Origin of the sequence: Pseudomonas putida W15Oct28 (assembly GCF_000708715.2) — a bacterium.
Lineage (GTDB): Bacteria > Pseudomonadota > Gammaproteobacteria > Pseudomonadales > Pseudomonadaceae > Aquipseudomonas > Aquipseudomonas putida_R.
The window spans coordinates 111163-161798 of record NZ_JENB01000013.1 but is presented as its reverse complement, the minus strand read 5'-3'; the positions used below and the strand labels follow the sequence as shown (position 1 = coordinate 161798).

Here is a 50636-nt window from a genome sequence, read left to right as displayed (position 1 = left end):
TGTGGGAGCGGCCTTGCCGGGGCGCCGGACCGGTCGGAAAGGGCTGCACAGCAGCCCCAGCTATATCAGCGTTGACATCAAGATCCTGGGGCTGCTGTGCAGCCCTTTCCGACCGGTCCGGCGCCCCGGCAAGGCCGCTCCCACAGGAGAAAACTGCGCTCGCCCGATTAGGCCGCCAACCGCCCGCTGGCAATCGCCTCCGACGCCGCCAGCATCGCCCGCAGCAACACCGCGCACCCCGCCGCCAGGTCATCAGGCGTGGCGTTCTCGATCTCATTGTGGCTGATGCCGTTTTCGCACGGTACGAAAATCATCCCCGCCGGCCCCAGTTCGGCCAGGAAGATGGCGTCATGCCCCGCGCCGCTGACAATGTCCATGTGCGGCAACCCCAGCGCCTGCGCCGATGCGCGCACGGCATCGACACAGCCTTTGTCGAAGTACAATGCCGGGAAGTCGGCCGTAGGTACCAGTTCGTGGCTCAAGCCATGCTTGGCACAGGTCGCCTCGATCACCCCACGCACCTCGGCAATCATCGCGTTCAGTTGCTCGCCTTGCAGGTGGCGGAAGTCCAGGGTCATGCGTACCTCGCCCGGGATCACGTTACGCGAGCCTGGATACGCCTGCAGGCAACCCACAGTGCCGCAGGCATGGGGCTGGTGGCCGAGGGCGGTGCGGTTGACCGCCTCCACCACGGCAGCAGCGCCGACCAAGGCGTCCTTGCGCAAGTGCATGGGTGTCGGGCCGGCGTGGGCTTCGACGCCGCGCAGGGTCAGGTCGAACCATTTCTGGCCCAGGGCCCCGAGCACCACACCGATGGTCTTGGCCTGGTCCTCAAGGATCGGGCCCTGTTCGATATGGGCCTCGAAATAGGCCCCAACAGGGTGACCCAGCACCGCGCGCGAGCCCGCATAGCCGATAGCGTTCAAGGCCTCGCCAACGCTGACGCCTTGGGCATCACGCTTGGCCAGGGTTTCCTCCAGGGTGAACTTGCCGGCGAACACCCCTGACCCCATCATGCACGGGGCAAAGCGCGAGCCTTCCTCATTGGTCCACACCACCACTTCCAGCGGTGCTTCGGTTTCCACGCCCAGGTCGTTCAGGGTACGGATCACTTCCAGCCCGGCCATCACCCCAAAGCAGCCATCAAACTTGCCGCCAGTGGGCTGGGTGTCGATATGGCTGCCGGTCATCACCGGGGGCAGCTTGGGGTTACGCCCCGGGCGGCGGGCGAAGATGTTGCCGACGGCGTCGATGCTGACCGTACAACCGGCGGCTTCGCACCACTGCACGAACAGGTCGCGGGCCTGGCGGTCGAGGTCGGTCAGGGCCAGGCGGCAGACGCCGCCCTTGGCGGTGGCACCGAGGCGGGCCAGGTCCATCAGCGATTGCCACAGGCGGTTGCTGTCAACGTGCCGGGCGGTGGTCTGCAGGATCTCTTTGACTGGGGTCACGGGTTTCTCCTTCAGGCTTTTTTGCTTTCTGTTCTGGCCTCTTCGCGGGCATGCCCGCTCCCACAAGGTCACCACAGGTGTGAAAAACAGCGCAGTACCTGTGGGAGCGGGCGCGCCCGCGAAGAGGCAGATTTGGTCTCAAGGCAAGGGCTTGGCCAACCGCGCAGGGTTGCGTGCCGCCAGGCCGGCGAAGACGTAGTACAGCGCGCCGCCCAGCAGCGAGCCGGTAAACCAGCCGTAGTCGTAGAACCAGCTGAAACTGCTGTTGCCGATGGCCATCACGGTCAGCGCCACCGGCAAGGCGAAGGCGGCAAACCCGGCCCAGTTCCAGGCCGGGTACACGTCGTCGCGGTACAACCCGGCCAGGTCCAGCTGCTGCCGACGGACCAGGAAGTAGTCCACCACCATGATCCCGGCAATCGGCCCCAGCAGGCTGGAATACCCCAGCAGCCAGTTGGAATACACGCTCTCCAGGCTCAGGTCGGAGACAATCAGGCCCAGCTTTTTCAGCAGCTCATGGCCCATCAGCAGCAGGCCGATGAAGCCGGTCAGCCATACCGCGCGGCTGCGCCCGATCAGGCGTGGGGCGATGTTCTGGAAGTCGTTGGTCGGCGACACGATGTTCGCCGCCGTGTTGGTCGACAGCGTGGCAATCACGATCAGCGCCATGGCCAAGGCCACCCAGAACGGGCTGTGGATCCTGCCGATCAGGCTGACCGGGTCGGATACCGTCTCGCCAACCAGCGACGCCGAGGCGGCGGTCAGCACCACACCCAGCGAAGCGAACAGGAACATGGTCAGCGGCAGGCCGAAGATTTGCCCCAGAATCTGGTCCTTCTGGCTGCGGGCGTAGCGGCTGAAGTCGGGAATGTTCAGCGACAAGGTGGCCCAGAACCCCACCATGGCAGTAAGCCCCGCGCAGAAGTAACTGACCACGCTCGCCCCTTCCGGGCGCTTGGGTGGTTGCGCCAGCAGCTCGCTCATCGACATGTGCGGCAAGGCCCAGAACAGCAGGCCGACGCCCACCGCCACCAGCAGCGGTGCCGACAGTGTTTCCAGCCACTTGATCGACTCGGCGCCGCGCAGCACCACCCACAGGTTCAGGCACCAGAAGATCATGAAGCCAATCACCTCACCGGTGCCGGCCAAGGCCTTCCAGCCATCGAACACCGAGCCAAGGAACAGGTGAATGGCCAGCCCGCCGAACATGGTCTGGATGCCAAACCAGCCACAGGCAACCACCGCGCGGATCAGGCACGGGACGTTGGAGCCGAGGATGCCGAACGACGAGCGCAGCAGCACCGGGAACGGGATGCCGTACTTGGTGCCGGGGAAGGCGTTGAGGGTAAGCGGGATCAGCACGATCACGTTGGCCAGCAGGATCGCCAGCAGCGCCTCGCCGACGCTGAGGCCGAAGTAGGCGGTGAGCACGCCACCCAGGGTGTAGGTGGGTACGCAGATGGACATGCCCACCCACAGGGCGGTGATGTGCCACTTGTTCCAGGTGCGCTGGTGCACCTTGGTCGGCGCGATGTCGTGGTTGTAGCGCGGGCTGTCGAGGACATCACTGCCCTCGGACAGCTCGAACAGGCCATCCTGCTCGACCACTTCCGATCTGCTCTGTTGCATGGGCCCTTCTCCAGATTTTCTTGTAGTTGTTTGCTCATCGGGCTAATTCGATGGCCGGAGTACACACGCGGATTTGTGCTTAGAAATCTTGACCAGATTTTCATCTTGTCAAGTCAGTCAATAACCGCTGAAAGCCCCGCAGTCAGCAGGCCTGTAAAAATTAATCTTTTAATATCAACTAGTTAATGGCCACAAAATTTATAGGAAAATTTTCTTGATGATTCCCTGATCAGCATCTAGCCTCGAATCTTGTCAGGCCTGACAGGATTAACCGCCCTGCCCGTCCTGCACCCAGACAATTCCAAGAACCGGCCAAGACCGGTCAGCCTGCGAGGAAAACGGCATGTCCCTGTTGATCCGTGGCGCCACCGTGGTTACCCACGAAGAGAGTTACCCCGCCGATGTCCTGTGTGCCGATGGCCTGATCCGTGCCATCGGGCAAAACCTCGAACCGCCCACCGACTGCGAGATCCTCGACGGCAGTAGCCAGTACCTGATGCCCGGCGGCATCGACCCGCATACCCACATGCAGTTGCCATTCATGGGCACGGTGGCCAGCGAGGATTTCTTCAGCGGCACCGCTGCGGGCCTGGCCGGCGGCACCACGTCGATCATCGACTTCGTCATCCCCAACCCGCAGCAGTCCTTGCTGGAGGCCTTCCACACCTGGCGCGGCTGGGCGCAAAAGAGCGCCTGCGACTACGGCTTCCATGTGGCCATCACCTGGTGGAGCGAGCAGGTAGCTGAGGAGATGGGCGAACTGGTGGCCAAACATGGGGTGAACAGCTTCAAGCACTTCATGGCCTACAAGAATGCGATCATGGCCGCCGACGACACCCTGGTGGCCAGCTTCGAGCGCTGCCTGCAACTGGGCGCGGTGCCCACCGTGCATGCCGAGAACGGCGAACTGGTTTACCACCTGCAGAAAAAACTGTTGGCCCAGGGCATGACCGGGCCAGAGGCACATCCCCTTTCGCGCCCTTCGCAAGTGGAAGGCGAGGCGGCCAGCCGCGCCATCCGCATTGCCGAAACGATTGGTACGCCGCTGTATGTGGTGCACATTTCCAGCCGTGAAGCGCTGGATGAAATCACCTATGCACGCGCCAAGGGCCAGCCGGTTTACGGCGAAGTCTTGCCCGGCCACCTGCTGCTGGATGACAGCGTCTACAGTGACCCGGACTGGGCCACTGCCGCTGGTTATGTGATGAGCCCACCGTTCCGCCCGCGCGAGCACCAGGAGGCCCTGTGGCGCGGCCTGCAATCGGGCAACCTGCACACCACGGCCACCGACCACTGCTGCTTCTGCGCCGAACAGAAAGCCATGGGCCGCGACGACTTCAGCCGCATCCCCAACGGCACCGCCGGCATCGAAGACCGCATGGCGGTGCTGTGGGATGCAGGGGTGAACAGCGGGCGCCTGTCGATGCATGAGTTCGTGGCGCTGACCTCCACCAACACGGCGAAAATCTTCAACCTGTTCCCGCGCAAGGGCGCCATCCGCGTGGGTGCCGACGCCGACCTGGTGCTGTGGGACCCGCAAGGCACCCGCACCATCTCGGCCCAGACCCACCACCAGCGGGTGGACTTCAACATCTTCGAAGGCCGCACCGTGCGCGGCATCCCCAGCCACACCATCAGCCAGGGCAAGGTGCTCTGGGCCGATGGCGACTTGCGCGCCGAAGCAGGCGCGGGGCGGTATGTGGAGCGACCGGCGTATCCGTCGGTGTACGAGGTGCTGGGGCGGCGCGCCGAACAGCAGCGCCCGACGCCCGTTCAGCGTTAAGGCCATTGGGGCTGCTGCGCAGCCCATCGCCGGCAAGCCAGCTCCCACAGGGATAGCACCACTTTCAAGGACATCACTGTACTTGTGGGAGCTGGCTTGCCGGCGATTGGGGCGCACCGCGCCCCCATTCAAGCCATATAAAAAAAGAGAGGCTACAACCGTGATCGACGCCCTGAACCACTTGCCGCGCCCCCGGGCCGGTGCCGACCAGTTGGCCGAGCGCTTCAGCGACCTGGCCCCACCCCTCACCGCCCGCCAGGCCGCCGTCGAAAGCGCGCGCTGCCTGTACTGCTACGACGCCCCCTGCGTCAACGCGTGCCCCAGCGACATCGACATCCCGTCATTCATCCACCGCATCAGCGACGAAAACCTGCAAGGCGCCGCCGAGCGCATCCTCTCGGCCAACATCCTGGGGGGCAGCTGCGCCCGCGTCTGCCCCACCGAAATCCTCTGCCAGCAGGCCTGCGTGCGCAACAACGCGCAGGAGTGCGCACCGGTACTGATCGGCCAGTTGCAGCGCTACGCTCTGGACAACGCCCACTTCACCGAGCACCCGTTCAAGCGCTCACCGGCTACCGGCAAGCGCATCGCCGTGGTGGGCGCCGGCCCTGCCGGGCTGTCCTGCGCCCATCGCCTGGCCATGCACGGGCATGACGTGGTGGTGTTCGAGGCCTGCGAAAAGGCCGGCGGCCTCAACGAGTACGGCATCGCCCGCTACAAGCTGGTGGATGATTACGCCCAACGAGAAGTGGAGTTCCTGCTGGGCATTGGCGGCATCGAAGTGCGCCATGGCCAGCGCCTGGGCGGCAACCTCAGCCTGGGCGATTTGCGCGACCAGTACGACGCGGTGTTCCTCGGCCTCGGCCTGAACGCCGTGCGCCAGCTGGGCCTGCCCGATGAAGAAGCCCCTGGCGTACTCGCCGCCACCGAGTACATCCGTGAACTGCGCCAGGCCGACGACCTGAGCCAGCTGCCGCTGGCCGACCGCTGCCTGGTGATCGGTGCTGGCAACACGGCCATCGACATGGCCGTGCAGATGAGCCGCCTGGGTGCCCGCGACGTCAACCTGGTGTATCGCCGTGGCCACGCCGACATGGGCGCCACCGGCCACGAGCAGGACATCGCCAAGGCCAACCAGGTACGCCTGCACACCTGGGCCCGCCCCGACGCCGTGCTGCTGGACGACACCGGCAAGGTGCGCGGCATGCGCTTTGCCCGTACCGAACTGGCGGACGGCCGCCTGCGCGACACCGGCGAAACCTTCGAACTGCCCGCCGATGCCATCTTCAAGGCCATCGGCCAGCGCTTCGACGATGCCTGCCTTGGCGACCCGGTGGCCGCGCAACTGGCCCGCGAGGGTGAGCGCATCCGCGTTGACGAAACCCTGCAGACCAGCCTGCCGGGCGTGTATGCCGGGGGCGACTGCACCGCCCTGGGCCAGGACCTTACCGTCCAGGCCGTGCAGCACGGCAAGCTGGCCGCCGAAGCCATCCATGCCCAACTCATGCTCAACGTGGAGGCAGCGTAAATGGCCGACTTGTCTATCGTATTTGCCGGCATCAAGGCACCCAACCCGTTCTGGCTGGCTTCCGCACCGCCAACCGACAAGGCCTACAACGTGGTCCGCGCCTTCGAGGCCGGCTGGGGCGGCGTGGTCTGGAAAACCCTGGGCGAGGACCCGGCTGCGGTCAACGTGTCGTCGCGGTATTCGGCGCACTACGGCGCCAACCGCCTGGTGCAGGGTATCAACAACATCGAGCTGATTACCGACCGTTCGCTGGAAATCAACCTGCGCGAAATCACCCAGGTGAAGAAAGACTGGCCCGACCGCGCCTTGATCGTGTCGCTGATGGTGCCGTGCGTGGAGGACTCGTGGAAGTTCATCCTGCCGCTGGTGGAAGCCACCGGTGCCGATGGCATCGAACTGAACTTCGGCTGCCCGCACGGCATGCCTGAACGTGGCATGGGTGCGGCAGTCGGCCAGGTGCCGGAGTACGTGGAACAGGTCACCCGCTGGTGCAAGACGTACTGCTCGCTGCCGGTGATCGTCAAGCTCACGCCGAACATCACCGACATCCGCCAGTCGGCCCGCGCCGCCCACCGTGGCGGGGCCGATGCGGTGTCGTTGATCAACACCATCAACTCCATCACCAGCGTCGACCTCGACCGCATGGTGGCCCACCCCATCGTCGGTGATCAGAGCACCCATGGCGGTTACTGCGGTTCGGCAGTGAAACCGATCGCCCTGAACATGGTGGCGGAAATTGCCCGCGACCCGGAAACGCGTGGCTTGCCGATTTGCGGCATTGGCGGCATCGGCAACTGGCGTGATGCAGCGGAATTCATCGCCCTGGGCAGTGGCGCCGTGCAGGTGTGCACCGCGGCGATGCTGCACGGGTTCCGCATTGTCGAGGACATGAAGGACGGCCTGGCGCGCTGGATGGACCAGCATGGGCACGCCAACATCGAGGCATTTCGTGGGCAGGCGGTGGGGCATACCACCGACTGGAAGTACCTGGACATCAACTATAAATCGGTGGCGCACATCGATCAGGAGGCATGCATTGGTTGTGGCCGCTGCCACATAGCCTGTGAGGACACCTCGCACCAGGCCATTGCCAGCACGTTGAAGGCTGACGGGACGCATGCCTACAGTGTGATCGAAGAGGAATGCGTGGGCTGCAACCTGTGCCAGATCACCTGCCCGGTTGAAAGCTGCATCGAGATGGAGGCGCAGGATACCGGCAAGCCGTACCTGAACTGGACACAAGACCCGCGTAACCCCTACCGCGAGGCCAGTTGAGACAGATCACTATCTGAACCAGCGACGCGATCGATGTAGGAGCGGCCTTGTGTCGCGATGGGCCGCGAAGCGGCCCCGGCAATTTCAGCGACGAAGCTGAAACCCTGGGGCCGCTTCGCGGCCCATCGCGACACAAGGCCGCTCCTACAAGGGACCGCATCAACCTGAAAAAGCTCAGGGCTCCAGGCCGATGCCCCGCAAGATCACGCTGGTCACTGTCTGCACCGCACTCTCGAACGCCATGTCCGACAGCACCTCGCCGCCATTGAGCAACTGCACCTGGTAACCAAAGTCGGCATAGTGCTGGGTAGACGCCCAGATCATGTACAGCAACGCCGACGGCTCTACCGGCAGTATCCGCCCCTCCTCTACCCAACGGCGGATCTTGGCTTCCTTCAGCTTCGCCCAGGGCACCAGGCTTTCATCCAGGTTCACCCCCAGCACCGGCGCCCCGTGCAGCATCTCTTCGGCCCAGATCTTCGAGCCCAACGGCCGCGAGCGCGAATGGCCCATCTTCGCGCGGATGTAGCTGGTCAGCACCACGCGCGGGTCGTCGAAGTTCTCAAAGCACAGTGCGTCCTGCTTCCATACATCCAGCAGGTCCTGCAGCACCGCGCGGAACAACTCGTCCTTGGTGCTGAAGTAGTAATGCAGGTTGGAGCGCGGCAATTCGGCCTGCTCGGCGATATCACCCATGGAGGTGGCGCCGTAGCCTTTCTCGGCGAACACCTTTTCCGCCGCCAGCAAAATTTTCTCGATATTGCGTCGGCGGATTTCGATCTTGTGGTTGGCCATCAGGCTTGGGCCGTCCACACCGCCAGTTCATACCCGTCCGGGTCGATGAAGTGGAAGCGCCGCCCGCCGGGGAAGGCAAAGGTCGCCCGGCTGATTGTCGCCCCGGCCGCCTCGACCCGCTGCTGTGTGGCCTCGAGGTCGTCGGCGTACAGAATGACCAGCGGCCCACCCGGGCGCACCGGCTCGCCGGTGGTGAAGCCGCCGGTCAGCCGGCCATCACTGAACTCGGTATACGCAGGCCCATAGTCGGTGAACGCCCAGCCGAACACGCTGCCATAGAAGGCCTTGCTCCGTGCGATGTCGCTGACATTGAACTCGATGTTGTCGATCTGCCGATCAGTACCGCGAATGCCCATGTGTGCTCCGTGCCGAAGGGTGTTTGGCCTAGTCTACTCCGGTCGTTTCACACTTTTATATCAGGCGGCCTGAAACAACCGGGTAATAACGGGCTTGCCGCACCCTTTGTGGGAGCGGGTTCACCCGCGAAGAATACGACGCGGTGTATGGCACCGGCCTTGCCGGTGTTCGCGGGTAAACCCGCTCCCACAGGGATCTCACGCGATTCTAGATATTGAGCAAGACAGTTGCTCCGTTCATCCGCTACCCGCACCTCGCCCGGTCACGCACCGGGCACTGCGCGCGGTGCAGGTTGAGTGCGGTGTTGATGATGCCGATATGGCTGAATGCCTGGGGGAAGTTGCCGAGCATGCGCTGGCCGGCCGGGTCGTATTGCTCGGCCAGCAGGCCGAGGTCGTTGCTCAGGCCGGTCAGGTGCTGGTACAGCGCTTCGGCTTCAGCCTGGCGGCCCAGCAATACATAAACGTCAGCCAGCCAGAACGAACACACCAGGAAAGTGCCCTCCCCCGGCGTCAGGCCGTCGCTGCAACTGTCGCTGTCGTAGCGCATCAGCAGGCCGTTTTTCAGCAGGCGCTGTTCGATCTGTTCCAGCGTGCGCAGGAAGCGTGGGTCATCCGCCGGCAGGAAGCCGGTCAGGGCGATCTGCAGCAGGCTGGCGTCCATTTCGGTCGAGCCATAGGCCTGGACGAAAAACCGGCCGCTGGCGTCCAGGCCGTGCTCGCACACTTCGCGGTGGATCTCGTCAGCCACCTGGCGGTAATGGTGACCGCGCTCGCGGCCTTCTTCAGTGGTGTCGGCCAACCCTGCGGCACGGTCGAAGGCGACCCAGGCCATGACCTTGGAGTGCACGAACTGCTGGCGGCCGCCACGCACTTCCCAGATGCCTTCGTCCGGCTCGCGCCAGATGCGTTCCACATAAGGCAGGATCAGGCGAGAGATGGCGGCGCTACGTGGATGGCGGGGCAAACCGCCCTTGATCGCCTGGGTCATGGCATCGGCCAGTTCGCCATAGATGTCCAGCTGCATCTGCTGCGACGCGGCATTGCCTACCCGCACGGGTTGCGAATGCTCGTATCCGGCCAGCCACGGCAAGGTGTATTCCTGCAGGTCGCGCTCGCCGGCCAGGCCATACATGATCTGCATCTGCTCGGGGTTGCCGGCCACCGAGCGCAGCAGCCATTCGCGCCAGGCCTGGGCTTCATCGAAGTAGCCTAGGTTCATGAACGCCAGCAGGGTCATGGTGGCGTCGCGCAGCCAGCAGAAGCGGTAGTCCCAGTTGCGTTCACCACCCACACGCTCGGGCAGCGAGGTGGTTACAGCAGCGACGATGCCACCCGTGGGGGCGTAGGTCATGGCCTTGAGGGTGAGCAACGAGCGGCGCACCAGGGCGGTGTATGGCCCGACCTGCGGGCAGCGAGCGGCGAAGGCCTGCCATTGCTCGACGGTTTGGGCAAAGGCCTGGTCGATATCGCAGTCGGGCTGCACCGGCAGGTGCGAGGGCTGGTGGCGCAGGCTGAAGATTTGGCGCTCGCCCGTGCCGACGCGAAAGCGCGCGACGGTATGGTGGTCCAGGGCATGCGGGGGCACGGTGCTGCACAAAATCAGCCGGTCAGGGCCGGCAACGGCGCTGAGGGTCAGTGGGGCGAGGCGCTCCACCCAGGGCACACTGCGGCCGTAGTCGAAGCGCATGACCAGGTCCATTTCAAAGTTGGTTTCGCCAGATATGCCCTCGACGATACGCACCACCGAATTGACCTCGCCCAGTGGCATGAAGTCGAGCACACGGGCACGGCCGGTGGCAGTGACCCAGGTGGTTTCCAGCACGAGGGTGTCGTCCAGGTACTGGCGGCTGCTGTGCTCGACGGGGTCGCAGGGAGCCACGCGCCAGCGGCCGTTTTCTTCGTTGCCCAGCAGTGCGGCGAATACGGCGGGGGCGTCGAAACGGGGCAGGCACAGCCAGTCGAGCGAGCCGTCGCGGCTGACCAGGGCGGCGCTGCGGCAGTTGCCCAGCAGGGCGTAGTCTTCGATATGGGCGGGCATTAAGTCTCCTAGATGTGATCGCCAGTGCCGGCCTCTTCGCGGGCACGCCCGCTCCCACAGGTTCGCCACAGGCTTTGAAACCAGTGATGTACCTATGGCATCCGCGGGCAAGCCACAGTTCCAGAGCCCAACGATTTCCCTGTGGGAGCGGGCGTGCCCGCGAAAGGGCCGGCACAGGCTTTACAAAAGTCTCACCCCAACCGGTGCCATTCGCGCTTGTCCCGCACCAGCAACTCATTGCCCGCCTCAGGCCCGTCATCACCGGCCGCGTACTCATGCACCTCGCCGTCCTGGGCCCAGGCATCAAGAAACGGCTGCACCGCTCGCCAGCCGTTCTCGATGTTATCGGCCCGCTGGAACAGGGTCTGGTCACCGGTCAGGCAGTCGTAGATCAGCGTCTCGTAGCCGGTCGCCGGGGTCATCTTGAAGAAGTCCTTGTAGGCAAAGCCCAGCTCGACATTCTCCATCACCAGCTCCGGGCCGGGCCGTTTGGCCTGCAGGTCGAACCACATGCCTTCGTTGGGCTGAATCTGGATTTTCAGGTAGTTGGGCTTGGGCCGCTCCAGCTCCGACTCGCGGAACTGGGCATACGGCGCGGGCTTGAAGCAGATGGCAATTTCGGTGTCGCGCACGCTCATGCGCTTGCCGGTGCGCAAGTAGAACGGCACGCCGGCCCAACGCCAGTTGTCGATCATCACCTTCAGCGCCACGTAGGTTTCGGTCTGGCTATCAGGCGCGACGTTGGCCTCCTGGCGGTAGCCGGCCAGCGGCTTGCGCCCCTGCTTGCCGGCACAGTACTGGCCGCGTACCGAGTTCTTCAGGGCCATCTTCGCCGACCATGGGCGGATGGCGCCGATCACCTTGGCCTTTTCGCCGCGCACCGCGTCGGCGCCAAACGCAGCCGGCGGCTCCATGGCCACCATCGCCAGCAACTGGAACAGGTGGTTGGGGACCATGTCGCGCAGGGCCCCGGTGCTGTCGTAGAACGCACCACGGGTTTCGACGCCGACCGTTTCCGCAGCGGTGATCTGCACGTGGTCGATGTAGTGGTTGTTCCAGAACGATTCGAACAGGCCGTTGGAGAAACGGCTGACCAGAATGTTCTGCACCGTCTCTTTGCCCAGGTAATGGTCGATGCGGTAGATCTGCCGCTCGCCCATTACCTTCAGCAGGCAGGCGTTGAGCGCCTCGGCGCTGGCCAGGTCGGTGCCGAACGGCTTTTCGACCACTACACGGCGAAAGCCGCCGGCAGACTCGTCGAGCAAGCCGGCCTGGCCCAGGCGCTGCGCCACTTCGGGGAAGAAGCGCGGCGAGGTGGCCAGGTAGAAGATGGCGTTGCCGTGGCTGGTTTTATCGATGCGCCTGGCAAGGGCCTGGTAAGTGGCCGGGTCGAGGAAATCGCCCGTCTGGTAATCCAGCCGCTTGGCCAGGCGTGCCCAGAGCTTTTCGTCCAGGCACGTGGCGCTGCCCTCGCCGCCTTTGTCACGCTCAACCATGAACGCATGCAGGCGCGCGGCGAAATCCTCGGCGCTGGCCGGGTTGTGGTCGACGCCGACGATGCGCAGGTTGCGGTCCAGCAACCCGTCACGGCTGAGGTTGTACAGCGCCGGCATCAGCAGGCGCTTGACCAGGTCGCCATTGGCGCCAAACAGAAACAGGGTACAAGGGGGTGCGGCTGGAATGGTCTGTTTAGTCATTCGCCTTTCTTCTCGACGTGGCCACCGAAGCCCAGGCGCATGGCCGAGAGGATCTTGTCACCGTAAGTGCCCTGCTGCTGGCGCGAGCGGAAGCGCGCGAACAGTGCGCTGGACAGCACCGGCACCGGCACCGCCTGCTCGACGGCAGCGTCGATGGTCCAGCGGCCTTCGCCACTGTCGGATACCGAACCACTGAACTGCGACAGCTGCGGGTCGGCCACCAGCGCATCGGCGGTGAGGTCGAGCAGCCAGGAGGTCACCACGCTGCCACGCCGCCACACTTCGGCGATCTCGGCAACGTTCAGGTCAAAGCGCTGGTCTTCGGGTAGCTCGTTGCCGCCTTTGCTGCGCAGCAGGTCGAAGCCTTCGGCATAGGCCTGCATCAGGCCGTACTCGATGCCGTTGTGCACCATTTTCACGTAGTGCCCGGCGCCGGGTGGGCCGGCGTGAATGTAGCCGTGCTCGGCGCGCTGGTGCTCACCGCTGCGGCCATGGGTACGCGGGATGTCACCCACGCCCGGCGCCAGCGCCTTGAACAGCGGCTCCAGGCGCTCGAACACGTCCTTTTCGCCGCCGATCATCATGCAGTAGCCACGGTCCAGGCCCCACACGCCGCCAGAGGTGCCGACGTCCAGGTAATGCAGGCCGCGTTTTGCCAGCTCTGCGGCGCGGCGCATGTCGTCCTTGTAGAAGGTGTTGCCGCCGTCGATGATCGCATCGCCCGGCTCCAGCAGGTCGGCCAGTTGGGCGATGGTCTGCTCGGTAGGCTCGCCAGCCGGCAGCATGACCCACACCGCGCGCGGCGCTTTCAACTTTTGTACCAGCGCACCGAGGTCGTGCGCGCCTTGGGCGCCCTCGCCCTCCAGCCCGGTAATGGCCTCACGGTTGCGGTCGTGCACCACGGTGCGGTGGCCGGCGCGCATCAGGCGCCTTGAGATATTGCCGCCCATGCGGCCCAGCCCGACGATTCCCAGTTGCATGAGCCGATGCTCCCCTTTCGAAATGGATGACAACACAGTCCAGCTTTTCAGATTAGTCCAGCATGCCGCCCGAGGGTTCAGCGACGAACGGCAAGACCACGATAAACAAAAAAGTTCCCAAGGCCTGCGAAAGAATTCAAAATGCGCCCCGCGTGAAGCGTCTACGCTTTGACTTGTCACCAGCCAAAACCGCGAGGTGTGCTCATGGGTACCTTGATGCCTGCAACCCCAACCCAGACACTCTATGTCTCCGTGCGCCGTGATGAGCTGCGTAAACTGAAAGACGAACGTGACCAGCTGCGCCAACAGGTTGCCCAGTTGAACCTGCTGCTGGCGCAAGCGCGTACCGACGGCAAGGCCGTCAACCTCTGATCTTTCCTTCCTCTCAGTGGGGGCTTTAGGGCTCCCACGCTGCTGACCCTCGCAAACAAGCAAACACACTTGCAACGCACCATTATGGTGCAATAGCCCACCCCAGCCACAATTTGGCGCACCCTCAAAACACCCCCGCACCGCCTTCGCCCAACCCATTTCACATCCGCTCACAAACGCCAACGTTTGCGTCTATTCCGCACATAACAATAGTGACCAGCGGGTCACCTTTTTATCACTTTCTCTCCTACACTCGGTTTTCGGCCCGCCATTTGCTCTATGGAAGAGTGAAGTAAAAAAGTCGAACTTTCAGGAAAGCCGGCGGGTCAGGAACTAAGTAGGCCAAACGCATGGGACATACCCAGGCTCGGCCCACACACCCCAACCAGTCCAATCGCCTTCGGCCGGAATGCCGACAGCGCTGTGCCTGCGCGCACGACTCAGGGGCAAGGAACGCACTACGCAGTATTCAGAACCAGAGAGAACCAACACGAAACATCGCCACGGGTGCCAGCACCCGGCCAAGCATAGGGACGGAGAGAAGTATGATCAGTGCCGCTGTCGAGCCTCACGTAGATTCATTCAAACCGGACAACCGCGAGCCGCTTACCCCGGATTTCGCCACGACAGGCAAGGCACCCGGCGCCCAGCGCCAGCAAAACCCGAACATGCGCAAGATTCTGTTCGTCACCTCGGAAATTGCCGATCTGGTCAAGACCGGCGGCCTGGGTGACGTGTCCGCCGCCCTGCCCCGTGCCCTGGCGCACCTGCACGATGTGCGGGTGTTGATCCCGGGGTACCCCCAGGTGATGGAGAGCGACAACCCGATCCACATCGTCGGTGAACTGGGCGGCCACGCGGCCCTGCCGCCGTGCAAGATCGGGCGCATGGACATGGCCGACGGCCTGGTCATCTATGTACTGATCTGCCCCGAGCTGTACCAGCGCGACGGCACTCCCTATGGTGCCAACAATGGCCGCGACTGGCCCGACAACCACATCCGCTTTGCCCGCCTGGGCCTGGCTGCCGCCGAGATCGCTGCGGGCGAAGGCAAGATCCACTGGACGCCGGAAGTGGTGCACGCACATGACTGGCCCGCCGGCCTGGCCCCGGCCTACATGCACTGGCGCGGGCTGAACACGCCCACCCTGTTCACCATCCACAACCTGGCCTACCAGGGTGTGTACAGCCGTGGTTGCAGCCCGGAGCTGGCGATTCCCGACCACGCCATGCAGCAAGAAGGCATGGAGTTCTACGGCAAGTTGTCGTTCCTCAAGGCGGGCTTGGCGTATTCCAGCCACATCACCACGGTCAGCGCCACCTATGCCCGGGAAATCACCACCCCGGAATTCGGCTGCGGCCTGGATGGCTTCCTCGCCAGCAAAGCCCAGCAAGGCCTGCTCGGCGGCATCCCCAACGGTATTGATGAAAGCTGGGACTCGGCCACCGACAAGCACCTGCAGCACAACTTCAGCATCAACGACTGGGAAGGCAAGGCGCGCAACACCCATGAAGTGCGCCAGCTGTTCGGCCTGGAGGACTCCGAGGGCCCGCTGTTCGCCGTGGTGTCGCGGCTGGTGTACCAGAAGGGCCTGGACCTGACCTTGGGCGTGGCCGACTACATCGTCGAACAAGGCGGGCAGATTGCGATCATCGGCCGTGGCGAGCCGGAAGAGGAACAGGCCATGCGCGAGTTGGCGCTGCGCCACCCGGGCCGCATCGGCGTGCGCATCGGCTTCAACGAAACCGACGCCCGGCGCATGTTCGCCGGCAGCGACTTCCTGCTGATGCCGTCGCGCTACGAGCCCTGCGGCCTCAGCCAGATGTACGCGCAACGCTTCGGCTCGCTGCCGGTGGCGCGCAACACGGGCGGCCTGGCCGACACCATCGAGTGCGGCGTCACGGGTTTCCTCTTCAACGAGTCGACCGTCGAAAGCTACCGCCAGGCACTCAGCCGCGCCTTCTATGTGTACGGCAAGAAGGACTTGCTGAACGCCATGCGCTGCCTGTCGATGACCCAGCCATTCAACTGGTGCCAGGCGGTGGAACCCTACGCCCGCCTCTACGAGGACCTGGTCAAGCAGGCACAACTGAGCCACTACTGAGCGGGGGCTGGAAGATGCACAGGCATGGCGCACACTTGCTGGACGCCACGTCGGCGCGCTTCGCCCTCTGGGCACCCGATGCGCGCAGCGTGAGCGTAGAACTGGAGCAACAGCCGGCCATCGAGCTGCTGCCCGGCGACGATGGCTGGTACACCGGTGTGGCCCCGTGCCAGGCCGGTGACCGATACCACTACCGTATCGACGGCGAACTGCAGGTGGCCGACCCGGCCTCCCGCTACCAGCCTGACGGCGTACAGGGCCCGAGCCAGGTGGTGGATGTGGCCGGTTACCACTGGCAACACCCTTGGCAAGGCCGGCCCTGGCACGAAGCGGTGATCCAGGAGCTGCATGTCGGTTTGCTCGATGGCTACGCCGGGGTTGCCCGGCAGCTGCCGCGCCTGGCCGAGCTGGGCATCAGTGCCGTCGAGCTGATGCCACTGGGGCAGTTCCCCGGCGAGCGCAACTGGGGCTACGACGGCGTGCTGCCCTACGCACCGCAGAACACCTACGGCAGCCCCGAGCAGTTGTGCGCACTGGTCGACCAGGCCCACGGCGAAGGGCTGATGGTGCTGGTGGATGTGGTGTACAACCACTTCGGCCCCGACGGCAATTACCTGCACCAGTACGCCAGCCCGTTCTTCCGCCAAGACCGGCAGACGCCATGGGGGGCGGCCATCGACTTCCGCCGCCCGCAGGTGCGCGAGTTCTTTATCCAGAACGCCCTGATGTGGCTGTGCGACTACCGCTGCGACGGCCTGCGCCTGGATGCCGTGCACGCCATCGACCAGCCAGACTTTCTGATCGAACTGGCGCAGCGCGTACGCGCCGCCGTCGAGCCGGGCCGCCAGGTGTGGCTGGTGCTGGAGAACGAGCACAACCAGGCCGGCTTGCTGGAACAAGGCTTCGACGCCCAATGGAACGACGACGGCCACAATGCCTTGCACGTGCTGCTGACCGGCGAAACCGAAGGCTACTACGCCGACTACCAGCAACGCCCCATCGACCAGCTGGCGCGCTGCCTTGGCGAAGGTTTCGTGTTCCAGGGCCAGGCCAACCGGCATGGCACGCCACGCGGCGAGCCCAGCGGGCACCTGCCACCCAGCGCCTTTGTGTTGTTCCTGCAGAACCATGACCAGGTTGGCAACCGTGCCCTGGGCGAACGCCTGACCCGCCTGTGCCCGCCGCCGGCCCTGCGTGCAGCCACCGGCCTGCTGCTGCTGGCGCCGATGATTCCGCTGCTGTTCATGGGCGACGACGACGGCAGTTGCCGGCCATTCCTGTTCTTTACCGACTTCCATGACCAGTTGGCCGACGCCGTGCGCGAAGGCCGGCGTGGCGAGTTCGCCCACTTCACTGCGTTTGCCGACCCCGAGCAGCGTGAGCACATTCCAGACCCCAACGCCGAACAGACCTTCGAGTCTTCACGCCCGCAAAACAAGGAGGTGATCGCCGGCTGGCACGGTCTGTACCAGCAACTGCTCGACCTGCGCCGCCGCCACGTCATCCCGCACCTGCCCGGCAGCCGTTCACTGGGTGCCGAGGTGCATGGCGACAAAACGCTAACCGCACGCTGGCAGCTAGGCGATGGCAATACCCTGCGCATCGACCTGAACCTGGCGGCAACTGAGCAGGCGGTCGAGCTGCCCGCTGCCTCCACCCGGCTGTTCGACAGCAGCGACACCCGACACCCAGATACCCAAATGGCCGCGTACAGCTGCGTGGTCAGCCTGCTTCCCCCTGACCAGGAGCGCCCATGAGCGAAACCGCCCTGCACCGCTTGGCAAACCGCGTCGGGTTGAGCCGCGACTGGATCGACGCCAACGCCCGGCCCCAGCGCGTCAGTGACGAGGTGCTGCGCACCATTCTTGAAGGCCTGGGCCACGCTGCCGCCGATGACGACGCCATCGCAGCCAGCCTGCGCACGGTGGAAGCCGCCGAAGACAGCGAACACCTGCCGCCCCTGCTGACCGCCGACCTGGGCCAGCCACTGGCGCTTGCACGCTACTTCAGCGCCGCCAGCGTCGCGCACTGCACCCTGGAAGACCACGCCTCACTCACCCTGAAACTCGACGACCAGGCTCGCCTGCCCGGTGAGCTGCCAATCGGCTACCACCAGGTGGAAATCGACAGCCGTCACTTCACCGTGGCCGTGGCCCCGCCCCGCTGCCACAGCCTCGAAGACGCGGTGCAACAGCCGCCACCACGCTGCTGGGGCCTGGCCGTGCAGCTGTACAGCCTGCGCCGCCCCGGCGACGGCGGCTACGGCGACTGCCTGGCCCTGGAGCAACTCGCCCGTTCGGCTGCCGAGCGCGGCGCCGATGCCTTGGCCATCAGCCCGATCCACGCGCTGTCGGCCATCGACCAGGAACACTACAGCCCCTACTCGCCCTCCAGCCGCCTGTTGCTCAACACCCTGTACGCCAGCCCCGCCGCCCTGCTGGGCGAGCGGGAGGTGCGCATGGCCATCGAAGCCTGCGGGCTGGAACAACAACTGGAAGAACTTGAGCAACGCCCTCTGGTCGACTGGCCACGCGCCGCCAGCGCCCGCCTGCGCCTGCTTGAAGCGCTGTACCAGGGCTTCAGCCAGGGCGACCACCCGCTGCGCGGCGATTTTGACAGCTTCCGCGAAGCCGGTGGCCAGGCGCTGGAGCACCACTGCCGCTTCGAGGTGCTGCAGGCCCAGGCGGTGGAGCACGGCCTGGGCGCCGACTGGCGCAACTGGCCCAAGGCTTGGCACGACCCGTATCACCCGGAGGTGGAGGCCTTTGCACATGCCTACCCGGCCAAGGTCGAATTCCATGCCTTCTGCCAATGGCTGACCGAACGCGGCCTGCAACGTGCCCAGGAAGCAGCCCGCGGCAACGGCATGGCAGTGGGCCTGATCGCCGACCTGGCGGTGGGTGCCGACGGCGCCGGCAGCCAGGCCTGGAGCCGCCAGGACGAATTGCTGGCCGGCCTGAAAGTGGGTGCACCGCCCGACATCCTCAACCGCGCCGGGCAGGACTGGGGCATCTGTGCGTTCTCGCCCGAAGGCCTCAAGCGCAACGGCTACCGCGCCTTCATCGAGATGCTGCGGGCCAACCTGGCCCATGCCGGTGGCTTGCGCATCGACCATGTGATGGGCCTGCGCCGGCTGTGGCTGATCCCGCAGGGTGCCAAACCCAGCGAAGGCGCTTACCTCAATTACCCGCTCGACGACTTGCTGCGCCTGCTGGCGCTGGAGTCGGTACGCCACCAGGCGATCATTCTCGGTGAAGACCTGGGCACCGTGCCCGACGGCCTGCGCGAAACACTGGCCGAGAAGGCGGTGCTGGGCATGCGCGTGCTGCCGTTCGAGCAGACCCAGCCGGGCCAGTTCAAGCCGATTCTCGACTGGCCGGACAACGCCCTGGCCACCACCGGCACCCACGACCTGGCACCGCTGGCCGGCTGGCTGGAAAACCGCGACATCGACTGGAGCCACCGCTTGCAACTGATCGACGCCGCCACCGAATTGCACTGGCGCCAAGATCGCCAGAAAGAACACGACGGCCTGCGCCGTACCTTGGAGGCCAACTACGGCGAGCTGAAGGACAACGACGCAGTGATCGACGCCGCCATCCGCTTCGTTGGCCATACCCGCGCGCCCCTGGTACTGGTGCCGCTGGAAGACCTGCTGGGCAGCGACGAGCAGCCCAACCTGCCGGGCACCACCAGCGGCCATCCCAACTGGCGGCGGCGCTTCGCCCGGCCGGTGGCAGAACTGCTCGATGACGAGGACGCCGCACGGCGCCTGGAGCTGCTGGCCCGGGCCCGCGAACAGGCCTGGGAGCGTGACCGATGAAGCCACTGACCGCCACCCTGCGCCTGCAGTTTCACAGCGACTTCACCCTTGATCACGCCGTGCCGCTGGTGCCGTACTTTGCCCAACTGGGCATCAGCCACCTGTATGCCTCGCCCATCCTCAAGGCCCGGGCAGGCTCGCGCCATGGCTACGACGTGGTCGACCCGACCTGCGTCAACCCCGAGCTTGGCGGCGAGGCAGCACTGGAGCGGCTGGTCGCCGCGCTGCGCCAGCATGGCATGGGGCTGATCCTCGACACCGTGTCCAACCACATGGCCGTGGGCGGTGCCGACAACCCCTGGTGGCAGAGCCTGCTGGCCTGGGGCCGGCGCAGCCCGTATGCGGAGTTCTTCGACATCCAGTGGCACTCCAGCGACCCGCTGCTGGCCGGGCAACTGCTGCTGCCGTTCCTTGGCAGCGACTATGGCGTGGCCCTGAAGAATGGCGAGATACCGCTTGAATTCGACAAGCAGCACGGCACGCTGCAAATCGCCCATTACGATCACCGCTTCCCGGTTTGCCCGGTCGACTATGGCTGGATTCTCGCCCTCAGCCCGGCGCCGGCACTCAAGGCCCTGGCCGAGCACTTCACGGCATTGGCCGAATCGACCACCCCGCTGGTCGATGCCCTGCCCCTGCACACCGAACTGGCACGCCTGGTGCGCGAAGGGGCCGACCTGCAATCGGCGCTGGTGGCATTCGACAGCCGCGCCGAAAATGGCCTCAAACGCCTGCACCTGCTGCTGGAGCGCCAGACCTACCGCCTGGCCAGCTGGCGCACTGCGGCCGACGACATCAACTGGCGGCGCTTCTTCGACATCAACGAGCTGGGCGGCCTGAGGGTGGAGCGCGCCGTGGTGTACGAGGCCACCCACGCCAAACTGTTCGAGTTGATCGAACGCGGCCTGGTGGACGGCCTGCGCATCGACCACATCGACGGCCTTGCCGACCCGCGTGGCTATTGCCGCAAACTGCGCCGGCGGGTCGATAGCTTGCTGGCACAGCGGCCGCTGGATGCGGCACTGGAACACTTCCCGATCTACGTGGAAAAAATTCTTGGCGCTGACGAACACCTGCACCGCGACTGGCTCACCGACGGCACCACCGGCTACGAATTCATGAACCAGGTCTCGCTGCTGCAGCATGACCCCGCCGGCGAGGCACCACTGACCGAGCTGTGGGCTAATGTCACCGAACGGCCGGACTTCCCCGAAGAAGTGCGTCAGGCGCGTCATCTTGTGCTCAATGCCAGCCTGGCCGGTGACTGCGAATCGGTGGCTCAGGCCCTGTTGCAAGTCGCCCGCAACGACCTGATGACCCGCGACCTGACCCTGGGCGCGATTCGCCGGGCCTTGCAGGCACTGGTGGCGCATTACCCGGTATACCGCACCTACTTCAACGCCTGCGGGCGCCCGGCTGAAGACGAAGGTTTTTTCCAGCAGGCGCTGGCCAACGCCCGGCACGACCTCGGTGAAGCCGACTGGCCGCTGCTGGACCACCTTGAGCAATGGCTGGGCGGGCAAGCCTGGCGGCAGATGCCCCCGGGCCGCGCGCGCAAGCAACTGCGCCACGCCTGCGTGCGCTTCCAGCAACTGACCGCCCCAAGCGCCGCCAAAGCCGTGGAAGACACCGCCTTCTACCGCAGTGCCCGGCTGCTGTCGCGCAACGACGTGGGCTTCGAGGCCGAGCGTTTCAGCGCCCCACCCATGCACTTCCATAACGAAGCCCAGCGGCGCCTGCGCGACTTCCCCGACAACCTGCTGGCCACTGCAACCCATGATCACAAACGCGGCGAAGATACCCGCGCACGCCTGGCCGTGCTTAGCGAACGCGGCCCGTGGCTGGCCAGCCGGGTGGAACATTGGCGTGAACTGGCAGCGCCTCTACGCGCACAGCTGGACGATGGCCTGGCACCCAGCCCCGGCGACGAGTTGATGCTGCTGCAAACCCTGCTTGGCAGTTGGCCGCTGGGCCTCGACCTGCACGACGACAACGCCCTGCGCCAGTACGCCGAGCGTATCCGCCAGTGGCAGCAGAAGGCCCTGCGCGAGGCCAAGTTGCGCAGCAGCTGGAACGCGCCGCACGAGGCCTACGAAGGCGCCTGTGCCCGCTACATCGATGGCCTGCTGCTGGACGGCGAGAACCAGCAACTGCGCAAATCCGTGGCAGACGCCGCGCAACTGCTCGCCTGCCCCGGCGCCCTCAATGGCCTGGTGCAGGCCCTGCTGCGCATGACCACCCCCGGCGTGCCCGACCTGTACCAGGGCAACGAGTACTGGGACTTCAGCCTGGTCGACCCGGACAACCGCCGCGCCGTGGACTACGCTTTGAGGCGTCGCACCCTGGACGACGCCACGCCGGTAGCCGAGCTGCTGGCGCACTGGCGCGACGGCCGCATCAAGCAGGCCTTGATCGCCCGGGTGCTGGACTGCCGCCAGGCCCACGCCGAGCTGTTCCGCCGTGGCGCCTACCTGCCACTGACCGTGCAGGGCCGGCACGCTGACAAGGTGATCGCCTTTGCCCGGTTGGGCGACGGCGAGCGGGCCGTCATCGTCGCGCCACGCCTGGCCAGTACCCTGCTCGGTGGCAGCACTACACCGTTGATCCCGGCACAGAACTGGGACGACACCCGGCTGGTATTGCCGTTTGCCTTGTCACCTGCCAACTCGACGGGACTTTTCCCCTGCGCGGCGGTCAGCTCTTCCAAGGAGTTGATGTTGAGTGCTGTGCTGGCGGAGTTTCCGGTCAACGTGTTGATACAACAATCTTGAGCATCAGGAGCGTCATGATGAGTGTCGATGAAAAGCGTATTCGCGAATTTGCCTATCAGATCTGGGAGTCCGAAGGTAAACCCGCTGGCGAGGAAGAGCGCCACTGGGACATGGCCCGCAAGCTGGCCGAGGCTGAGGCCCTGGCACCTAAGGCGGCGCCGCGCAAGAAAGCCGCAGCCAAGCCCAAGGCCGCCGCTGAATCCAAGGCACCTGCCGAGCCCAAAGTAGCTGCCCTGCCCGGGGTTAAACCCGCCGCAGCGAAAAAGCCCCGGGCGGTGAAAAAGCCCTCTGCCGGTTAAGCCTGTCCCGGCCTCTTCGCGGGTTTGCCCGCTCCCACAGGTACAACACCTCCCTCCAGCCCAGCGGGGACTCTGTGGGAGCGGGCAAGCCCGCGAAGAGGCCGGTGCAGGACATCACAATTCCCTTTCCACCAAGGCCCTACGAGGATCGCCATGAGCCCCCGCACCCCTAAGAAAACCCGCTCAGTCGCACCATCGCGCATCCGTGAAGGCATGCCCTTCCCCCTCGGCGCCACCTGGGATGGCCTTGGGGTCAACTTCGCCCTGTTCTCGGCCAATGCCACCAAGGTCGAGCTGTGCCTGTTCGACTCCACCGGCGAGCAGGAAATCGAGCGCATCGAGCTGCCCGAATACACCGACGAGATCTACCACGGCTACCTGCCCGACGCGCACCCCGGGCTGGTCTACGGCTACCGCGTGTACGGCCCCTACGAGCCGGAAAACGGCCACCGCTTCAACCCCAACAAGCTGCTGATCGACCCTTACGCCAAGCAATTGGTCGGCAGCCTGAAATGGTCCGAGGCCCTGTTCGGCTACACCATCGGCCACCCCGACGGCGACTTGTCGTTCGACGAACGCGACAGCGCGCCTTTCGTGCCCAAATGCAAGGTGATCGACCCAGCCTTCACCTGGGGCCGCGACCAGCGCGTGCTGATCCCCTGGGAGCGCACGATCATCTATGAGGCGCACACCCGCGGCATCAGCATGCGCCACCCTGCAGTACCGGAAGAGCTGCGCGGCACCTTTGCCGGCCTTGCCAATGACGAGCTGCTCAAGCACATCAAGGACCTGGGTGTTTCCAGCATCGAACTGCTGCCCATCCACGCCTTCGTCAACGACCAGCACCTGTTGGACAAGGGCCTGAACAACTACTGGGGCTACAACAGCATCGCCTTCTTCGCGCCCCACCCGCGCTACCTGGCCAGCGGTAAAATCGCCGAGTTCAAGGAGATGGTCGCGCACCTGCACGACGCCGGGCTGGAGGTGATCCTCGACGTGGTCTACAACCACACCGCCGAAGGCAACGAACGTGGCCCGACCCTGTCGATGCGCGGCATCGACAACGCCTCGTACTACCGGCTGATGCCGGACGACAAACGCTACTACATCAACGATTCCGGCACCGGCAACACCCTGGACCTGAGCCACCCCTGCGTGTTGCAGCTGGTCACCGACTCGCTGCGCTACTGGGCCGGTGAAATGCACGTGGATGGCTTTCGCTTCGACCTGGCGACCATCCTCGGCCGTTACCACGACGGCTACAGCGAGCGCCACGGCTTCCTCGTCGCCTGCCGCCAGGACCCGATGCTGAGCCAGGTGAAGCTGATTGCCGAGCCGTGGGACTGCGGCCCCGGTGGCTATCAGGTGGGCAACTTCGCCCCGGGCTGGGCTGAATGGAACGACCGCTTCCGCGACACCGCACGCGCCTTCTGGAAAGGCGACGAAGGCCAGCTGGCCGACTTTGCCGCACGCCTGACCGCATCGGGCGACATGTTCAACAACCGCGGGCGCCGGCCGTACTCCTCGGTCAACTTCATCACCGCCCACGATGGTTTCACCCTGCGCGACCTGGTGTCGTACAACCACAAGCACAACGAAGACAACGACGAGAACAACCAGGACGGTACCGACAACAACCTGTCGTGGAACTGCGGGGCCGAGGGACCGACCGACGACCCGGACATCAATGCGCTGCGCATGCGCCAGATGCGCAACTACTTCGCCACCCTGCTGCTGGCCCAAGGCACGCCGATGATCGTCGCCGGCGACGAGTTCAGCCGCACCCAGCATGGCAACAACAACGCCTACTGCCAGGACAGCGAAATCGGCTGGGTGAACTGGGACCTGGACCAGGACGGCAAAGAGCTGCTGGCCTTCGTCAAACGCCTGACCCGCCTGCGCCTGGCCTACCCGGTGCTGCGCCGCTCGCGCTTTTTGGTGGGTGACTACAATGAGGCAATCGGGGTCAAGGACGTGACCTGGCTGGCGCCGGATGGCAACGAGATGAGCGTGGAACAGTGGGAAGACCCGCACGGGCGCTGCCTGGGCATGCTGATCGATGGCCGTGCGCAGGTCAGCGGCATCGCCCGGCCTGGGTCCGAGGCCACGGTGCTGCTGATCGTCAATGCTCACCATGACGTGGTGCCCTTCAAGTTGCCGACGGTGCCCGACGGCGATTACTGGAGCTGCCTGGTCGATACCGACCGGCCGGAGTTGCGCAAGGGGCAGCATCTGCAGTTCGACAGCACGTTCGAGGTCAAGGGGCGGTCGATGCTGCTGATGGTGCTGCAGCGCGACGATGAGTGAACCGTGATAGCCCAGGCAGGTCCTACATTTTAATCGCCACGCCATACCTGTGGGAGCGGGCGTGCCCGCGAACACCGGCAAAGCCGGTGCCATCCACCGAGTTGCCTGCTTCGCGGGCAAGCCCGCTCCCACAAGGTTTGGCGGCGAGAATGAGACAGAGTTAACTTGAGGAGGAATTGTGAACCCCGAAGCCGGCAGTAAAGGTTTCGCCAGCGTCAACCAGGCCCAGGCCGTGAAGCGGCTGCGGGTACTGACGGTGAACACCCACAAGGGCTTCACCGCCTTCAACCGGCGCTTCATCCTGCCGGAACTGCGCGAGGCGGTGCGCAGCACCCAGGCCGACATCGTCTTCCTCCAGGAAGTGCTCGGCAGCCACGACCGCCACGCCGCGCGCTACCCCGGCTGGCCGCAGACCTCGCAGTACGAATTCCTCGCCGACAGTATGTGGAGCGACTTTGCCTACGGCCGCAACGCGGTGTACCCCGATGGCCACCACGGCAATGCCCTGCTGTCCAAGTACCCGATCATCGAACACCGCAACCTCGACGTGTCGATCACCGGCCCCGAACGCCGCGGCCTGTTGCACTGCATCCTCGACGTACCCGGCCAGCACCAGGTGCATGCCATTTGTGTGCACCTGTCATTGCTGGAAAGCCACCGGCAGAAGCAACTGCAATTGCTAAGCAAACTGCTTGAATCGTTGCCCGCTGACGCCCCGGTGATCATTGCCGGCGATTTCAACGACTGGAAAACCCGCGGCAACCGCACCCTCGGCCTGCAGCCGGACTTGCACGAAGCGTTCGAGCGCCACCACGGCCACTTGGCCCGCACCTACCCTGCCCGCCTGCCGCTGTTGCCCCTGGACCGCATCTACCTGCGTAACGCCGAAAGCCATGGGCCGCGGATTCTGGGGCACAAACCTTGGTCGCACCTTTCAGATCACTTGCCGTTGGCAGTGGAGGTCAGGCTCTAGCAATCATTCTTCATAGCCACGAAGCGGGAAATAGCGAACCCCGCTATACCCGACTGATTCTCTCGAGAAATCAAGCCCTTGAGGGAAACTACACAACCTGAACAGTTCTTTCACGCTTTCTTGACGCAAGCGGCGTCCTCTCCTTAGCTGAACATTATCAAGCAGTAAAGATCTCGCGCCGGGCGTCTAGCTCGCACTTTTGTGCGCGCTGGCGAAACCTGGCGTGCTGGTTTGGGTCGCCCACTGTTTTTGCCGTACAGCTCGTGACAACAGGCCAGGTCCTCGGGCTGTACCTCACAAAAACAATAGGAGATCCGCCATGAAAAGCACCTCGAACCCCTTGCGCTTCGACAGCATTTTCTACGCGGTTTCCACGTCGCTGCTTCTGGCAACCCCGGTGGAAACTTTCGCGTACGAACTGCAGGGTGACCCCACCTCGCCCGGTTTTTTGCAACAGCCTGCAATGCCGCAGATGTCGCTGGACCCGGTCAGCGCCAGTGGCTTGAGCATCGGCACCCTGAATGCGTTTTCGCAAACCATGAGCACCCGCCACGGGCAGGCGGCACCGGACCTGATCGCCAGCCAGTGGGCACAGTTTTTCCCGACCACCTCGCGCAGTGGCACGCAACCCCCAGACCAGCTGGAGGCCCCCAGCCAGCAACTGACCATCGGCCCGGACCTGTTCGTGCGTGAAACTGCAGCGGGCAATGTGCACCGCGCAGGGATTTTCGTGGGGCATAACAACCTGCAGAGCAGCTTCAACGGCATGCGCCCGCTGCTGGGCGACAAGCAGCGCAACGCGGTGAACCTGAGCGGGGAAAGCCTGGGCGTGTACTGGAGCATGACCCATGAACAGGGCTGGCACCTGGATGCCGTGGCCATGGGCTCACGCATCGATGTGATGGGTCGGGGTGAAAACGGCCAGCGCCTTGACGAAAGCGGCCATGCAATGACCTTCTCGGTGGAAGGCGGCTACCCGATCCGCCTGGGTGGCAACTGGGTGATCGAACCCCAGGCACAGTTGATCAACCAGCAGTTCTTCCCCGGCAACCAGGTGCAGGAAGAAACCTTGCAGGCCTTCGACAGCCAGCCGAGCTGGAGCGGCCGGGTCGGTGCGAAATTGTCCGGGCGCTACGAAGTGCGCGGCATGCCCATCGAACCCTATGTGCGGACCAACGTGTGGTACGACTTCAGCAATCCCGACGAGGTGAAGCTGGACCAGGTCGACAAGATTTCCAGCTCGCGCTACTCGACCACGGTGGAACTGGGCCTGGGGCTGGTGGCACGGGTGACGCCTTCGGTGGCGCTGTTTGTGAGTGCCGATTACAGCAGTGATGTGGATGACAATGACCTCAATGGGCTGATTGGCAGCCTTGGGGTGCGGATGCGGTGGTAGGCAGGCCCGGCCCTTTCGCGGGCACGCCCGCTCCCACAGGGACCGCACAGAGTCTGAAACTTGTGCAACACCTGTGGGAGCGGGTTTACCCGCGAAAGGGCCGGTACCGGCAGCACATCAGGCCGGTTTCAGTATCAGAACCCCAAGCGGCGGCAGGTTCAGGGCCAGCGACAATGGCTGCCCATGGCTGGCCACTGCCTCACTTTCCACTGCCCCCAGGTTGCCCACGTTAGACCCTGCATACAGCCCCGCATCGCTGTTCAGCAGCTCCTGCCAACGCTCGCCAAACGGCACGCCTATGCGGTAGCCCTCGCGCGGCACCGGGGTAAAGTTGGCCACCACCAGCACCGGTTCACCGCTGCTGCTCCAGCGCAGCCAGGCGTACACGCTGTTTTGCGCGTCGTCACCGATCAGCCACTGGAAGCCCTGCGGCTGGCAGTCCTGCTCGTGCAGCGCCGGCACTTCGCGGTACAGGCGGTTGAGGTCGCCCACCAGGCGCTGCACGCCTTGGTGCTCGGGGTACTGCAACAGGTACCAGTCCAGCTCGCTGTCGTGGTTCCACTCACGCCACTGGCCAAACTCGCAGCCCATGAACAGCAACTTCTTGCCCGGATGCGCCCACATGAAAGTGAGGTAGGCGCGCAGGTTGGCGAACTTCTGCCAGCGGTCGCCGGGCATCTTGTCGATCAGCGAGTGCTTGCCGTGCACCACTTCGTCGTGGGAGATGGGCAGGATGAAGTGCTCGGAGTAGGCGTAGATCAGCCCGAAGCTCATCTCGTTGTGGTGGTGGTTGCGGTGCACCGGGTCGTTCTGGATGTAATGCAGGGTGTCGTGCATCCAGCCCATGTTCCACTTGTAGGCAAAGCCCAGGCCGCCCTGCTGGGTCGGCTGGCTGACGCCGGGCCAGGCGGTGGACTCCTCGGCGATGATCAATGCACCGGGGGCCTCGTGGGCAGCCACGCCGTTGAGGTGGCGGATGAAGTCGATGGCCTCCAGGTTCTCGCGCCCGCCGTGGCGGTTGGGCACCCATTCACCGGCCTTGCGCGAATAGTCGCGGTACAGCATCGAGGCCACCGCATCGACCCGCAGGCCGTCGATGTGGAAGTGCTTCAGCCAGTGCAGCGCCGAGGCCATCATGAAGCCGCGCACTTCGTTGCGCCCGAGGTTGTAGATCAGCGTGTTCCAGTCCTGGTGGTAGCCCTCCAGGGGGTTGTCGTATTCGTACAGGGCGGTGCCATCGAAACGCGCCAGGCCGTGCTCGTCGGTGGGGAAATGCGCCGGTACCCAGTCCAGCAGCACGCCAATGCCGCCTTGGTGGCAGGCATCGATGAACGCGGCAAAGTCCTCGGCACTGCCGTAGCGCGAGGTGGGCGCGAACATCGACAGTGGCTGATAGCCCCAGGAGCCGCCGAACGGGTGCTCCATGATCGGCAGCAATTCGATATGGGTAAAGCCCAGTTCCTGCACATACGGCACCAGCCGCTCGGCCAGTTCGCGCCAGTTGTAGTAGCGCCCGACTTCGCCCGCCTCGTCCAGCTCGCAGCGCCAGGACCCTGGGTGCAGCTCGTAGATCGACAGGGGCGCGCTGTAGGCATGGCGCTGGGCGCGTTGTGCCATCCAGTCGTGGTCTTGCCACGCGTGGCTGAGTTCACCGGCCACCTTGGACGCGGTGCTCGGCGGCAATTCAGTCGCGCGGGCCAGCGGGTCTGCTTTCAGTGGCAGTATCCCGTCTTTGCCCAGCACCTCGAACTTGTAGGTTTCGCCCACGCCCAGGCGCGGCACGAACAGCTCCCACACCCCGGCGCTGTGGCGCAGGCGCATGGGGTGGCGGCGGCCGTCCCAGTTGTTGAAATCCCCTACCACCGACACCCGCCGGGCATTCGGCGCCCACACCGAGAAACACACACCGTCGACGCCCTCGACCTGGATCGGTTGGGCGCCGAAGCGCCCGGACAAGTCGCGGTGGTTGCCTTCGGCGAACAGGTGCAGGTCCATGTCGCCCAGTTGCGGGCCAAAGCTGTAAGGGTCTTCGGTGACTTGCTCGCCACCGGCCCAGCCGATTTGCAGCAGATAACCTTGTGCATCATCGAGGTGCGCGGTGAACAAACCCGGCACTGCGCTTTGCACCATTTCGGCCAGGACGCGCCCATCATGGCGCGCCAGCACCCGTGCACTCAGGGCATTGGGCAGGAAGGCGCGGATGAACACCCCGCCCTTGCCATCGTCGTGGGGGCCTAGCACTGCAAAGGGATCGGCGTGCTCGGCGCGGGCCAGGGCATCCAGGTCCCGTTGCCGAAGGCCGCCGTTTTCACGCGTGGTTGCATTCATCTATGACTCTCCCCAGGTACTGATCAGTCCATGTAGGCCATGCAAAGGCACGGCCAGCCAGCTCGGACGGTTTTCGGCTTCATAAGTGATCTCGTAGGCGGCTTTTTCCAGGCAGAACAATTCCAGTGCGGCGCGCTCGCCCTCGGCCTGTTGCCAGGCATGGGGCATGGCGGCGGTGGCCAGGCCATAGGCTTCGACAAAGGCGTGGCGCGACTGATGCAGGTACTGCCGGGCAACCCGCTGACGAGCCTGCTGCGCCGGGCCGGAAAGGTCGACCGCAGAGGCGCTGCGCAGGATCATCGCAGCAGCATAGTCGAAGGATCGCAACACGCCGCTGACATCCTTGTACGGGCTGTGTTTTGCCCGGCGCTCTTGCAGTGGGCGCGACGGTTCGCCCTCGAAATCGATCAGGTAGGCATCGCCCTGCACCACCAGCACCTGGCCCAGATGCAGGTCGCCGTGCACCCGCATCAGCAGGCCACCCTCGGCCTGTTCCGCCAGGTTGGCGACGTGCTGGGCCAAGCCATCGCGCTGTTGCTGCAGGTCGTCGATCAGCGCCTGGCTGTCGCGGTCGAGGCTGTCACGGTGCTGGGCCAGCAGGTCGAGGGCGTGGGCCAGTTCGGCGCTGATCTGTGCCCCCCAACGCTGGCTGTCATCAGCATCGCTGGGGCGTGGGCGGAAAGCCTCATCGTCTGTGGGCGCGGCCAGCAGCAGGTGCATCTCGCCCAGGCGTTGGCCGAGCAAGGCGGCAAAGCCGGTGAGTTCCACCAAGGCATCGGTGTACGCCTCGGCATCGCGGGTGGGAGGGGCCATCTGGTCGCGGATGGCCCGCTCCAGGGTGTTCTGGGTCCAGGCCCAGGCATCGCCCTGATTGCTCAGGTAGCCCTGGGCGATCATTAGCAGGTGCGGGGCGTTCTGCTCATCCACCCGGCTGACCCAGGCCAGCAATGGCGAGATATTGGCAAAGCCGGCAGCAGTCAGGTAGGCGCTCATTTCCAGTTCCGGGTGAATGCCCGGGTTGACCCGGCGGATCAGCTTGAGCACCACGCGGTCGCCGATCACCACCGAGCTGTTGGACTGCTCGGCACTGAGGTAGCGCACTTCGCTTTCATCGTTCAACGCCAGGCCTGGGAGCAGGTCGGTGCATTCGAAACGCAGCTCGCCCGCGCCGCTGCCACACGGCAGGCGCAGGCCATCCTGGCAGGCGCGCAGCACCGCACGGATGAACGGTTCGAGCACGAAGGCATCTGTGATCAGGCCGACCTGATGGGCACGCCGCACCCGCGACAAGGCCAGCTGCTGCGGCAGTGCGGTGTTGATCTGGTCTTCGGGCAGCAGGCCGAACGGCAGCTGATAGTGGTTGGCCACGCCCCCGCTGAGCACTTCGATTTCGCCGAGCAGTACTGGCGTGGTGGCAGTAGCGAAACGCACCCCGTAGCACAGGCGCACCTGGTCGATAGGCCCTTCCTTGCCGGCGAACCAGCGCCGCTTGGGCAGGTATTGCGGCAGGATGGTGGTTTGCAGCGTGTCGCGGGCGGGTGCTTCCAGCAGTTCTTCCATGCGCTTGCGCAAAACGAGCGTGGTCAATTCGGGTAACCCCTCGGTGGCCTGGATGTGCCAGCTGGGCATGCGGTCGTGGGAGGCCAGCAGGAACCAGTAGAAGGCATAGGGTGGCAGGGTCAACAGGAACGGCAGTTGCCCGATGGGCGGGAAGGCGCTGCCGCCGAGCATCTCCACCGGTACTTTGTCGGCGTATTGTGACAGTTCGAGTTCCGCCGCCTGGGCCGCGCGGGAAACGTTGGCCACGCACAGGATGACCTCGGTGTGGCCATCGGCATCGGTGTACTCGCGGATATACGCAAGGATGCGCCGGTTGCTGGGCGTGAGGGTGCGCAGGCTGCCGCGGCCAAACGCCTTCTGCTGCTTGCGCACGGCCAGCATGCGCCGGGTCCAGTTCAACAGCGAGTGCGGGTCGTGGCTCTGGGCCTCGACGTTGACTGTCTGGTAGCCGTACAGCGGGTCCATGATCGGCGGCAGCACCAGGCGCTGCGGGTCGGCGCGAGAAAAGCCGCCGTTGCGGTCGGGCGACCACTGCATGGGGGTACGTACGCCGTCTCGGTCGCCCAGGTAGATGTTGTCGCCCATGCCCAGCTCGTCACCGTAGTACAGGGTGGGCGTGCCGGGCATCGACAGCAGCAGGCTGGTGAGCAGCTCGATGCGGCGCCGGTCACGCTGCAACAGCGGCGCCAGGCGCCGGCGGATACCCAGGTTGATGCGAGCGCGGCGGTCTTCGGCGTAGTAGTTCCACAGGTAATCGCGCTCGCGGTCGGTGACCATTTCCAGGGTCAGCTCATCGTGGTTGCGCAAAAAGATCGCCCATTGGCAGTTGGCCGGAATTTCCGGCGTCTGGCGCAGGATGTCGGTGATCGGGAAGCGGTCCTCCATGGCCAGGGCCATGTACATGCGCGGCATCAGCGGGAAGTGGAAGGCCATGTGGCATTCGTCGCCCTCGCCTTCGCCGAAATACGGGCGGGTGTCTTCGGGCCACTGGTTGGCCTCGGCCAGCAGCATGCGGTCGGGGTAGTTGGCGTCGATTTCGGCGCGAATGGCCTTGAGCACCGTGTGGGTCTCGGGCAGGTTTTCGTTGTTGGTGCCGTCGCGCTCGATCAGGTAAGGAATGGCGTCCAGGCGCAGGCCGTCGACGCCCAAGTCAAGCCAGAAGCGCATCACCTTGATCACCGCAGCGAGCACCTGCGGGTTGTCGAAGTTCAGGTCTGGCTGGTGCGAGTAGAAGCGGTGCCAGAAGTACTGGCCGGCGACCGGGTCCCAGGTCCAGTTGGACTTTTCGGTGTCGAGAAAGATGATGCGCGTGCCGTCGTACTTCTGTTCGTCATCCGACCACACGTAAAAATCCCGCGCCTTGCTGCCGCGCTTGGCATGGCGGGCGCGCTGGAACCACGGGTGCTGGTCGCTGGTGTGGTTGATGACCAGCTCGGTGATCACCCTCAAGCCGCGCTTGTGTGCCTCGGCGATGAAGCGGCGGGCGTCGGCCAGGCTGCCGTAGTCGGGGTGCACGGCCTTGTACTCGGCAATGTCATAGCCGTCGTCGCGCCGCGGCGAGGGGTAGAACGGCAGCAGCCACAGGGTGTTGACGCCCAGCTCGGCGATGTAGTCCAGCTTGCTGATCAGGCCGGCGAAATCACCGATGCCGTCGTTGTTCGCATCGAAGAACGACTTGATGTGCAGCTGGTAGATGACAGCGTCCTTGTACCATAGCGGGTCGTCTATGAAGGCTGCCGGGCGGGAACGCTTGGCCATGGGTGACTCCTTTCATTTTCCAGGTTGCTCTGCAAGCAACTGACTTGACCCATCCCTGTGGGAGCGGGCATGCCCGCGAATCAGGCACCGCGGTGTTTGGCACCGGCGCCGCCGGTGTTCGCGGGCGCGCCCGCTCCCACAGGTTTCACTTAGCCTTTTCGATACGCCAGATACCGAATGGCTGGTGCCAGGGTTCGATGCGCATGAACTGGGTCTTGCCGTACCAGGACCAACGATGGCCGTTCATCAGGTCTTCGCCGTAGGTTTCGGCATCGTCATCCAGCCCCAGCTCCCACAGCGGCAGCTCGAAGTGCGCCTCCTGGGCGTTGTGCGGGTCGAGGCTGATCGCCACCAGGATGTAGTTGTCGCGCTCGGGCGTGCGCTTGGCGAAATACAGGATGTTGTCGTTCCAGCAGTTGAAAAACGCCACGCCCAGGTGGGTTTGCAAGGCGCGGTTCTGCCGGCGGATGCGGTTGAGCTGGGCGATCTCGGCGATGATGTTGCCGGGCTGGGTGAAATCGCGCGGGCGGATTTCGTACTTCTCCGAATCCATGTACTCCTCCTTGCCCGGCAGCGGCGTGCCTTCGCACAGCTCGAAGCCCGAATACATGCCCCACAGGCCCGAGCCCATGGTCGCCAGCGCGGCGCGAATGAGAAAGCCCGCGCGGCCAGAGGTGTGCAGGAAAAACGGGTTGATATCCGGCGTGTTGACGAAGAAGTTGGGCCGGTAGCACTGGCTCCACGGCGGCTGGTTGAGCTCCTCGTAGAATTCGCGCAGCTCCTGCTTGGTGTTGCGCCAGGTGAAGTAGGTATAGCTTTGCGCGTAGCCGACCTTGCCCAGGCGCGCCATCATCGCGGGCTTGGTGAATGCCTCGGCGAGGAAGATCACATCCGGGTAGCGGGCGCGCACATCGGCGATCATCCATTGCCAGAACGGCAGTGGCTTGGTGTGCGGGTTGTCGACGCGAAAGGTTTTCACCCCCTCCTCCACCCAGCCAATGATCACATCACGCAGCGCCAGCCACAGGCTCGGCACCGCGTCGGGGGCATAGAAGTCGACGTTGACGATGTCCTGGTACTTCTTCGGCGGGTTCTCGGCATAGCGGATGGTGCCGTCCGGGCGCCAGCTGAACCAGCCCGGATGCTCCTTGAGCCAGGGGTGATCCTGCGAACATTGAATGGCGAAATCGAGGGCGATTTCCAGCCCGTGCTCGGCAGCGGCGGCGACCAGCCGGCGGAAATCCTCGCGGCTGCCCAGTTGCGGGTGAATCGCCTCGTGGCCGCCTTCGGCGCTGCCGATGGCGTAAGGGCTGCCGGGGTCGCCAGGTTCGGCATGCAGGGCATTGTTGCGGCCCTTGCGGTGCTGCATGCCAATGGGGTGGATGGGCGGGAAGTACAGCACGTCGAAGCCCATGTCACGGATCATCGGCAGCCGTTCTTGCACATCGTTGAAGGTGCCGTGGCGCTCGGGGCTGTCGGTGATCGAGCGCGGGAACAACTCGTACCAACTGGCGAACTGTGCGGCCGGGCGGTCGACATCGACGGGGAACTCGCCACTGCGGGCCAGGTAGCTGCGGTGCCCCGCTTCGCCCATCAGGCGTGCAGTAGCAGGGTCGAGGAACAGCGCCACCTGGTCATCGGTGTTCAGGGTGGCCAGGCGTTGCTGCGTGGCCTCAAGCTCCTCGCGCAGGGCGCCGCTGCACAGATCGATGCCCTTGCCCAGCATCAGCCGGCCTTCTTCCAGCTCAAGTTTTACCTCGACACCGGCGTGGTACTTTTTCTCCAGGTCGTGGCAGTAGGTGGCGAACGGGTCGATCCAGGCCTCGATACTGAACAGGTGCGGGCCCAGCTCGGTGGGGGTGAACTCGGCCAGCCACAGGTCGTTGCCCGGCGAGTGCATGGGCACACAATGCCAGCGGCGGCTGTTGGCCTGACGCCAGTTGAGCATCACCGCCAGGCGGTCGTGCCCATCGCAATAGACCTTGCTGCTGACGGCCACCGGCTGGCCACTGATGGCCTTGGCCGCGAAGGTGCCGGCTTCGAGCACGGGTTGGGTGCTTTCGATCACGATGCGCGGCGCCAGCAGCGCCTGGGACAGGCTGATGGCCTGGTCCGGGTGATCACTCGCCGCGGGCACGCTTTCAAAGGGCTCGTTACGTGACATCGACCTTGCTCCCTCAGGCTGGTGGCGGTAAGGGTTCAGAGCCGGGCACAGGCGTGGGGTTCAAAAAAATTGAGCGAACGGCAACTGCCAGCGGTCAGAGCCTGCAGCACCTCTTCATTCACCCACGCGAGGTCAGGCCATGAACATTCCCATTCCACCGGAAACCCCCGATCCGAACATCGACGACCCCAGCTTGCCGCCACCCGTGCCGGAAGAAGAACCGGACGAACTGCCGATCAAGCCGACCATGCCACCGACGGTGGGCGACCCGCCGAGCCAGGAGCCACCGGTGAAGGCTTAAGGGTAGACCACGCCACCTGATATTTTTGCCAGTAGCGGTGCCGATGGGTTGTGCTGAAGATTGAGGCTCTCGATATCAAGCCAGGAGCCTCCTTCATCGTGGATACCGCAACCCGCCGGCAGCGTGAGGAATACGAGCGACAAGTGGTCGATATGCTTCAGGATGCAGGCGTGGTCGACCCGGGATCAGGGACCTTGCTGGCACATCTGGACAGGGACAAATGCGAATTTGCGTTAATGCAGCTGGAAGCGCGTTACAACGTTCGTTTGCGGCGTGATTACCTGAGCGTCGCCGAAGTTGCCGGCGAGCTGTGCAAGGCGCTGGATACACGTTGACCGTTCCGGCCCTTTCGCGGGCTTGCCCGCTCCCACAGATACAGCGTCGGCGCGGTCCCTGTGGGAGCGGGCAAGCCCGCGAAAGGGCCGGTTGACCCAACGCATCAACCCGCAGATACCGCCGAGATTTCCGCCACACTGATCTCCCGCATACGGAACTTCTGCACCTTGCCCGTCACCGTCATCGGGTACTCATCGACAAAGCGAATATGCCGCGGCACCTTGAAGTGTGCGATGCGCGCCTTGCACCAACCTTGCAGTTCCTCGACCGTGGCGCTGTGCCCGGGGTGCAACTTGATCCAGGCCACGATCTCTTCGCCGTAGCGGCTGCACGGAATGCCGATCACCTGCGCATCGGCCACCGCCGGGTGGGTGTAGAAGAACTCTTCCAGCTCACGCGGGTAAATGTTCTCGCCGCCGCGAATGATCATGTCCTTGTTGCGCCCGACGATGCGCACGTGGCCATGTTCATCCATCACCGCCAAGTCGCCGGAGTGCATCCACCCTGCCGGGTCGATGGCATCTGCCGTGGCCTGGGGGTTGTCCCAGTAACCGAGCATCACGCTGTAGCCGCGGGTGCACAGCTCGCCGATCTCGCCGCGGGCGACGATACAGCCATCAGCGTCCACCAGTTTGTTTTCCAGCTGCGGCTGGGTGCGGCCGACGGTGGTCACGCGCAATTCCAGCTCGTCGTCCGGGCCGGTTTGCAGCGACACCGGGCTGGTTTCGGTCATGCCGTAGGCGATCTGCACTTCGGCCATGTGCATCTGGTCGATGACCCGGCGCATCACCTCGATCGGGCAGGTGGCGCCGGCCATGATGCCGCTGCGCAGGGTCGACAGGTCCATGCCCTGGCGGGCCGGGTGGTCGAGCATGGCAATGAACATGGTCGGCACGCCGTACAGGATGCTGGCGCGCTCCTCGGCCACGGCGCACAGGGTGAGTTCGGCGTCGAAAGCGTCGTTGGGGTAGATCATGGTGCTGCCGTGGGTGATGCAGCCGAGGTTGGCCATGACCATGCCGAAGCAGTGGTACAGCGGCACCGGGATCACCATGCGGTCGTGCGCGGTCAGGCCCAGGCTTTCGCCGACCATGAAGCCGTTGTTGAGGATGTTGTAGTGGCTGAGCGTGGCACCCTTGGGCGCGCCGGTGGTGCCGGAGGTGTACTGGATGTTTACCGGCTGGTCGAATTGCAGGCTTTGCTGACGGGCGGTGAAGGCCTCTGCCGTCGTCTGCCCTGCCCGTTCGGCCAATGCGTGCCAGGGCTGGAAACCGGCAGGCGGGTTGGCCGCCAGGCTGATCACGCCGCGCAACTCGGGCAGGCGACCACTGGCCAGTTCACCGGGTGCGGCGCTGGCCAGTTCAGGCACCAGTTCCTGCACCATGGCGTGGTAGTCAGAGGTCTTGAAGGCGTCGGCACACACCAGCCAGCGGCAGCCGGACTGACGCAGCACGTATTCCAGCTCACCCACGCGATAGGCAGGGTTAATGTTGACCAGAATGGCGCCGACCTTGGCGCTGGCCAGTTGCAGAATGCACCACTGGGCGCAGTTGGGTGACCAGATGCCGACACGCTCGCCGGTGTCTACGCCCAGGGCCATCAGCGCGCGGGCATGCACTTCGACCTGTTCGGCCAGCTGGCGCCAGCTGTAACGCAGGCCTTGATGACGCGACACCAGCGCCTCGCCGTCGGCGCAGCGGGCCACCGTGGCATCGAAGGCCTGGCCGATAGTCTGGGTCAGCAAGGCTTGGTCCTGGCGACCGCGGGTATAGCTCGGTTGACTCATGGGTGTCCCTTCTTGTGGTTGTTCTGGGCACGACTGAAGCAAGCGGGAATACTCTGGCGCAGATTTACGTTTACGTAAAGGTGATGAGTGGATTGACAGTAGTGCCATGCAGGTTTACGTTAACGTAAAGGTGATGAACGACACCTAGCTTGAAGCGCCACGCCGAAGCCTGTGGGAGCGGGCATGCCCGCGAATGCGACCGATCAGGCAATGACGGTGACCCTGCTGACGTATTCGCGGGCATGCCCGCTCCCACAGGGGGCGGGGTTGAATCCCCAAGCTAAGGTGTAACCCAATTTCAAGAACAAGAAGGTGCCCCAGCATGCATTACCCCTCCCTGAACTTCGCCCTGGGCGAAACCATCGACATGCTCCGCGACCAGGTGCGCACCTTCGTTGCCGCCGAGCTGGCGCCGCGCGCCGCGCAGATCGACCACGACAACCTGTTCCCCGCCGACATGTGGCGCAAGTTCGGCGACATGGGCCTGCTGGGCATCACGGTGTCGGAAGAGTACGGCGGCGCCGGCCTGGGCTACCTGGCCCACGTGGTGTCGATGGAAGAAATCAGCCGTGCCTCGGCCTCGGTGGCCCTGTCCTACGGCGCCCACTCCAACCTGTGCGTCAACCAGATCAACCGCAACGGCACCCATGAGCAGAAGCTCAAGTACCTGCCCAAGCTGATCAGCGGCGAACACATCGGTGCGCTGGCCATGAGCGAGCCCAACGCCGGCTCCGACGTGGTGTCGATGAAGCTGCGCGCCGAAAAGCGCGGCGACCACTACGTGCTCAACGGCAGCAAGACCTGGATCACCAACGGCCCCGACGCCAACACCTACGTGATCTACGCCAAGACCGACCTGGACAAGGGCGCGCACGGCATTACCGCGTTCATCGTCGAGCGTGAGTGGAAAGGCTTCAGCCGCAGCAACAAGTTCGACAAGCTGGGCATGCGCGGGTCCAACACCTGCGAGCTGTTCTTCGATGACGTGGAAGTACCGGCAGAAAACATCCTCGGCCAGCTCAACGGCGGCGTGCGCGTACTGATGAGCGGCCTGGACTACGAGCGCGTGGTGCTGTCCGGTGGCCCGACCGGCATCATGCAAAGCTGCATGGACCTGGTGGTGCCGTACATCCACGACCGCAAGCAGTTTGGCCAGAGCATCGGCGAATTCCAGCTGATCCAGGGCAAGATCGCCGACATGTACACCCAGCTCAACGCCAGCCGCGCCTACCTGTATGCCGTGGCCCAGGCTTGCGACCGTGGCGAGACCACCCGCAAGGATGCTGCCGGGGTGATCCTTTACACCGCCGAACGCGCCACGCAAATGGCCCTGGAGGCAATCCAGATTCTCGGTGGCAACGGCTACATCAACGAATTCCCGGCGGGCCGCCTGCTGCGCGATGCCAAGCTGTACGAAATCGGTGCCGGCACCAGCGAAATCCGCCGGATGCTGATTGGCCGCGAACTGTTCAACGAAACCCGCTGAACATAAAGGACGGGCGCACATGGCTACCTTGCACACCCAGATCAACCCGCGTTCGGCGGAGTTCGCCGGCAACAGCGCGGCCATGCTCGAACAGGTCCAGGCCCTGCGTGGCCTGCTCGCCCAGGTGGCCCAGGGCGGCGGGCCCAAGGCCCAGGAGCGGCACACGTCGCGTGGCAAGCTGCTGCCCCGCGAACGCATCGACCGCTTGTTGGACCCGGGCTCGCCATTTCTCGAAATCGGCCAGCTGGCTGCCCATGAGGTGTACGGCGAAGACGTGCCCGCCGCGGGCGTGATCGCCGGTATCGGCCGCGTCGAAGGCGTGGAATGCATGATCGTGGCCAACGACGCCACGGTCAAAGGCGGTTCTTACTACCCGTTGACGGTGAAGAAGCACCTGCGTGCGCAGACCATCGCCCTGCAAAACCGCCTGCCGTGCATTTACCTGGTGGACTCGGGCGGCGCCAACCTGCCGCGCCAGGACGAAGTATTCCCCGACCGCGAGCATTTCGGGCGGATCTTCTTCAACCAGGCCAACATGAGCGCCCAAGGCATCCCGCAGATCGCCGTGGTGATGGGCTCGTGCACGGCTGGCGGCGCCTACGTACCGGCCATGGCCGACGAAGCGATCATGGTGCGCCAGCAGGCGACCATCTTCCTCGCCGGCCCGCCGCTGGTAAAAGCCGCCACAGGTGAAGTGGTCAGCGCCGAAGACCTGGGTGGCGCCGATGTGCATTGCCGCACCAGCGGCGTGGCCGACCACTATGCGGATAACGACGAGCACGCCTTGGCCATCGCCCGGCGCAGCGTGGCCAACCTCAACTGGCACAAGCTGGGCAAGCTGCAGCGCCTGGCACCGGTGGCGCCACTGTATGCCGCCGACGAGCTGTATGGCGTGGTGCCAGCCGACGCCAAGCAACCGTTCGACGTGCGTGAAGTGATCGCGCGGCTGGTGGATGGCTCGGTGTTCGATGAGTTCAAGGCCCTGTTCGGCACCACCTTGGTGTGCGGCTTCGCCCACCTGCATGGCTACCCGGTAGCGATTTTGGCCAACAACGGCATCCTGTTCGCCGAAGCCGCGCAAAAAGGCGCGCACTTCATCGAGCTGGCCTGCCAGCGTGGTATACCGCTGCTGTTCCTGCAGAACATCACCGGCTTCATGGTGGGCAAGAAGTACGAAGAAGGCGGCATCGCCAAGCACGGCGCCAAGCTGGTTACCGCCGTGGCCTGTGCCCAGGTGCCGAAGTTCACGGTGATCATTGGCGGTAGTTTTGGCGCCGGCAACTACGGCATGTGCGGCCGCGCCTACGACCCACGCTTCCTGTGGATGTGGCCCAACGCGCGCATTGGTGTAATGGGCGCCGAACAGGCCGCTGGCGTGTTGGCGCAGGTCAAGCGCGAGCAAAGTGAGCGCAGCGGCCAGCCCTTCAGTGCCGAGGACGAGGCCAGGCTCAAGCAACCGATCCTCGACCAGTACGAGCACCAGGGCCACCCTTACTATTCCAGCGCCCGCCTGTGGGACGACGGCGTAATCGACCCGGCACAAACCCGCGATGTACTTGGCCTGGCGTTGTCTGCCGCGCTGAACGCACCGATCGAACAGAGCCGCTTCGGCATTTTCCGGATGTAACCCATGAGCGATTTCAGCACCCTTGAAGTGATCCGTGACCCACGCGGCTTCGCCACCCTGTGGCTGAGCCGCGAGGACAAGAACAACGCCTTCAACGCGCAGATGATTCGCGAACTGATCGTGGCCATCGACCGACTGGCCGAAGACGCCAGCCTGCGCTTTGTGCTGCTGCGCGGCCGTGGCCGGCACTTCAGCGCCGGCGCCGACCTGGCCTGGATGCAGCAGTCGGCGCAGCTGGACTTCAACACCAACCTGGATGACGCCCACGAACTGGGCGAGCTGATGTACGCCCTGCACCGCCTGAAGACGCCAACCCTGGCCGTGGTGCAAGGTGCAGCCTTTGGCGGCGCGCTGGGCCTGATCAGCTGCTGCGACATGGCCATCGGCGCCGAAGACGCCCAGTTGTGCCTGTCGGAAGTCCGCATTGGCCTGGCCCCGGCAGTCATCAGCCCGTTCGTGGTCAAGGCGATTGGTGAACGCGCCGCGCGCCGCTATGCCCTCACTGCCGAGCGTTTCAGCGGCGTACGGGCCCGCGAGCTGGGCCTGCTGGCCGAGGTGTACCCTGCCAGTGAGCTGGACGCCCAGGTCGAAACGTGGGTGAACAACTTGCTGCAGAACAGCCCGCAAGCATTGCGCGCCACAAAGGACTTGCTGCGCGAAGTGGACGACGGCGAACTCAGCCCGGCCCTGCGCCGCTACTGCGAGAACACCATCGCCCGCATCCGCGTCAGCGCCGAAGGCCAGGAGGGCCTGCGCGCTTTCCTCGAAAAACGCCGCCCCGCCTGGCAAACCGATGACAAGAAGGAACCGCGCCCATGAGCCGCCCCGCTTTGACCACCCTGCTGGTCGCCAACCGTGGCGAAATCGCCTGCCGGATAATGCGCACCGCCAAGGCCATGGGCCTGACCACCGTTGCCGTGCACAGCGCCACTGACCGTGACGCCCGGCACAGCCGCGAAGCGGATATCCGCGTCGACCTGGGCGGCACCAAGGCCGCCGAAAGCTACCTGCTGGTGGACAAGCTGCTGGCCGCCGCCAAGGCCAGCGGTGCCCAGGCCATTCACCCGGGCTATGGCTTTCTGTCCGAAAACGCAGGCTTCGCCCGCGCCATCGAACAGGCCGGGCTGATCTTCCTAGGCCCACCGGCCAGCGCCATCGACGCCATGGGCAGCAAGTCGGCGGCCAAGGCGCTGATGGAAGCCGCTGGCGTGCCGCTGGTGCCGGGCTACCATGGCGAAGCCCAGGACCTGGACACCTTCCGCGCCGCCGCCGAACGCATCGGCTACCCGGTGCTGCTCAAGGCCAGCGCCGGCGGCGGCGGCAAGGGGATGAAAGTGGTCGAGGAAGAAAGCCAGCTGGCCGACGCCTTGGCCTCGGCCCAGCGCGAGGCGCAGTCGTCGTTCGGCGATGCGCGCATGCTGGTGGAAAAGTACGTGCTCAAGCCGCGTCACGTCGAAATCCAGGTGTTTGCCGACCAGCACGGCAACTGCCTGTACCTCAACGAGCGCGACTGCTCCATCCAGCGCCGCCACCAGAAAGTGGTCGAAGAGGCCCCTGCCCCCGGCCTGTCGCCCGAACTGCGCCGGGCCATGGGCGAAGCGGCGGTGCGTGCGGCCCAGGCTATCGGCTATGTGGGCGCCGGCACCGTGGAGTTCCTGCTCGATGCCCGTGGCGAGTTCTTCTTCATGGAGATGAACACCCGCCTGCAGGTGGAACACCCGGTCACCGAGGCCATCACCGGCCTGGACCTGGTGGCCTGGCAGATTCGCGTGGCCTGCGGCGAGGCCCTGCCGATCACCCAGGAACAGGTGCCGCTGATCGGCCATGCCATCGAAGTGCGGCTGTATGCCGAAGACCCGGCCAACGAGTTTTTGCCTGCCACCGGCAAGCTGGCGCTGTACCGTGAGTCGGCGCCTGGCGAAGGCCGGCGGGTAGACAGCGGTGTCAGCGAAGGCGATGTGGTGTCGCCCTTCTATGACCCAATGCTGGGCAAGCTGATTGCCTGGGGTGAAAACCGCGAACAGGCACGCCTGCGCTTGCTGGCCATGCTCGACGAGTTCGCCATCGGCGGGCTGAAGACCAACATCGCTTTCCTGCGCCGTATTCTCGCCCACCCGGCGTTTGCGGCGGCAGAGCTGGACACTGGCTTCATTCCGCGTCACCAGGAGGTGTTGCTGCCGGCGCCCCATGCGCTGCCAGCGGGCTTCTGGGAAGCGGCAGCCGAAGCCTGGCTGCAGGGGCAGGCCGGGCATCAGCGCGATGACGACCGCAGTTCGCCGTGGGGTGAGCGCAACGGCCTGCGTTTGGGCCTGCCGGCACGCAGCAGCCTGCATCTGGTAAGCGCCGGGCAGGACCAGGCGGTTGCCCTGGAGCGCAGCGCTGCGTCCACCTGGCAGCTAGCGGGTGAGCAACTGGTGCACGATGAGGCAGGTGTGCGCCGCCAGCATTTGGCGATCCGCCGCGGCGGCACGCTGTACCTGCACTGGGATGGCGAGATGCACGCCATTCAGGCCTTCGACCCGATTGCCGAAGCCGAGGCCAGCCATGGCCAGCAAGGTGGCCTGGGTGCGCCCATGAACGGCAGCATCGTGCGGGTACTGGTCGAGCCGGGGCAGGTGGTTGAAGCGGGTACGGCGCTGGTGGTGCTGGAGGCCATGAAGATGGAGCACAGCATTCGCGCGCCGCATGGCGGGACGGTGAAGGCGTTGTTCTGCCAGGAAGGGGATATGGTCAGCGAAGGGACGGTGCTGGTCGAACTGGCAGAGTGAGGTAGACATTAACCCCGGTGAAGGCGTTGTTCTGCCAGGAAGGGGATATGGTCAGCGAAGGGACGGTGCTGGTCGAACTGGCAGAGTGAGGTAGACATTAACCCTGTGGGAGCGGGCAAGCCCGCGAAGAATACGACGCAGTGCTTGGCACCGGCTTCGCCGGTGTTCGCGGGCTTGCCCGCTCCCACAGGGACAGCGCAATGTTCGAGGTTGCCACCGTACTTGTGGGAGCCCGGCTTGCCGGCGATGGGCTGCGCAGCAGCCCCGGCAATCTAGAAAGCCCCGTGCACCCGAACGACCACTCCGAGAAACTCGCAACCTTCCTCACACAACAACGCCGGGTAATTGCTGTTCAGTGCCTTCAGATACTGCTGCCCGCCTTCTTCGGCCAACTCGCGGAAAATCGCCGGTTTGCCCGGCTGACGAGCGATAACCAAACGCCCAGCCTCAGCCTCCACGCCCGGGTCAACCAGCATCCGCATGCCCTGTGGCACACTGCGACCACTGACGGCGCTCATCGCGTCATTTTCAACCGTCAACCAGAACGCCTTGCCCTGGGCCACGTAGTCCGTCTGCTCGAACACTCCAGCTTCAGCGCTCTCGGTAGCACCTAACTCATCCCAGCCCAACACCGGGTAGCGGAAGCCTACGATGTATTGCATGAGGTCTAGGTTGTCATCCACTTGGCAAGCCTCGCCACCCTGACCATAAATGCGCAACTCAAGCCTGACGTTGTAATGAGGCATGCCAAGCTCGACAAACGTGCGGTTCATCGATTCAATTCTTGGCTGGCGCCGCTTGTTGACCCAGTGCCCAACACTGCCTTGAGACACGCCAACGCGCTCGGCAAGCTGTTCTTGGGTGAGCCCTAGCTCGTCCATCCGATTGCGGACAAGCGCAATCCATCTATCCATGTCCATGGTTGGCACGATACTCCCTATCGAACCCTGCACTGATCCCTGTAGGAGCGGCCTTGCGTCGCGATGGGCTGCGCAGCAGCCCCGGCACTCTAGAAGGTCCCGTGCACCCGCACGACTACCCCCAAGAACTCGCAGCCTTCCTCACACAGGATTGTTGGATAACGCGTATTCAGCGGCTTGAGCATCTTGTCGCCACCCTCCTCGACCAACTGCCGCAACACCGCAGGCCGCCCCGGCTGCCGGGCAATCACCAACCTGCCTGGCTCTGCCGGCAGGCCAGTATCCACCAGCACGCGCATGCCCTCAGGCACACTCTTGCCACTGGCTGCATTCATCGAGTCGTTTTCCACCACCAGCCAGAACGCATTGCCAGCGGGCATGTAATCCGTCTGTTCGTGGGATTTGCCTGCTTCAGGTAAAGGCCCCTGCAAGTCAGCCCAACTCAGAACCGGAAAGCGGAAGCTCGCATAAAGCAGCGCTTCGGCCGACACCGGCTGCTCGACCGCATAGCGCGCAGGTGCTTCACGCACGATGTCACGCTCTACCACCATGACCTGTGCTTCCAGAAACACCAGGCCGAGTTTTTCCAGCTTTTCGTTGATGGTTTCCAGCGTCGGCCGCCGTGTGCCACGCAACCAATGACCCACGCCACCCTGAGTCATGCCCAGGCGCTCGGCCAGCTTGAGCTGACTTAAGTTGTGTTCGCGCTTGTAGCGCTTGAGAAATGCATTCCAGTTTTCCATGAGCGGCAACAATACGGACTGTATTACACGCAGCAATACACAATCTGAATTATTTATCTGAAGATAGTCAGTACAGTTTGACCTATCCTGTGATTCCAGTGTGTTTGAAGGGAAATCAGAAGGTATCGCGATGAAACCACCGAAAAACGACGAAACAGATCTCGACAGCGAAGCCGCCCGCCGCGCCCTCGACTACTACCTCAACCCAAAGCCGCAGCGCCCAACCCACGACAGCAAGATCTGGACCCTGCACGACAGCGTCACCGGCGACCAGGCCCAGGAGCACGCCATCGCCCTGCTGCGTTGTGCTGCGGCCACAGCGCAGGAAACCGCCAGCCACCAGCACGGCAGCCAGCGCGAGCTGATTTACGCGTTGATGCACATGATGGACATGGCCCGCGCTCTGCTGGAGCACAAGCGCGCCACAGATCCGGATTTCTGAGTAAAAAGAAGGGAGAGAACGTGATGGCCGCGAACGGCAGAGGCCCCGATTGCCGGGACAAGGAAGCGCATCGGTAAAACTTTTTTACCGAGTTGACGAAAATTCATTTGACTGGCAAATGATAACGATTATTATTGCACTCAGCTGATCGCGAGATCTGCTGGATAACCTGGAGCTTAGGTCGCTCTAGATTATCTCCTCATCAGGCTAATCACGGTTTTTGACCCGGCTTTTTGCCGGGTCTTTTTTTTTGCTCTTCAGGCTAATGAAGATCGTGATGGCGCGCATGATAGCAAAGGTGTTTCAGAGCGTGAACGCTCATTACAAAACTTTGCGGAATCAGCACTTGAGAATCAATCTCGTTTCGCCTAGACTGGTCTCGCATCAAGGAAGATGCCCCCACCTCTCCCCCCTTCAAGCAAGGAGCTGTCCATGACCCGTCTGCTACTGCCGCTTGAACACCCGACGCCTGTTGTCGAACACGATGCCGACAACGCCCTGCTGCATGCACTGAAGCGGCTGCCCCGGCGCGTGCAGCAAGTATTCCTGCTCAACCGCCTCGACCAACTGGACTTCGCCACCATCGCCGCCCGCCTCGACCTGCCCCTGGCGAGCATCGAGCGAAACATGGACAAGGCGCTGCAAGCCGGTCGCTCGCGCCGGGATGTGCTGGCGAGTATTGCCGGGCAATGGTACGTGCGCTTGCAAAGCCCACAGGTGACGGCTTGCGAACGGATCGACTTTCGTCGCTGGCTGGATGCGGACCCAGCGAACCTGCAGGCGTTTCACGACACGGAATTGCGCTGGCGCAGCCTGCTGGCGCCGGCTCGGCAACTGGGCCATGACGGCTGGTACAGGCAAGGCCGGGCGGCGCTGTCGCTGGGCGGTTGTTCGGTTGCGATTGGGCTTGGCGTGGCGGCGTTGGTGCTGTTTGGTTTCTGGGCCTGAGCTACGCACTTCCATAGTGAAGCGAAGCCCGTGCAGGCGATGGCCCGCAGCGCGCCCCCGATCACATTTTTGAACCGAATCCGGCTAGATTCTGCCGAGGGTTAGGCAAAACTTTGGGAGGCGTACCGATGAGGCTTTCTCATGGATACACTACTAGGCGCGTCATTCAATAAGACCAAACCCTGCACTGCAGGGCTCATTGCATATCGGGCTCGAGCCTTTCATTCTAAGTTCTCGAGTATCCAGTCACGCAATCAACAGCAGGCGCTGTCTTCTGTCTATTCGTTACTGAACAACAGGAAATGCTGGCTCTCTGTTTGCTCAAGCTGATTTTCAGCAAGCCTCACCAACAGCCCATGTTGCACCATAGGATCGACCAGATAGTGTCAAACCAATGCAACTCTCTAGCGTGCTAACGTCAACGTGATAATCGCATTCTAGTTGTTCACACTGAGGAAGTTGGCTAAATTACCAACGCGTGCTTTGCGGTTCAACCCATGTACTTCATACCAGATCAACGAGTCGACGTGCTCTGCCACCTACGCACGCCCTTAAGGGACCTTTTTTGCCCTCTAGGATTTGGACTTCCGGGTGCAGTTTCAAGTACCGCTACGTGCAAACCAGGTAGATGATGCCGCGCACCAGTCTGCTGCTCTGATAACCATCGCGGATCGTCGAAAGCTTGCTTAGAAAGATATCCGGATGAACCCCGGACAACAGTCTTGCCCCCCGAAGCTAGCAAATTTGAACCAATGACTGATGGGCTCAATTTGCTAGCCCACCTCTATACTTTGGATCGCTCACGCCCGCAGGCGTTCTACCCCGGCTGAGATCGCCTCAGCATGGATATCAAGAGTCGCTAGCGCAGCCATGACGTTCTCATGTATGTGGACTGAGCCGCGATGGCTCACCCACAGCGAGAGCTCCTCCAGAGCTGCTCTGATGGCAACTTGGTTCAGATGCAACAGTTCAAGGGTGTCAGCTGTGGTTGAGGCTTGGTCATCCATGCGCAGGCTCCAGATACGAGATTTCTTAGGAAAATTTAGGGGAAGTCCTAGCGTATAAGGCCTATACAGGACATCCGCTAGAGCGAGAATAGCCGTTTCTGCTGGCCTCCGGAGGTCTATTAAGATCGCGGCAGGTTCATATTCCTATCCCTAATTGTGGCAGGATCAGTGTTCCGGCTAGCGAACCCTGATCATCCTTGGTAGCGAAATAGTGGGGGGGTAAGAGCTTCGATGCTTCCAACAAACTCATCTAATTTGCCATTGAGGTTGCGGACCTTTTCAGGAGCGGTGTAATCGGGACTATACCGATCTACCGCAGGCCTCCGTATGCCAATCAAAACCGCTCGGCCGGGTCAGTAGTCATTAGCATCTGCTGGAACCGTTCCAGAAAGATCGACTCGGCCTGGGTCAACTTCTGCTCGCGGTTCCAGAGCAGGTACACGTTCACATCGATCACCCCTTCCCACGGCGGCAAGCGCCACAGCTCATTGGCCTGCACATCCGCCGCGACGATGTGCTCCGGCAGGCAGCCGATGCCATAACCGGCCCCCACCAAGCGCAGGATTTCATCCAGGCTCGGTGACGATGCGACGATACGCCCGGTAAACCCCTGCTGATCACGAAACACCGTCAGCGGCGACAGGTTGCCGCCCATCTGGTCACTGGTGAAGCTTACGAAGTTCTCGCCCTGCAGGTCCGCCACGGTGAGGTTCTTGCGACCAAACAAGCGATGGCGCTTGCCACAGAAAAACGCGTAGCGCTGTTCGAGCAATACCCGTTGCTCCAGGCGGGGCTGGGGCGTGCGGCACAGGCTCAGGCCGAACGAGGCGGTCTTCTGTAGCAAGCCACTGGCCACATCAGAACTGCGCAGCACATCGATCTCCAGCTCTACCTGCGGGTAGTCGCTGTGAAACTGCGCAAGGAAGTCATCGTAGGCGCGGGACTGGATGCGGCTGATGCTCAGCAGGCGGATCTTGCCCGTCACCGTTTCGGCCGGGCTGTCCAGCGCAGGCCCCAGGCGCGAGACCGTGCCGTACAGTTCGGCGGCGATCTGCATCACTTCCTGCCCCGCCTGCGACAGGGTGATGCGCGGCCCGCGACGCACCACCAGGGCACTGTCCAGTTGCTCCTCCAGGCGCCTTAGCGCCTGGCTCACAGCCGGTTGGCTCAGGTGCAGGCGTGCCGCCGCCCGGCTGATGCTGCCCTCCTGGCCGATCACCAGAAAGGTGCGCAACAGGTTCCAGTCGAGGCGGTCGTTGAGAAAGCGCTTGGCTTCGGGGTCTCTTGCTGGGGGCGTTGTCGTCGGCGTCATTATTTGCTGGTCTTATACTTGAGTATTTAAATTAGAAGCTTTTCCTAGAATAGGACTTGGCTCAACATCAAGCAACGCACCGCCAGAGTGCCGTTGTCCTGCCCGTGCAGGGCTCTCCTTCTCCTGCCTATAACAATGACGCCCAGGAGCCTCAGATGACGACCAACACCCCCACCCCGCGTCGTGCCGCGGCGGCTGCCTTTATTGGCACCACCATCGAATTCTATGATTTCTACATCTACGCCTTCGCCGCAGCCCTGGTGCTCGGGCAGCTGTTCTTCCCCAGCGAAAACCCGATGCTCAGCACCATGGCTGCGTTCGGCAGCTTTGCCGTGGGCTTTATCGCCCGGCCGTTCGCCGGCATGGTGTTCGGCCACCTGGGCGACCGCCTGGGGCGCAAGAAGATGCTGCTGGTGACTATCGTGCTGATGGGCGTGGCCACCACCTGCATCGGCCTGCTGCCGACCTACGCTCAGGCCGGTATCTGGGCCCCCATCGGCCTGATCTTCCTGCGCCTGCTACAGGGCATTTCAGTCGGTGGCGAATGGGGCGGCGCGGTGCTGATGGCCAGCGAGCATGCGCCCAAGGGCCGCAAGGTGTTCTTCGCCTCGTTCGCCCAGTGGGGCAGCCCGGCGGGCCTGCTGCTGGCGCTGATCGCCTTCCGCTTCATCACTGCAATGGAGCCGGAAGACCTGATGAGCTGGGGCTGGCGCATTCCGTTCCTGATGAGCGGGCTGCTGATGATCGTCGGCCTGCTGATCCGCTTCGGCGTGCCGGAGTCGCCAGAGTTTGCCGAGGTCAAGGACAGCGACCAGACCAGCGACAACCCGGTGCGCGAAGTGCTGCGCAACCACTGGCGGAACATCGTCTTTGCGGCCCTGGCCGTGACCATCGGCTCTGGCGGGTTCTTCTTCACCAATACCTTCATGATCACCTACGTCACCCAGTATCAGGGCATCGCCAAGACCACCATTCTCGATTGCCTGTTCGTGGTCACCATCCTGCAGTTTCTCTCGCAACCCTGTTCGGCCATGCTCGCCGAACGCCTGGGCGAAGGGCGTTTCCTGACCTGGGTAGCTGCGCTGTGCATGGTGGTGCCGTACCCGATGTTCCTGCTGGTACAAACCGGCAATGTGGTCTACATGACCGCCGGCATCGCCCTGGCCGTGGTCATGCTGTCGGCACTGTATGCGGTGATTGCCGGCTATATGGCCGAAGCCTTCCCGGCCCGGGTGCGTTACTCGGGCATTTCGATCGCCTACCAGCTGGGCAGCGGCCTGACCGGTGGCCTTACGCCAATGCTGGGCACGTTCGTTGCCAGCCAGTTCGCCGGGCAATGGGTACCGCTGGCGCTGTTCTTCAGCGTGCTGGCCTTGATGTCGCTGGCCGGCGTGCTGGGGCTCTCGCGCCTGCGCAGCACTAGCGCCAGGCCGGCCGCCCTCTCCACTTCGCAAGGAATCGCCTGATGAGCAAGCCTCACAACATGTCAGAGACCGAATGGCAATCGCGCTGCGAGCTGGCTGCGCTGTATCGCCTGATCGCCTACTACCGCATGACCGACCTGATCGA

At 64.0% G+C, this 50636-nt stretch carries 37 protein-coding genes (1 of these 37 running past the window's edge); 22 read left to right on the top strand and 15 right to left on the bottom strand.

The genetic code is table 11. The features are described from left to right. Nucleotides 1–167 precede the first annotated feature (167 nt). Together AK81_RS11760 and AK81_RS11755 are read right to left on the bottom strand one after the other, a co-directional pair. Nucleotides 168–1451 carry a Zn-dependent hydrolase gene (locus AK81_RS11760; protein ID WP_043199241.1) on the bottom strand — a complete coding sequence of 428 codons (1284 nt, stop codon included), beginning with the start codon at nucleotides 1449–1451 and terminating at the stop codon, nucleotides 168–170. A gap of 138 nt (nucleotides 1452–1589) precedes the next feature. Next, entirely contained in the window at nucleotides 1590–3080 is a 1491-nt protein-coding gene (locus AK81_RS11755; RefSeq protein ID WP_043199238.1) for an NCS1 family nucleobase:cation symporter-1, read from the bottom strand. A gap of 343 nt (nucleotides 3081–3423) precedes the next feature. Between AK81_RS11755 and hydA the strand changes: the two genes are divergently transcribed. From hydA to preA, 3 genes are all read left to right on the top strand, one after another. Beyond that, nucleotides 3424–4863, top strand: coding sequence for a dihydropyrimidinase (hydA, locus tag AK81_RS11750; protein WP_043199237.1), 1440 nt, complete (start codon nucleotides 3424–3426; stop codon nucleotides 4861–4863). A gap of 160 nt (nucleotides 4864–5023) precedes the next feature. Then, entirely contained in the window at nucleotides 5024–6391 is a 1368-nt protein-coding gene (locus AK81_RS11745) for an NAD(P)-dependent oxidoreductase (protein WP_043199236.1), read from the top strand. Continuing rightward, a complete protein-coding gene (gene preA, locus AK81_RS11740) occupies nucleotides 6392–7666 on the top strand; it encodes an NAD-dependent dihydropyrimidine dehydrogenase subunit PreA (RefSeq protein WP_043199235.1) in 1275 nt (424 codons plus the stop codon). A 174-nt stretch (nucleotides 7667–7840) separates the two neighbouring features. Here preA and AK81_RS11735 read toward each other — a convergent pair whose 3' ends face one another. The 5 genes from AK81_RS11735 to gnd all read right to left on the bottom strand — a co-directional run bounded on the left by AK81_RS11735 (nucleotide 7841) and on the right by gnd (nucleotide 13535). Then, a complete protein-coding gene (locus AK81_RS11735) occupies nucleotides 7841–8461 on the bottom strand; it encodes a TetR/AcrR family transcriptional regulator (RefSeq protein ID WP_043199252.1) in 621 nt (206 codons plus the stop codon). Beyond that, entirely contained in the window at nucleotides 8461–8817 is a 357-nt protein-coding gene (locus tag AK81_RS11730) for a VOC family protein (protein WP_043199233.1), read from the bottom strand. The genes AK81_RS11735 and AK81_RS11730 overlap by 1 nt, the downstream gene beginning before the upstream one ends. 244 nt (nucleotides 8818–9061) lie before the next feature. Next, the gene (locus AK81_RS11725; RefSeq protein ID WP_043199231.1) at nucleotides 9062–10858 is read right to left on the bottom strand and encodes a glycoside hydrolase family 15 protein; all 1797 of its coding nucleotides are present in this window, start codon (nucleotides 10856–10858) and stop codon (nucleotides 9062–9064) included. Between the two features lie 191 nt (nucleotides 10859–11049). Next, complete coding sequence (gene zwf / locus AK81_RS11720; RefSeq protein ID WP_043199229.1) at nucleotides 11050–12555, bottom strand: glucose-6-phosphate dehydrogenase; 1506 nt, start codon at nucleotides 12553–12555, stop codon at nucleotides 11050–11052. Then, the gene (gene gnd / locus AK81_RS11715; RefSeq protein ID WP_043199227.1) at nucleotides 12552–13535 is read right to left on the bottom strand and encodes a phosphogluconate dehydrogenase (NAD(+)-dependent, decarboxylating); all 984 of its coding nucleotides are present in this window, start codon (nucleotides 13533–13535) and stop codon (nucleotides 12552–12554) included. Before gnd ends, zwf begins: the two co-directional genes overlap by 4 nt. Nucleotides 13536–13739: 204 nt before the next feature. Here gnd and AK81_RS30160 point away from each other — a divergent pair, with 204 nt between their 5' ends. The 9 genes from AK81_RS30160 to AK81_RS11675 all read left to right on the top strand — a co-directional run bounded on the left by AK81_RS30160 (nucleotide 13740) and on the right by AK81_RS11675 (nucleotide 27581). After that, on the top strand, nucleotides 13740–13907 hold the full coding sequence (locus tag AK81_RS30160) for a DUF6026 family protein (protein ID WP_016498822.1): 168 nt from the start codon (nucleotides 13740–13742) through the stop codon (nucleotides 13905–13907). Between the two features lie 545 nt (nucleotides 13908–14452). Then, a complete protein-coding gene (gene glgA / locus AK81_RS11710; RefSeq protein ID WP_043199226.1) occupies nucleotides 14453–16012 on the top strand; it encodes a glycogen synthase GlgA in 1560 nt (519 codons plus the stop codon). 14 nt (nucleotides 16013–16026) lie between these two features. Further along, the gene (treZ, locus tag AK81_RS11705; protein ID WP_043199225.1) at nucleotides 16027–17769 is read left to right on the top strand and encodes a malto-oligosyltrehalose trehalohydrolase; all 1743 of its coding nucleotides are present in this window, start codon (nucleotides 16027–16029) and stop codon (nucleotides 17767–17769) included. Continuing rightward, nucleotides 17766–19835 carry a 4-alpha-glucanotransferase gene (gene malQ / locus AK81_RS11700; protein ID WP_043199224.1) on the top strand — a complete coding sequence of 690 codons (2070 nt, stop codon included), beginning with the start codon at nucleotides 17766–17768 and terminating at the stop codon, nucleotides 19833–19835. The genes treZ and malQ overlap by 4 nt, the downstream gene beginning before the upstream one ends. Then, on the top strand, nucleotides 19832–22606 hold the full coding sequence (locus tag AK81_RS11695) for a malto-oligosyltrehalose synthase (protein WP_043199221.1): 2775 nt from the start codon (nucleotides 19832–19834) through the stop codon (nucleotides 22604–22606). Before malQ ends, AK81_RS11695 begins: the two co-directional genes overlap by 4 nt. Nucleotides 22607–22620: 14 nt before the next feature. After that, nucleotides 22621–22905 (top strand): DUF2934 domain-containing protein, encoded by a 285-nt coding sequence (locus AK81_RS11690; RefSeq protein ID WP_043199219.1) that lies wholly within the window; start codon nucleotides 22621–22623, stop codon nucleotides 22903–22905. Between the two features lie 153 nt (nucleotides 22906–23058). Then, entirely contained in the window at nucleotides 23059–25212 is a 2154-nt protein-coding gene (gene glgX, locus AK81_RS11685; protein WP_043199218.1) for a glycogen debranching protein GlgX, read from the top strand. A gap of 178 nt (nucleotides 25213–25390) precedes the next feature. Next, the gene (locus AK81_RS11680) at nucleotides 25391–26185 is read left to right on the top strand and encodes an endonuclease/exonuclease/phosphatase family protein (RefSeq protein ID WP_043199215.1); all 795 of its coding nucleotides are present in this window, start codon (nucleotides 25391–25393) and stop codon (nucleotides 26183–26185) included. A 319-nt stretch (nucleotides 26186–26504) separates the two neighbouring features. Further along, nucleotides 26505–27581, top strand: coding sequence for an autotransporter domain-containing protein (locus AK81_RS11675; protein WP_043199211.1), 1077 nt, complete (start codon nucleotides 26505–26507; stop codon nucleotides 27579–27581). Between the two features lie 117 nt (nucleotides 27582–27698). On the opposite strand, the gene glgB is transcribed toward AK81_RS11675, so the two are convergent. The 3 genes from glgB to AK81_RS11660 form a co-directional block, all read right to left on the bottom strand. Beyond that, entirely contained in the window at nucleotides 27699–29909 is a 2211-nt protein-coding gene (glgB, locus tag AK81_RS11670; RefSeq protein WP_043199206.1) for a 1,4-alpha-glucan branching protein GlgB, read from the bottom strand. Next, the gene (treS, locus tag AK81_RS11665; RefSeq protein ID WP_043199204.1) at nucleotides 29910–33227 is read right to left on the bottom strand and encodes a maltose alpha-D-glucosyltransferase; all 3318 of its coding nucleotides are present in this window, start codon (nucleotides 33225–33227) and stop codon (nucleotides 29910–29912) included. It abuts the gene before it with no gap. A gap of 145 nt (nucleotides 33228–33372) precedes the next feature. Beyond that, nucleotides 33373–35391 carry an alpha-1,4-glucan--maltose-1-phosphate maltosyltransferase gene (locus AK81_RS11660; protein WP_043199202.1) on the bottom strand — a complete coding sequence of 673 codons (2019 nt, stop codon included), beginning with the start codon at nucleotides 35389–35391 and terminating at the stop codon, nucleotides 33373–33375. A gap of 139 nt (nucleotides 35392–35530) precedes the next feature. Between AK81_RS11660 and AK81_RS30225 the strand changes: the two genes are divergently transcribed. Beyond that, nucleotides 35531–35692, top strand: coding sequence for a hypothetical protein (locus tag AK81_RS30225; RefSeq protein WP_012273262.1), 162 nt, complete (start codon nucleotides 35531–35533; stop codon nucleotides 35690–35692). A gap of 98 nt (nucleotides 35693–35790) precedes the next feature. Next, a complete protein-coding gene (locus AK81_RS11655) occupies nucleotides 35791–36027 on the top strand; it encodes a hypothetical protein (RefSeq protein WP_043199251.1) in 237 nt (78 codons plus the stop codon). A gap of 104 nt (nucleotides 36028–36131) precedes the next feature. On the opposite strand, the gene AK81_RS11650 is transcribed toward AK81_RS11655, so the two are convergent. Continuing rightward, nucleotides 36132–37814 carry an AMP-binding protein gene (locus AK81_RS11650; protein ID WP_043199199.1) on the bottom strand — a complete coding sequence of 561 codons (1683 nt, stop codon included), beginning with the start codon at nucleotides 37812–37814 and terminating at the stop codon, nucleotides 36132–36134. Between the two features lie 322 nt (nucleotides 37815–38136). Between AK81_RS11650 and AK81_RS11645 the strand changes: the two genes are divergently transcribed. The 4 genes from AK81_RS11645 to AK81_RS11630 are packed head-to-tail and all read left to right on the top strand — an operon-like array spanning nucleotide 38137 to nucleotide 43695. Further along, a complete protein-coding gene (locus AK81_RS11645; protein ID WP_043199197.1) occupies nucleotides 38137–39300 on the top strand; it encodes an isovaleryl-CoA dehydrogenase in 1164 nt (387 codons plus the stop codon). 19 nt (nucleotides 39301–39319) lie between these two features. Continuing rightward, complete coding sequence (locus AK81_RS11640) at nucleotides 39320–40927, top strand: carboxyl transferase domain-containing protein (RefSeq protein ID WP_012273265.1); 1608 nt, start codon at nucleotides 39320–39322, stop codon at nucleotides 40925–40927. A gap of 3 nt (nucleotides 40928–40930) precedes the next feature. Then, complete coding sequence (locus tag AK81_RS11635) at nucleotides 40931–41746, top strand: gamma-carboxygeranoyl-CoA hydratase (RefSeq protein WP_043199194.1); 816 nt, start codon at nucleotides 40931–40933, stop codon at nucleotides 41744–41746. Beyond that, entirely contained in the window at nucleotides 41743–43695 is a 1953-nt protein-coding gene (locus AK81_RS11630; RefSeq protein WP_043199192.1) for an acetyl/propionyl/methylcrotonyl-CoA carboxylase subunit alpha, read from the top strand. Before AK81_RS11635 ends, AK81_RS11630 begins: the two co-directional genes overlap by 4 nt. Before the next feature lie 272 nt (nucleotides 43696–43967). Here the strand turns inward: AK81_RS11630 and AK81_RS11625 are convergent, their stop codons facing one another. Together AK81_RS11625 and AK81_RS11620 are read right to left on the bottom strand one after the other, a co-directional pair. Continuing rightward, nucleotides 43968–44615 (bottom strand): LexA family transcriptional regulator, encoded by a 648-nt coding sequence (locus tag AK81_RS11625; protein WP_050491868.1) that lies wholly within the window; start codon nucleotides 44613–44615, stop codon nucleotides 43968–43970. An 89-nt stretch (nucleotides 44616–44704) separates the two neighbouring features. After that, nucleotides 44705–45358, bottom strand: a complete 654-nt coding sequence (locus AK81_RS11620) for a LexA family protein (RefSeq protein ID WP_043199189.1) — start codon at nucleotides 45356–45358, stop codon at nucleotides 44705–44707. A 130-nt stretch (nucleotides 45359–45488) separates the two neighbouring features. On the opposite strand from AK81_RS11620, the gene AK81_RS11615 reads away from it, so the two are divergent. Then, nucleotides 45489–45800: a DUF6124 family protein gene (locus AK81_RS11615; RefSeq protein WP_043199186.1), complete on the top strand. Its 312-nt coding sequence runs from the start codon at nucleotides 45489–45491 to the stop codon at nucleotides 45798–45800. A 432-nt stretch (nucleotides 45801–46232) separates the two neighbouring features. Continuing rightward, a complete protein-coding gene (locus AK81_RS11610; RefSeq protein ID WP_043199185.1) occupies nucleotides 46233–46748 on the top strand; it encodes a DUF4880 domain-containing protein in 516 nt (171 codons plus the stop codon). Between the two features lie 800 nt (nucleotides 46749–47548). Here AK81_RS11610 and AK81_RS11605 read toward each other — a convergent pair. Both AK81_RS11605 and AK81_RS11600 read right to left on the bottom strand, forming a co-directional pair. Then, complete coding sequence (locus AK81_RS11605) at nucleotides 47549–47755, bottom strand: hypothetical protein (protein ID WP_043199183.1); 207 nt, start codon at nucleotides 47753–47755, stop codon at nucleotides 47549–47551. 334 nt (nucleotides 47756–48089) lie between these two features. Beyond that, a complete protein-coding gene (locus tag AK81_RS11600; protein WP_043199180.1) occupies nucleotides 48090–49067 on the bottom strand; it encodes a LysR family transcriptional regulator in 978 nt (325 codons plus the stop codon). 155 nt (nucleotides 49068–49222) lie between these two features. Here AK81_RS11600 and AK81_RS11595 point away from each other — a divergent pair, with 155 nt between their 5' ends. Beyond that, nucleotides 49223–50533 carry an MFS transporter gene (locus AK81_RS11595; RefSeq protein WP_043199177.1) on the top strand — a complete coding sequence of 437 codons (1311 nt, stop codon included), beginning with the start codon at nucleotides 49223–49225 and terminating at the stop codon, nucleotides 50531–50533. Continuing rightward, nucleotides 50533–50636 carry the start of a class II aldolase/adducin family protein gene (locus AK81_RS11590; RefSeq protein WP_043199176.1) on the top strand. It continues 652 nt past the right edge of the window, so only the first 104 of its 756 coding nucleotides appear in the window; its start codon is at nucleotides 50533–50535; its stop codon lies off the right edge, out of view. The genes AK81_RS11595 and AK81_RS11590 overlap by 1 nt, the downstream gene beginning before the upstream one ends.

Excerpts from the sequence above, each read along its gene's own strand:
- glgA (WP_043199226.1), top strand. The coding sequence starts at position 14,453 with ATGATCAGTGCCGCTGTCGAGCCTCACGTAGATTCATTCAAACCGGAC.
- treS (WP_043199204.1), bottom strand. The coding sequence starts at position 33,227 with ATGGCCAAGCGTTCCCGCCCGGCAGCCTTCATAGACGACCCGCTATGG.
- AK81_RS30160 (WP_016498822.1), top strand. The coding sequence starts at position 13,740 with ATGGGTACCTTGATGCCTGCAACCCCAACCCAGACACTCTATGTCTCC.
- AK81_RS11650 (WP_043199199.1), bottom strand. The coding sequence starts at position 37,814 with ATGAGTCAACCGAGCTATACCCGCGGTCGCCAGGACCAAGCCTTGCTG.
- AK81_RS11690 (WP_043199219.1), top strand. The coding sequence starts at position 22,621 with ATGATGAGTGTCGATGAAAAGCGTATTCGCGAATTTGCCTATCAGATC.
- AK81_RS11660 (WP_043199202.1), bottom strand. The coding sequence starts at position 35,391 with ATGTCACGTAACGAGCCCTTTGAAAGCGTGCCCGCGGCGAGTGATCAC.
- AK81_RS11645 (WP_043199197.1), top strand. The coding sequence starts at position 38,137 with ATGCATTACCCCTCCCTGAACTTCGCCCTGGGCGAAACCATCGACATG.
- AK81_RS11605 (WP_043199183.1), bottom strand. The coding sequence starts at position 47,755 with ATGGATGACCAAGCCTCAACCACAGCTGACACCCTTGAACTGTTGCAT.
- AK81_RS11620 (WP_043199189.1), bottom strand. The coding sequence starts at position 45,358 with ATGGAAAACTGGAATGCATTTCTCAAGCGCTACAAGCGCGAACACAAC.
- AK81_RS11695 (WP_043199221.1), top strand. The coding sequence starts at position 19,832 with ATGAAGCCACTGACCGCCACCCTGCGCCTGCAGTTTCACAGCGACTTC.
- AK81_RS11635 (WP_043199194.1), top strand. The coding sequence starts at position 40,931 with ATGAGCGATTTCAGCACCCTTGAAGTGATCCGTGACCCACGCGGCTTC.
- treZ (WP_043199225.1), top strand. The coding sequence starts at position 16,027 with ATGCACAGGCATGGCGCACACTTGCTGGACGCCACGTCGGCGCGCTTC.
- AK81_RS30225 (WP_012273262.1), top strand. The coding sequence starts at position 35,531 with ATGAACATTCCCATTCCACCGGAAACCCCCGATCCGAACATCGACGAC.
- AK81_RS11595 (WP_043199177.1), top strand. The coding sequence starts at position 49,223 with ATGACGACCAACACCCCCACCCCGCGTCGTGCCGCGGCGGCTGCCTTT.
- AK81_RS11755 (WP_043199238.1), bottom strand. The coding sequence starts at position 3,080 with ATGCAACAGAGCAGATCGGAAGTGGTCGAGCAGGATGGCCTGTTCGAG.
- AK81_RS11640 (WP_012273265.1), top strand. The coding sequence starts at position 39,320 with ATGGCTACCTTGCACACCCAGATCAACCCGCGTTCGGCGGAGTTCGCC.
- AK81_RS11630 (WP_043199192.1), top strand. The coding sequence starts at position 41,743 with ATGAGCCGCCCCGCTTTGACCACCCTGCTGGTCGCCAACCGTGGCGAA.
- gnd (WP_043199227.1), bottom strand. The coding sequence starts at position 13,535 with ATGCAACTGGGAATCGTCGGGCTGGGCCGCATGGGCGGCAATATCTCA.
- zwf (WP_043199229.1), bottom strand. The coding sequence starts at position 12,555 with ATGACTAAACAGACCATTCCAGCCGCACCCCCTTGTACCCTGTTTCTG.
- preA (WP_043199235.1), top strand. The coding sequence starts at position 6,392 with ATGGCCGACTTGTCTATCGTATTTGCCGGCATCAAGGCACCCAACCCG.
- glgB (WP_043199206.1), bottom strand. The coding sequence starts at position 29,909 with ATGAATGCAACCACGCGTGAAAACGGCGGCCTTCGGCAACGGGACCTG.
- AK81_RS11725 (WP_043199231.1), bottom strand. The coding sequence starts at position 10,858 with ATGCCCGCCCATATCGAAGACTACGCCCTGCTGGGCAACTGCCGCAGC.
- AK81_RS11730 (WP_043199233.1), bottom strand. The coding sequence starts at position 8,817 with ATGGGCATTCGCGGTACTGATCGGCAGATCGACAACATCGAGTTCAAT.
- AK81_RS11600 (WP_043199180.1), bottom strand. The coding sequence starts at position 49,067 with ATGACGCCGACGACAACGCCCCCAGCAAGAGACCCCGAAGCCAAGCGC.
- malQ (WP_043199224.1), top strand. The coding sequence starts at position 17,766 with ATGAGCGAAACCGCCCTGCACCGCTTGGCAAACCGCGTCGGGTTGAGC.
- AK81_RS11735 (WP_043199252.1), bottom strand. The coding sequence starts at position 8,461 with ATGGCCAACCACAAGATCGAAATCCGCCGACGCAATATCGAGAAAATT.
- AK81_RS11625 (WP_050491868.1), bottom strand. The coding sequence starts at position 44,615 with ATGGACATGGATAGATGGATTGCGCTTGTCCGCAATCGGATGGACGAG.
- AK81_RS11610 (WP_043199185.1), top strand. The coding sequence starts at position 46,233 with ATGACCCGTCTGCTACTGCCGCTTGAACACCCGACGCCTGTTGTCGAA.
- AK81_RS11675 (WP_043199211.1), top strand. The coding sequence starts at position 26,505 with ATGAAAAGCACCTCGAACCCCTTGCGCTTCGACAGCATTTTCTACGCG.
- hydA (WP_043199237.1), top strand. The coding sequence starts at position 3,424 with ATGTCCCTGTTGATCCGTGGCGCCACCGTGGTTACCCACGAAGAGAGT.
- glgX (WP_043199218.1), top strand. The coding sequence starts at position 23,059 with ATGAGCCCCCGCACCCCTAAGAAAACCCGCTCAGTCGCACCATCGCGC.
- AK81_RS11615 (WP_043199186.1), top strand. The coding sequence starts at position 45,489 with ATGAAACCACCGAAAAACGACGAAACAGATCTCGACAGCGAAGCCGCC.